This is a genomic window from Acuticoccus kalidii, assembly GCF_021556395.1.
Classification (GTDB): domain Bacteria; phylum Pseudomonadota; class Alphaproteobacteria; order Rhizobiales; family Amorphaceae; genus Acuticoccus; species Acuticoccus kalidii.
Map to the genome: position 1 here is coordinate 511,073 of NZ_JAKGCS010000036.1, position 55,766 is coordinate 566,838.

Sequence of the window (55,766 nt, forward strand, 5' to 3'; positions counted from 1 at the left end):
ATGGGTGAACACCTTCCGCTCCTGCCGGTGGGGCAGATACGGGCAGGGTGAGGGGGCGGTGAGGTAGAATTGCGGATGCTCTGTCAGCCGCCGGACTGTGACGCGGCGTCGCTTGCGAGGCGGCGCGTCTTGCCAATCGTCGGCGGGATGGGGCGCCGTGTGCTGGGCAGGGGCGATCGTGGCCGTGGTCCCCGCGGAGGATTTTTCCGGGGCAACGGTCTCGTTATCGTCGAATCGGTCGTTCGACTTCACCATGAGCCTAAGTCGGCCTCCTTAGAGGGCCGCCAAGAACCGGCGTGCCCACACACTGTACCGCGGAGTCGCCACTAGATTCCGTACCACCATGGGCCGACCAGCGAGAAAGTGACCCATAATAGCAGAACAAGTGGCCCGCCCGCGATGAGAAAGTCTCGGTAACGATAGTGTCCCGGCCCCATGACGAGGAGGTTGGTCTGATAAGCGACCGGCGTCGCGAAGGATGCGTTGGCCGCCAAGATCACTGTGACGACGAAGGGTTCGGCAGGCAAGTTAAGATGCGCCGCGAGACCCACCGCGATCGGCGTAAAAAGCACCGCCGCCGCGTTGTTTGTCAGAATATTCGTCGTCAGCGCAATGATCAGGAACAGCGCCGACATGACAACGCTGGGTGGCGCGTCGACCAGCACACGCAAGAGGGAGTCCGCCAATATGCGCGCCCCGCCTGTCGCTTCGAGGGCCGTGGCGGAGGCGATCGCCGAGGCGACGAGCAGGATGATCCGCCCGTCGACCACGCGGGCAGCCTGGCGCGTGTTGAGACATCGCGTGGCAAGCATCGCGAAAGCTCCGAGGAGCGCGGCCGCCACGATCGGCATGATCGACGAGCCGGCCGCGACGACGACCGAGGCGAAGATCGCGAGCGCGACGGGCGCCCGTCCACGCGAGGGAACGTCCGCCGCCGTCCAGTCGATGAGGAGAACGTCGCGATTGCCGCGAAGCTCCTCGATCGCATTGCGCGGTCCGGCGAAGAGGAGAACGTCGCCGGCCTCCATCCTGATATCGGCCATCGGCAGGCGCGGCATTCGGCTCCGCCGCTCGATGGCGAGGACGACGCATCCCACCTCGCCCCGGAAGCCCGATTGCGAGACCGTCCGCCCGATGAGGCGCGACCCCGGTGCGACGATGGCTTCGGCGAGGGTGACGACACCGGCCGGGCGGTCGTCCTCCTTGTCGCGCATGACGTTCGACTTCGTGGAGAGGGCGCGCTCCAGCGCCTGACGCGTCGCGGCGACGATGACGATGTCGCCGGGCTGGAGCGTTACGTTCTCGAACGGGGGCAAATGGGGCCGCTCGCCACGTTGGACGAGACGCACCGTCATGTCCTTGAGCTGCGGGAACATCCCTTGTGTCGACGTCGCGCCGACGAGGGGGTGGCCGGCGCGGATCGGAATTTCCGCGATGAACTGCTTGCCCCCGCCGGCCTTCATCGCGTCGGCCATCGACCGGCGATTCTGCAGGAGCATCGGCATCACGAAGAGGACATAGGGAAGCGCGACGGCCCCCACCATCAGCGCGACGGGCGTGAAGGAGAAGAAGGTGAGATCCGCCGCGCCCGACACCCGCGCGACGTTCGCGGCGAGAAGGTTGGTCGACGAGCCGATCAGTGTCGTCATGCCGCCGAGGATCGTGACGAAGGAGAGCGACATCATATAGCGCGATGTCGGCAGCTTCAGTGACATCGCGAGGGTCGAGATGATCGGAATGAACATCACCACGACCGGCGTGTTGTTGAGAAAGGCCGACAGCGCCGCGATCGCGATGAAGGTGAGCGCGATGCCGGAGCGGTGGTCCTTGGCGACCCATTTGACGATCGCCTGGGCGGGCCGTTCGAGGGCGTCGGTGTGGAAGAGACCTTGTCCGACGACGAGGAGGGACATGATGGTGATGAGGCCCGGATTGGAAAAGCCGGCGAGAAGGTCCGCCGCGGACAGCGGGTGTTGCTCGGCGGGCAGCCCGATCACCACGAAAATGGTGATGTAGGCCGCCAGCACGCCGAGGCTGATGGCCTCGATCGAGTAGCGCTCGGTCGCGTAGAGAAAGGTGGACACGGCGATGACGGCGAGCGTCGCTGCCATCGCGAGTTGGGCTTCCATCAAAGGTGCGCTCTGTCCACTGGCGTTGGTCTCCTGAATGTCGAGCCCGACCTTGTGCCGCAGTGCGTGCGCCGGGTCAAAAGCGGCCGTCCACATGGTCCGTCAAACGGACGGTGAGGCCTGTGTTCTGTAGCGCTGCGACGACAGCATCGGTGTGCCGATCGTCCCGCGTTTCGATCGTCAGGCGAACGGACGTCTCGCGTGCGAGGTGGGTGAGGCCGAGGCGGTTGTGGGTGACTTCCAAGATGTTGCCGCCCGCATTGCCGACGGCGGTGGTGAGGCGGGCGAGAACGCCCGGCTCGTCCGGAAAGTCGGCCTCGATCGAGATGATGCGGCGCTCGCGGGTGAGCTCGCGCACCATGATCGAAGCGAGAAGGCGGGGATCGATGTTCCCGCCGCACAGGACGAGGCCGACATTGCGGCCGGCGAACGGGGCGGGATCGGTGAGCATCGCGGCGAGGCCCGCCGCGCCGGCACCCTCCGCCATCGTCTTTTGCAGCGTGATATAGGCGTTGACCGCCCGCTCCAGCGCCGGCTCGTCGACGAGGATGATCCGTTCGACGAGCGCGCGGATGATCGGCAGGGTGAGTTGGCCGACGGTCTTCACCGCGATGCCTTCGGCGAGCGTCGCCCCGCCGCATTTCGCCTCTTCGCCGTGGATCGCCGCATAGGCGGAGGGAAAGAGGCTCGCCTCGACGCCGATCATCCGAATGTCCGGCTTCACGTCGCGCGCGGCGATCGCGATGCCGCCGATCAACCCGCCGCCGCCGATCGGGACGACGAGCGTGTCGAGCTCGGGCACCTCTTCGAGCATCTCGTAACCGACTGTGCCTTGGCCGCAGATGATCTTTCGATCGTCATAAGGGTGGATGAGAATGCGGCCTTCCCGCTCGGCGAGCGCCTTGCAGGCGACGGCGCTCTCGGCGAGCGTTTCGCCCGCGAGGACGACGGTCGCGCCGTGCGCCTCCGTCGCCGCGACCTTCACGAACGGGGTGCGTTCGGGCATCACGATCGTCGCCGAGATGCCGAGCCGGGCGGCATGGTAGGCGACGGCCTGGGCGTGATTGCCGGCGGACATCGCGGTGACGCCGGCACTGCGCTCCTCGGCGGTCAGCGAGGACAGCTTGATGAAGGCGCCGCGCTCCTTGAAGGCGCCGGTCGGCTGAAGGTTCTCGTACTTCACCCAGACATTCGCGCCCGTGAGACGGGACAGGCGCGGCGCCGGGAGGCACGGGGTGCGCAGGACGACGCCGTCCAGCCGGCGGGCGGCCTCGCGGATCTCGTCCGGCGTGACGGGCAAGGTGTCTTGGGGCGCGTGCGCCATCTGTCTCTGAAGGGTCAGCCTGCGGCGAGACGCCGGGCGAGGCGGGGAGCGTGATAGGTGAGGATGCCGTCGGCGCCGGCGCGTTTGAAGGCCATGTGCGCCTCCATCATCACGCGCTCGCCGTCGAGCCAGCCGTTCGCTGCCGCCGCTTCGATCATCGCATATTCCCCGGACACCATGTAGGCGAAGGTCGGTGCGCCGAAGCGCTCTTTCACGCGGTAGACGATATCGAGATAGGGAAGGCCGGGCTTGACCATGATCATGTCGGCCGCCTCGGCGAGGTCGAGCTCCACTTCGCGCAGCGCTTCGAGCGCGTTCGCCGGGTCGAGCTGATAGGTCCGCTTGTCGCCCTTCAGCGCCGCGGTCGCGCCGACGGCGTCGCGGAAGGGGCCGTAGAAGGCCGACGCGAATTTCGCCGCATAGGCCATGATCTGAACGTGCTCGTGGCCCGCACGGTCGAGCGCGGCACGGATGGCGCCGATCCGCCCGTCCATCATGTCGGATGGCGCGATGATGTGACAGCCGGCCTCCGCCTGGACGATCGCCTGATTGACGAGCTGCGCGATCGTCGCGTCGTTGACGATCTCGTCCCCCACCATCAGGCCGTCATGGCCATGGCTCGTATAGGGGTCGAGCGCGACGTCGGTCATGATGCCGAGCGAGGGGACGCGGCGCGCGATCTCCCGGCAGCCCTGGCAGATCAGGTTGTCGGGATTGGCGGCCTCGGAGCCCTGGGCGTCGCGCTTGTCGGGGCCGGTATAGGGGAAGAGGGCGATGGCGGGGATCTGGAGTTCGGCGGCTTCCTCGGCCGCGGCGCCCAGCTCGTCGACCGAGAGGCGGAAGACGCCGGGCATCGACGGGACCGGGTCGCGCCGGCCCTCGCCTTCGGTGAGGAAAACCGGCCAGATCAGGTCGTCCACCGTCAATGTGTTCTCGCGCACGAGCCGGCGCGACCAGTCGGTGCGCCGGTTGCGGCGCATCCTGCGTCCTTTCAGGATCTGCGCCATGTCAGGCGCAATCGGCCGCCCCGCTTCAAGATCCATCGCCGCCTCGTTTCTCGTGACGGGCCGAACGATAGAACAAAGCCCCGCCGTCCGTCCACGATCCTCACCGCGCGGCAAGGCCGCATCGGGCGTAATCGGGCCGAGGATTGACGCCGAAGCGTCGGGGATGGACTTTCGGAGGATCGCGGGGAGGACGGCCATGGATTTCGAGCTGAGCGAGGAACAGCGCGCCTTTCAGTCGATGGCGGAGGACTTCGCGGCGGAGCGGATCGCACCCTTCGCAGCCGACTGGGATCGAAATTCGACTTTCCCGGTGGATATTCTGCGCGAGGCCGCAAATCTCGGCTTTGCCGGCATCTTCGTGGGCGATGCGCATGGCGGGTCGGCGCTCACGCGGCTCGATGCGGTGCTGATCTTCGAGGCGCTCTCGGCGGCCTGCCCGTCGACCGCGGCGTATCTGTCGATCCACAACATGGTCGCCGGGATGATCGACCGGTTCGGCTCGGACGAGCAGCGCGCCCGTCATCTGCCGATCCTGTGCCGGATGGACGAACTCGCGAGCTACTGTCTCACCGAACCGGGCTCGGGCTCGGACGCGGCGAGCCTCAGGACCAAGGCGCGGCGCGATGGGGACGACTATGTCCTCGATGGGGCCAAGGCGTTCATTTCCGGCGGTGGGGCGGCGGATCTTTATCTCGTGATGGCCCGCACCGGCGGGGAGGGCGCAGGCGGCATTTCCGCCTTCCTGGTGCCGAAGGGAACGCCCGGCCTGTCCTTCGGGGCGAACGAGGAAAAACTCGGCTGGCACTCGCAGCCGACCGCCGCGGTGATGTTGGAGAATTGCCGCATTCCGGCGGAAAACCGCCTCGGGGCGGAAGGCGAGGGCTTCAAGTTCGCGATGGCCGGGCTCGATGGCGGCCGCCTCAATATCGGCGCCTGTTCCATCGGCGCAGCGGGCGCCTCGCTCACCATGGCGCTCCGCTACGCCAAGGAGCGGCGCCAGTTCGGCAAACCGCTCGAAGCCTTTCAGGCGCTGCAATTCAAACTCGCCGATATGGCGACGAGCCTCGAAGCGGCGCGCCTTCTCCTTTATAAGGCCGCGATCGCCGTCGAGAACGGCGAGACGGGCGCCACGGTGTCGGCCGCGATGGCAAAGCGCCTCGCGACCGATACCGGGTTCGACATCGTGAACCAGGCGCTCCAGATCCACGGCGGCTACGGCTATCTTCGCGACTATCCTCTGGAGCGTTATCTGCGCGATCTGAGGGTGCACCAGATCCTAGAGGGAACGAACGAGATCATGCGCGTGATCGTCGCCCGCCACATCCTCAGTGCTGAAGGCTGATGAGCGACATTTTGTTTGATACGGTCGGCCGCGCCGGCATCGTCACCCTGAACCGGGCGAGCGCGCTCAACGCGCTCACCGAACCCATGGTGCGTGAGCTCGGCGACGCGCTCGACGAATGGGAACGCGACGACCGGGTGGAGCGCGTCGCGATCCGGGCGGAGGGCAAGGCCTTCTGCGCCGGTGGTGACCTTCGCGACGTCTTTGAGAGGCGGGCGAGCGCGACGCCCTTCTTCGCGACCGAATATTGCACCAACCATCGGATCGGCACCTACAAGAAGCCGGTGATCGCGCTGATCGACGGCATCTGCATGGGCGGCGGGGTCGGTATCTCGGTGCACGGCTCGCATCGCGTCGCCTCCGAAAAGCTGGTCTTCGCGATGCCGGAAACGGCGGTCGGTCTGTTCCCCGATGTCGGCGCGAGCCACATCCTGTCCGAGCTCGAGGGGGAGACGGGGCTCTATCTGGGGCTCACCGGCGCGCGCCTCGGGCGCGACGCGGCGGCGGAGATCGGCATCGTCACGCATCCGACGGACGCTTCGCGGATGGGCGACGCGCTCGACCGGGTCGCCCATGGCCGCGACCTCGATGGCGGGCTCGACGAGCTGAAGGTCGAGACCGAGCCGCGCGATCCGGACGAGATCGCCGTCATCGACGAGGCGTTCTCGGCCGGCAGCGTGCGCGAGATCCTCGACCGGCTCGACGCGACCGAGGGGGCGTTCTCCGACGGCGCGGCGAAGGCGATCCGGACGATGTCGCCGACGAGCCTCGAAGTGACCTTCCGCGAGATCAGGCGGGCGAAGGGCGAATCGCTCGCGGCCTGCCTCACGATGGAATACCGGATCGTCTGCCAGATCCTCGAGGGGCACGACCTTTTCGAGGGGATCCGCGCCATTCTGATCGACAAGGATCGCAACCCGCATTGGTCGCCCGCGACGCTCGAAGCGGTCGAGAAGGAAGCGATCGACCAGCACTTCAAGGTTCCGCATGACGGGGATCTCCTCATTCCGGGCGCGGCCTCTCGATGAGCGTCGACGATCCCCGGAAGGAGGCCGACACCTCGCTTCCCGACGATGCCAACGCTCCGGCCGGCGCCGCCCTCAGCGGCACAAATGAGGCCGGCCCAGGCGAGCCCGCCGCCGGGGCCCGAGGCCCGAATGCGAAGACGCCGCCCGAGGCGGTTTCCGGCGAACCGGACGAGCCCGCGCCGACGCCGCCCGAGACGGTCGCGTCGGAGCCGGGCGAGCCTGCTCCGACGCCGCCCGTTGCCGAGCCCGTTCCAGTGGAGCCATCCGCCGCGCCGGCGTCCGTGTCCGAGCCCGTGCCGATCGAGCCGGATGCCGCCAAGGCTGGGGCGCAGCCCTCCGGCATGAAGCCGCGTCCCGCGACGACGCCGGTCGACCCTGAGGCGCTTGCCCGCGCCGCCGCCCGCCGCGCCGCGGCCACGGCGAAGGCGGAAGGGAAAACCACCCCGCCGCCGTCCGAACCCATCGCGGCCGCCGGTGTCGACACCGCGCCTGTGCCGGGCGAAACGAACGCGCCCGCCGAGGGAGAGGCGCCGACGGACGGCCGCGCCGAGGACGCGGCTCACGCCGTGGCACCGCCATCTGACGCGCCCGCCGACGCCGTGGATGCCGCAGCGCCCACCGACGCACCCGCCGAGCAAGGAGCGTTCGAGCCACGTGCGAAGCCGCCAGCAATAGAGGCGAAGCCGCCAGCACCAGAAGCGAAGCCGCCAGCACGAGAGGCGAAGCCGCAAGCGCCAGAGGCGAAGCCGGCCGGACAAGGGGCGAAGCCGCCGGCGTCACAGGCCAAGCCCCCCGCGACACAAGCAAGGCCGCCCGCGACCCGGCCGGACGCTCGCCCCGCGGCGACGGCGGCGGTGGCGGCTTCCCCGAAGGCCGCCGCGGCGCGCAACGCGGATGCGGATCGGCCGGCTCTTGCGAAGGCCGCCGCACCCGTGAAGGCGGGCACCGGGACGCAGCTCGCGGGACGGTCCGCCGGCAAGACCGCCAACGCCGACAAAGCCTCCCCCTCCGAGACGGACACCGCGAGCGCCGCGCATCCGCCGGCGACCCGCACGGCACGCGGCACCGCCGCCGCCGTTGCCGCGAGCCGCGCGCTCGCACGGACCGGGACGGCCCTCGTGAGGCGCGCGTCGACCGACATCGCGGCGAAGGATGATGCGGGCTCGCCCGCCAAGACCACCAACGCACCGGCCAAGACCGCCCGCCCGGCCGCCCCCCGCCCCCTCGCCAATCCGCCAGGAGCGACCGGATCGCGCCGGGGCCCGATGTCGCTCGAGGCGCTCCAAGCGCCCAAGGCAGAGGCGCGACGCGACGCGCTGTGGATTGCGATCGCCACCATATTGCGCCTCGTCGCCATCGCGTGGCTCGCCGGGACGGTGTTCGTCTGGGCAAAGCTCGTCGGCTATCTCCCCTCGAGCCTTTCGACCGACTGGCACGCCCCGGACGGGCCGTGGATCTCGACGATGACCGCCGCGATCATCTTCCCCGTCGGCGGGGTGGGGCTGTGGCTGTTGTCGCAATGGGGGGTCGTGGTGTGGGGCGCGACGCTCGTCTTCGATCTCGCGCTGCTCGTCTTCGCGCCGCAATTGATGCCCTTCGGGCCGGTCGCCTTCGCCGTGAACACGGCCCTCATCGTCATCGTCGGCCTCCTTGCCCTATGGCGGGCGCGCCGGCGGGCGAAAGAGGAGGCCGAATAGGCGGTAAGGCGCGGCGGGCTCAACGTTCGACATAACAAAACCGACGGGAGGAACGGCCATGGCGCGGATCACATTCATCGGCCTCGGCAACATGGGAGCGCCGATGGCGCGGAACCTCGCGACGGCCGGCCACACGGTCGTCGGGTTCGATGTCGTCGAGGCCGCCCGCACGCGCTTCGCCGAGGAGGGCGGCACCGTCCTCGACACGATGGCGGCGGCGCTCGAGGGGGCGGAAGTCGTCCTGACGATGCTGCCCTCCGGCGCGGAGGTGAAGGCGGTGATCGCCGGCCCGGACGGGGTCCTCGCCCACGCCGAGCCGGGCGCGCTCCTGATCGACTGCTCCACCATCGACGTCGCCACCGCGCGCGAGGTCGCCGCGGAGGCCGCCGCCCGCGGCTTCGAGATGATCGACGCGCCGGTCTCCGGCGGTGTCGCGGGAGCGGCGGCCGGGACGCTGACCTTCATGGTGGGCGGACCCGAGACCGCCTATGCGATGGCCGCGCCGCTCCTCGAGGTGATGGGCCGCACGATCGTCCATGCCGGCGATGCGGGGGCCGGGCAGGCGGCCAAGATCTGCAACAATATGATCCTCGGCATCTCGATGATCGCGGTCAGCGAGGCGTTCAACCTGGCCGACGGGCTCGGCCTCGACCGGCAGAAGCTGTTCGACGTGGCGAGCACCGCCTCCGGCCAATGCTGGTCGCTCACGACCTATTGCCCGGTGCCGGGCCCCGTCCCGACATCGCCGGCGAACCGGGACTACAAACCCGGCTTCACCGCAAAGATGATGCTGAAAGACCTCCGTCTCGCCGCCGATGCGGCGAACGCCTCCGGCGTTAACGCTCCTCTCGGCGCGGAAGCGGGCAAAGTGTACGAGGCATTTTGCAATTCGGGGGGCGATGCGACCGACTTTTCAGGCGTCGTCCGCTTCCTGAGGGGAGGGTAATCTTTTTGTGACGCAAATATCACGGCAACCGCGTTAACCACTGATTCACGCTAGCACTTAAGCACCGCTTTATCGCGCTCTCGCACGGTCGGGGAAAAGCGCCCGAAATTGGGCCGAGACCAAGAGGCAGAGAATGAATTTGGCGGTGCGACAGGCGGAACGAGACGAGACGGGAGATCCTCCCGTCGATTCCAAGGCGCGGGAGGCCTACGTAGAGACGATCCGTCTCATCGAACGGGCTCACCGTCGCTTTCTGGACGTCGTGAAGGATGAGTTGGAGCGCCTTGGACGGGAAGAGATCAACAACGTCCAGGCCGTGCTCCTGCACAATGTGGGCTGCGAAGAGCTGACGCCGAGCGAACTCAAATCGCGCGGCTACTATCTCGGCTCCAACGTGTCCTACAACCTCAAAAAGCTCGGTGAACTGGGCTATCTGGCGCAGCGCCGCTCGACGCGCGACCGCCGGACGGTCCGCATCACCGTGACGGAGAAGGGCGCCGAGATCGCCGGGATCGTCGAGGCGTTGCTCGACCGTCACATGCAGTCTCTCGGCCCGATCGGTGGTGTCGAGGAAACGAGCCTCGAAGCGGCCACGCAGACGCTTCGCCGTCTCGATCGGTTCTGGAAAGACCAGGTGCTCTATCGTCTATGATGCGCTCGCGCATCGTCCGGCGTTTTGACCCGCGCGATGCGGCCCTTGAGGGCCGCACGGGCGTCGCATTTGTTTGATCAGACGATCGTTGTTCATTTACCATCGCCGTGGTACGCGCAACCATACAGTCTCGTATCCTGAGTGGGGGTTCGCGTGTTTCAGACGACCCGAACGATGCCGTCTGTTTCCGGTCTGCGCGCCGTTGGCAGGCCTTTCATGGTTGCATTGGCCGCCGCCGCGTTCGCGGCGATCCTGCCCTTGAGGGCAGAGGCGCAGAACGATAGCCCTCTCGAAGCGCTGAGAGATTTCAAGCGGCAGGCCGAATGGACCGACCGCTTCGACGCCACCTTGCCCGAGGTGCACGCCGTCAATTCCTTGCAGCCGACGCTCTCCCCCGAGGCTCTCGGGCGGATGCAGCTCGCGATCGAGCGCTATCGCACGCTCGCCGCCTCGGGCGGTTGGCCGATCGTCCCGGCCGGCAAGACCGCCATGCAGCTCGGTGTGCGCGACCAGGCCGTAGCGGTGCTGCGCCAGCGCCTCGCCGCATCCGGCGATCTCGTCCAGGCCGGTGGGCGCGATGACGTGTTCGATTCCTACGTCGCCGCCGCCGTGCGCCGCTTCCAGCTCCGCCATGGCCTGCGCGGTGACGGCATCGTCGACCAGCAGACGCTCGACGCGATGAACGTGCCCGTCACGGTGCGCCTGCAGCAGCTCGAGACCAATCTCGGCCGCATCGCCGAGCGGGCGAACGACCTGTCGGATCGCTATGTCCTCGTGAACATTCCGGCCGCTGAGATCGAGGCGGTGGAGAACGGCCGCGTCCGCTCGCGGCACACTGGCGTCGTCGGCAAGGTGGACCGGCAGAGCCCGATCCTCGTTTCGCGCGTCCACGAGATCAACTTCAACCCGTACTGGACCGTCCCGGTTTCGATCGTCCGCCGCGATCTCATCCCAAAGATGAAGAAGAACCCGGAATATCTCGCTGAGCAGAAAATCAAGATCTACCGCTGGGGCGACGAGAGCCGCGAGTACGACTATCGCGAGATCGATTGGAACACCGACGAGGCGACGACCTACATGTTCCGCCAGGAGCCCGGCGAACTGAACTCGCTCGGCACGGTGAAGATCAACTTCCACAACCAGCACCAGGTCTATCTGCACGACACGCCGCAAAAGAGCCTCTTCGGCGAGGATGCGCGCTTCCACTCCTCGGGCTGCGTGCGCGTTCAGAATGTGCGTGAGCTGATCACCTGGCTGTTGCAGCCGAACGGTTGGGACCGCGGCAAGGTCGACGCCACGATCCGCTCCGGCGAGCGGCTCGACGTCCAGCTCGACCGCCCGACGCAGATCATGTTCGCCTACATCACCGCCTGGGTGAACGCGGACGGCGTCGTCCATTTCCGTGACGACATCTACAACAAGGACGGCGTCGAGACGCTCGCCTTGCGCTGATCCTCCATCGCCACCGGCGCCGCGTGCGGCGCCGATCAGGCCGGTGTGCGTTGCACCGGCCGCCAAACCCCGACAGCCGGTGCGAGCCATTGCACCGGCTTTGCGTCGTCTCTATGGTCGCCGCAAAATCCAAGGGAGACAGTCTATGAGTCTGCGTGACGCGGTCGAGACCCGTCCGTTCTTCGAGCACGTGCTGGCCGAAAGCGATCCGGAAATCGCGCGTGCCGTGGCCCTCGAACTAGAGCGCCAGCAGAACGACATCGAATTGATCGCCTCGGAGAACATCGTCTCCCGCGCCGTCCTCGACGCGCAGGGCACGGTGCTCACGAACAAGTACGCCGAAGGCTATCCCGGCAAGCGCTATTATGGCGGCTGCCAGTTCGTCGACATCGCCGAGGAGCTTGCGATCGACCGGCTGACCCGGCTGTTCGGCGTGCCTTATGCCAACGTTCAGGCCAATTCCGGCAGCCAGGCGAACCAGTCGGTCCTCCTCGCGCTCGCCAAACCGGGCGACACGCTTCTCGGCCTCAGCCTCGATGCCGGCGGCCACCTCACCCATGGGGCGAAGCCGAACCTGTCGGGCAAGTGGTTCAACGCCGTCGCCTATGGTGTCGATCCCGCGACCGGCCTCATCGATTATGACGAGGTCGCCCGCCTCGCCGAGGAGCACAAGCCGCGCATCATCATCGCCGGCGGCTCGGCCTATTCGCGCCTCATCGATTTCGCCCGCTTCCGCGAGATCGCCGACAGTGTCGGCGCGATCTTCCACGTCGACATGGCGCACTTTGCCGGCCTCGTCGCCGGTGGCGCCATCCCGAGCCCGTTCCCGCACGCCCATGTCGTGACCTCGACGACCCACAAGACGTTGCGCGGCCCGCGCGGCGGCGTGGTGCTGACCGAGGATGCGGACATCGCGAAGAAGATCAACTCGGCGATCTTCCCCGGCCTCCAAGGCGGCCCGCTGATGCACGTGATCGCCGCGAAGGCCGTCGCCTTCGGCGAGGCGCTGCAGCCCTCCTTCAAGACCTACGCCCATGCGGTCGTCGAGAACGCCAAAGCGTTCGCCGACGCGCTCAAGGGCCACGGCTTCGAGATCGTCTCCGGTGGGACCGACACGCACGTCGCGCTCGTCGACCTCAGGCCGAAGAACGTGACGGGCCGCGATGTCGAGAAGGCGCTCGGCCTCGCCGGCATCACCTGCAACAAGAACGGTGTGCCGAACGATCCGCAAAAGCCGATGGTGACGTCGGGCATTCGCGTCGGCACCCCGGCCTGCACCACGCGCGGCTTCGGCGTGAAGGAGTTCCAGGACGTCGCGCAGATGATCGCGACGGTGGTCGATTCCATGGACGGTGAGGGCAAGCCGGCGGACGACGTCGTCGCCACGGTGAAGACCGACGCCTATGCGCTCACCGGCCGGTTCCCGATCTACGCCGGGTGAGGTGCCCTTACTGCGCCGCCGAGAACACGCAGGTTAAGGACTCGCGGCCGACCGAAGACGGGGTCGCCATTCGCCGCCGCAGAGGATGTGTCGTCTGCGGCGGCCGCTTCACGACGTTCGAGCGCGTGCAACTGCGCGAGCTCGTCGTCGTCAAGCGCTCCGGCAAGCGTGAGATGTTCGATCGCGACAAGCTGCACCGCTCCGTCGCGATCGCCACACGCAAGCGTGAGGTGGACGAGGAGGTGATCGATCGCATGATCTCCGGTATCGTGCGCCAACTCGAAAGCGCGGGGGAGAGTGAAGTCACCGCCGCCCATATCGGCGATCTGGTGATGGATGCCCTCAAGGAAATCGACGATGTCGCCTATGTGCGCTTCGCGTCCGTCTACAAGAATTTCTCCGAGGCACGGGACTTTGAAGATTTCGTCGCCGAGCTCGCCAAGACCGTGAGCGAGCGGGCCAACCACCACGAGGCGATCGACGACGCCGACGACGAAGGCCGCGCCGAGGCGTGAGCGCGGCGAGCGATCGGCGTTTCATGACGGCCGCCCTGGCGCTGGGCCGTCAGGGAATCGCGCGCACCTCGCCGAACCCGTCGGTCGGCACGGTGATCGTCGCCGACGGGGCGGACGGGCCGGTGATCGTCGGTCTGGCGCGGACCGCCGATGGCGGCCGGCCGCACGCCGAGCCGATCGCGATCGCCGAGGCGGGCGAGCGGGCGCGTGGGGCGACGATGTACGTGACGCTCGAGCCCTGTTCCCATCATGGCAAGACACCGCCGTGCGCGGATGCTGTGCTGCGCGCCGGCATCGCCCGCGTCGTGGTCGCTTGCGAGGATCCGAATCCGCTGGTCGCCGGGGTCGGCATCGCGCGTCTCCGCGAGGCCGGGGTGCGGGTCGATCTCGGCCTTTGCGCCGAGGAGGCACGGCGTGATCTCGCCGGCCATATCAGCCGCATGACGCGCGGGCGGCCGCACGTGCGCCTCAAGCTCGCCGTCTCTGCCGACGGGGCGATCGGCCAGCGCGGCGCGGGGCAGATCGCGATCTCCGGCCCCGCCTCGCGCACCCGCGCCCAGATCCTGCGCGCCGAAAGCGACGCGATCGCCGTCGGCGTCGGCACCGTCCTCGCCGACGATCCGATGCTGACCTGCCGCCTTCCCGGCATGGCGGGCCGCTCGCCCGTCCGCGTCGTCTTCGACAGCGATGCGCGGACGCCGGTGACGGCCCGTCTCTTCGCCGATATCGCCACCGTGCCGGTGGTGATCGTCGCGGGCGAGGGGGCGCCGGAGGCACGTCTTTCGGCGCTCTCCGAGGCCGGCGCCGACATCGTGATGGCGCCGCGCCGGAATGGACGGGTCGATCTCGACGCGGCGCTCGTCGCGCTGGTCGGGCGTGGCCTGACGACGATTTTGGTCGAGGGTGGGGCGAAGCTTGCCGACGCGCTCGCCGAGGCGGACCGGATCGACGAGGTGTTCTGGATCAGCGCACCGACGCGCGTCGGCGGCGATGGGATCCTGCCTTTCGCCGGACGCGGGCCAGCCGGACTTGCGGAGCGCTTCGAAGTGATCCAGGTGGAAGCGGTCGGCGAAGACCGATGGACCCAAATGTGGCGGCGCGCATGTTCACAGGCATCATAACCGATATCGGCACCCTCGTGGCGAAGACCCCGTTCGGTGACGGCGCGCGCCTCCTGATCGATTGCCAGTATGACGCTGCCGGGATCGAGATCGGTGCGTCGATCGCTTGCGCCGGCGTGTGTCTCACCGTCACCGCGCTGGAAGACGGCGGCAACCGCACCCGCTTTGCCGCTGATGTCTCCGGCGAGACGATGGAGAAGACCACCGTCGGCTCCTGGGAGATCGGCGACGCGATCAATCTGGAGCGGCCGCTGAAGGCCGGCGACGAGCTCGGCGGGCACATCGTGTCCGGCCACGTGGACGGCGTCGCGGAGATCGTCGCGCGTGACGATCACGAGGAAATGACGGTGTTCCGTTTCGCCCCGCCGAAAGAGCTCGTCTCGCTGATCGCCGAGAAGGGCTCCGTCGCCCTCGACGGCACGTCGCTCACCGTGATCGAGGCCGACGATACCTTCACCGTCATGACGATTCCGCACACCATGGGTGCGACGACATGGGGGAACCGCAAGGTCGGCGACGTCGTCAATATTGAAGTTGATACGATTGCCCGCTACGTGGCCCGCCTCGTGGCGGTGAGAGGCGCGGACGCCTGAGACCCGTTTCGACTGCCGGATCGATCCGGTATGTTCCGACATCATTTGAGGAAAAGCCGAATGGCCGCACGCGCGCTCATCGTGGAAGCCCGCTTCTACACCGACATCGCCGACATGCTCCTGGCAGGGGCGACGGCGGAATTGAAGAAGAAGCACTTCAATGTCGAGACGCTGTCCGTGCCCGGTGTCCTCGAGATCCCCGTGGCGCTGACGATGGCGGTCGACGCGGCGCGCCGGCGCGATCACACCTTCTATGACCTCTTCGTGGTTCTGGGCACCGTCATCCGCGGCGAGACCGGCCATTATGACGTCGTCGCGGGCGAGGGGAATCGCGCCGTGATGGATCTCGCGGTGAGCCAGCGTCTCGCGCTCGGCAACGGCATCCTGACCGTGGAGAATGGCGAGCAGGCGCGCGAGCGGGCCGACCCGAACCGGAAGAACAAGGGAGGGGATGCGGCGGCGGCGGCGATCGCTCTCTTCAACCTGCGCGCCACGCTCAACCAATGAGTCCGCCTATGAAATCCGGTCGCGCCAAACCTGCCAACAAACGTGCCGTGGCGCGTCTCGCGGCCGTCCAGGCCCTCTATCAGATGGATGTCACGGGCTCCGGTGCGCGCGACATCGTCAAGGAATTCGAGCTTTTCCGCCTGACCCAGGAGATGGAAGGCCAGACGCTGCGCGCCGTCGACATGAACTGGTTCGACGGCATCGTCACCGGCGTCGTCACCCATCAGCGCGACGTCGACCGTCTGATCGACGACGCGCTCAAAGAGGGCTGGCCCCTGCGCCGGATCGACCTCACGCTGCGCGCCGTGCTGCGCGCCGGGGTGTTCGAGCTGATCCACCGCGAGGAGGTGCCGGTCCGCGTCGTGATCTCCGAATATGTCGAGGTCGCGAAGGCGTTCTTCGGCGAGGACGAGCCGCGCCTTGTGAACGGCGTGCTCGACCGGATCGCCCGCGTGGTCCGGCGCAAGGAGTTCGCCGGCGAGGCGGATGCCCGCCGTGACGGCTGAGACGCGACCCGGCGCCGTCTGAGCCCATGGCGATGGACGAAGACGCGCTGATCGCGAACCTCTTCGCGCCGCTCGCGACCGATGCCGGCGCCGACGCGCTCGGCGACGATGCGGCGACGTTCGCCGCCGGCGAGGGCGATATCGTCGTCACCTGCGACGCGCTCGCCGCCGGCGTGCACTTCTTCCCCGACGATCCGCCGGGCGCGATCGCCGCGAAGGCGCTGCGCGTCAACCTCTCCGATCTCGCGGCGAAGGGCGCGGCGCCGTTCGGCTATCTCCTCGTCCTCGCTCTCGGGACCGGGTGGACGCCCGACTGGGCGCGCGCCTTCGCGGACGGGCTCGCCGCCGATCAGCGCCGCTATGGCCTCACGCTTCTCGGCGGGGACACGTTGCGCGCGGCGGGCGGCACCACGGTCGCCGTGACCGCGTTCGGCCGCGTGCCGTCCGGCAAGGTCGTGCGCCGCCGCAATGCCGCGATCGGCGACGTCGTCACCGTGACGGGAACGATCGGCGATTCCGCGCTCGGCCTCGCCTGCCGGCTCGGGCGCGGCCCGCACGGGCTCGGCGCGGCCGATCGCGCGGCGCTCGAAGCGGCGTATCTGTGGCCCGATCCGCCCGTCGCCGGATGGCGCGCCGTGCTCGGCCATGCCCATGCCTCGATGGATGTCTCGGACGGGCTCGTCGGCGATCTCGCGAAGCTGTGCGGCGTCGCCGGGGTCGGCGCGCGGCTCGCGGTGGAGCGCGTGCCGCTTTCCGCCGCCGCGAAGGCGGCCGTCGCGGCGGATCCCAAGGCGCTCGACACAGCACTCACCGGCGGGGACGACTACCAGATCCTCGCGACGCTGCCCCCGGCCGCCATCGCACCCTATCGCGCGGCCTTGGCGGCGGAGGGGATCGCGGTGGCCGAAATCGGGACGATCGTCGAAGGCGAGGGCGTGGTGCTCGAACGGGACGGGGCGCCGATCAAGCTCGCCGACGGCCGCTTCCAGCATTTCTGACGCGGCGTCACCGGGCTGATGCCGCGGGGGAGGCGGGGCAATCCTCCCACCGTGTGAACGCGCCGGCCCTCTTGCCGGTCTTCTTGCCGCCCGTCTCGCCGGCCGTTCGCTGGGCGACTGGCATCTCTGAGCGGGCTGCATGTCAATCTGACGCATCTTGGCTGGCGGAGAACCGGCTGCGGCGTTATGAGCGTCTCATGTCCGCGCACAATGACCGTCTCGCCCGGCGCAATGCCTTCGTCCTCGCCCTCGCCCAAGCGATGGGCGGCTCGCTCATGTCGATCACCATCTCGATCGGCGGGCTCGTCGGCGTCTATCTCCTGTCCTCGACGGGGGAGCTCGCGACCTTGCCGGTCTCGATGATGATCATCGGAACCGCCTGCGGCACGATCCCGGCGGCGCTCATTCTCGGCCGGCTCGGCCGCCGGCCGGGCTTCATGCTCGGCGCGATGCTGGCGGGCACCGGCGGTATCATCGCCTTCACCGCGATCCATCTGACGAGCTTCCCGCTCTTTTGCGTCGGCACCTTCATCGGCGGTCTCTCGGCCGCCTTCGTGCAGCAATATCGCTTCGCCGCCGCGGAGGGGGCGAGTGATACGTTCCGCCCGAAGGCGATCTCCTTCGTGTTGGCGGGCGGCATGTTCGCCGGCGTGATCGGCCCCCAGACGGTGATCGCGACCAAGGATCTCTTCGCCCCGGTCGCCTTCGCCGGATCCTATTTCGCCCAGGCCATCCTCGCGATCGTCACGATCGGCATCCTGCTTTTCTACAAGCCCGTCACCGCCACCGGTCCGATCCGGCAAAAGAGCGTCGCGGACGGCGGACGGCCGCTGCGCGTGATCCTCACGCAGCCGAAGATCATGCTCGCGATCCTGTGCGGCGTCGTCTCCTATTCGGTGATGAGCCTCGTGATGACGGCGGCGCCGCTCGCGATGCTCGATTGCGGCTTCTCGACGGCCGACGCGGCGACCGGCATTCAGTGGCACATCATCTCGATGTTCGGTCCGAGCTTCTTCACGGGCACCATCATCAGCCGCTTCGGCGCGGAGCGGGTGACGGCGGTGGGGCTCGTCCTCCTCGCGCTGGCGGGCACGTCCTCGCTGCTCGGCATCACGCTCGGCCACTTCTACACGACGCTGATCCTCTTGGGCCTCGGCTGGAATTTCGGTTTCATCGGCGGCACGACGATGCTGACCGCGGCGCAGCGCCCGGAAGAACGGGCCCGCACGCAGGCGGCGAACGATTTCATCGTGTTCGGCTCCGTTGCCATCGCCTCCCTGTCGTCCGGCGTTTTGTTTTCGACGGTCGGCTGGGCCAGCATCAATTGGGCGCTGTTGCCTCTCGTCGCCGTTCCTCTTGCATTCATCCTCCTCCAATCCGTCTCCCGCACGCAATCGCAGCAAGATCGGCTCGCTTGACGTCACCCGATACCGCGGGCACAGATTCTGCACCGCAATAAATGCGGGCACAAAAGACAAAGGCGGATGCCGCAATATCAACTGCGGCACTGGAGGAAATGCATGGATCCCACACTACTCGTCATCGCCTGCGGAATAGTATCCCTGCTCTATGGGGGGTGGGCGGTTAGAAGTGTTCTGGCGGCACCTGCGGGCTCGGCCCGGATGCAGGAGATCGCCGGTGCCATCCAAGAAGGCGCATCGGCCTATCTTGCTCGCCAGTACCTGACGATCGCGGTCGTGGGCATCGTCATCTTCTTCATCGTCTGGTGGCTGCTCGGCGTCCTTGTCGCGATCGGCTTTGCGACGGGTGCGGTCCTGTCGGGCATCGCCGGCTATATCGGTATGCTGGTCTCGGTGCGGGCGAATGTGCGCACGGCGGAGGCCGCCTCGAAGAGCCTCCAAGGCGGGCTCGACATCGCGTTCCGCTCGGGCGCGGTCACGGGCCTCCTCGTCGCCGGCCTCGCGCTGCTCGGCGTGTCCGTCTACTTCTTCATCCTGACCACGCTGTTGGGCTACGAGCCGACGTCGCGCACGGTGATCGACGCGCTGGTCGCGCTCGGCTTCGGCGCCTCGCTGATCTCGATCTTCGCCCGTCTCGGCGGCGGCATCTTCACCAAGGGCGCCGATGTCGGCGGCGATCTCGTCGGCAAGGTCGAGGCCGGTATCCCGGAGGACGACCCGCGCAACCCGGCGACGATCGCCGACAATGTGGGCGACAATGTCGGCGACTGCGCCGGCATGGCCGCCGACCTGTTCGAGACCTACGCGGTCACCGTGGTCGCGACGATGGTGCTTGCGGCGATCTATTTCGCCGGCACGGCGACCCTCGGCGCGGCGATGCTCTACCCCCTCGCCATCGGCGGGGTGTGCGTCCTCACCTCGATCGCGGGCACCTTCTTCGTGAAGCTCGGCGCCAACAACTCGATCATGGGCGCGCTCTATCGCGGCTTCATCGTGACGGCAGTGCTCTCGCTCATCGTCCTCTTGCCGCTGACGTGGCTGGTGTTCGGCTCGCTGTCGACCGAGATCGTGACCGCCCGCGGGACATCCTTCACACCGCTCGATCTTTATCTGTGCGGCGTCGCGGGCCTCGTGATCACCGGCCTCATCATCTGGATCACCGAATATTATACCGGCGTCGGCTTCCGGCCGGTGCGCTCGATCAGCCAGGCCTCGGTGACGGGGCACGGCACGAACGTGATCCAGGGTCTCGCCGTCTCGCTGGAGGCGACGGCGCTGCCGGCCCTCGTGATCATCGCGGGCATCATCTTCACCTACACCTTCGCGGGCCTCTTCGGCATCGCGATCGCGGTGACGACGATGCTGGCGCTCGCCGGCATGGTCGTGGCGCTCGACGCGTTCGGCCCGGTGACGGACAATGCCGGCGGCATCGCGGAGATGGCGGACCTCCCGCAGGACGTCCGCTCCACCACCGACGCGCTCGACGCCGTGGGCAACACGACGAAGGCGGTCACCAAGGGCTACGCGATCGGCTCGGCCGGTCTCGGCGCGCTCGTCCTCTTCGCGGCCTATACCGAGGACCTGCGGTATTTCATCACGAACAGTGAGCAATATCCGTACTTCGCCGGCCTCACCGAGGAGACGCTGAACTTCTCCCTCGCGAACCCCTATGTGGTCGTCGGCCTCTTCTTCGGCGGCCTGTTGCCCTTCCTCTTCGGCGGCATCGCGATGACGGCGGTCGGCCGTGCGGCGGGCGCGGTCGTCGAGGAGGTGCGCCGACAGTTCCGCGAGAAGCCGGGCATCATGGAAGGCAAGGATCGGCCGGACTATGGCCGCGCTGTCGACATGCTGACCAAGGCGGCGATCCGGGAAATGATCGTGCCGTCGCTCCTGCCGGTTCTCTCACCGATCGTGGTCTTCTTCCTCATCAACGCGATCGCCGGCAAAGGCGAGGCGTTCGCCGCGACGGGCGCGATGCTGCTCGGCGTGATCGTGACGGGCCTCTTCGTCGCGATCTCGATGACGGCGGGCGGCGGCGCCTGGGACAATGCGAAGAAGAGCTTCGAGGATGGCTTCGTCGACCGGGACGGCGTCACCCACGTGAAGGGCTCGGAGGCGCACAAGGCATCGGTCACGGGCGACACGGTGGGCGATCCCTACAAGGACACCGCCGGACCCGCGGTGAACCCGATGATCAAGATCACCAACATCGTGGCGTTGCTCCTCCTCGCGGTGCTCGCGCATCAATGATCCGTGCGGCGGCGGCCCATCGTGGCCGCCGCCTCGCGACCCCGCCAGCAAACAACCGATCCGGCACGAAAAAAGCGCTCGGGGCTCGGCCCCGGGCGCTTCGTGTTTTCGTCGTCTCGTGTTCTCGTCGTAGGCGCATCGTGCGCCGGATCGCCGACCCCTTCGGTTCGTCCGCCGGAGCGCCGGCTGATAGAGGGGTCAGAGGTAATCGATGCCGTTATCGTCGGCGATGCCCTTGACGGTCTCTTCGTCGAGACCCGCGAAGACGACCGAATAAAGCCCCGTATAGCTGAGGATGGTGCCGATATCGGTTCCGACGATGATGGCCGGGAGTTCCAGTTCGATCTGGGTAAAGCCGAGATCGATCACCTCGGCGACGTTGAGCTGAACGTCGAGCGTGTCCTCTTCCGGGTCGAAGTCGAAGATCGTGTCGACCTCGAGAAGGGGATCTTCCTCATAATCGAAATCGAGGACGAACGTGTCCGCGCCGGCGCCACCCATCAGGAAGTCGTTGCCACGGCCGCCGTCGATCAGGTCGTCTCCGACGCCGCCGGAGAGGAAGTCCGTCCCCGTGCCGCCATACAGCGCGTCGTTGCCGAAACCACCGAAGGCAATGTCGTTGCCGCCGCCCATGTTCATGACGTCATCGCCACCGAGATCGATGACGATATCGTTCTCATCGCCAAAATCGAGCGTGTCGGATCCGAAGCCCGAGAAAATTCCGAAGAAGAGTTCCATCGATTTGTCCTTATCGTATTGTTTTTGAGGATCACGCCCGAAAGACAGAAGCAAAGTATAAAAGAACGATCCGAGAGGTGTCCAGGATTGGAAGCTCAGGGGGGCGGCCGAGTGGTGAAATAATGATGTTGCTTAGGGGCTGCCCATAGATCTTTAGGCAAAAGCTAAGGCGTACCCTTTCAACCGCTCGACATGCATCGACCGTGACCGGCCGAACGGGGTGTGGACGCGAATCGCCTCGCGCAGCCGCCGCCTTCAAGCCGCGAGCGTCGGCGCATCTCGGCGCGCGCCGATCGGCCATCTCGCCGCCGGTCCGTGGGGCATAAAAAAACGCCCGAGCGGATGGCTCGGACGCATTTATATCGGGCCGATCGATGCCGCACGGCGACAGCGCCGCGCGTTTCGCAATCAGGTGAAGAACTCGGTGCCGGTGCCGAAGGAGCCTTGCGGGAGGCCCTGCAAGTCGGCGGTTTCCAAGCCATTGAATATGACCGTGTAGAGGTTCGTGTAGCTGACCGCGGCGCCGTCCTCGGTGTCGACGATGACGTAGTTGAGGTCGGTGTCGACGGCGATCGAGTCCTTGTTCGGGTTGAAGTCGGTGATCGTGTCGATGTCGCCGAAGCGGGTGGCGTCATTGCCGACGAAGAAACTGTCGGAACCACGGCCGCCGGTCATCATGTCGGAGCCGAGGCCGCCGATAATCTCGTCGTCGCCGAGGCCGCCGAGGAGGACGTCCTCGCCGCCACCACCGTCGAGGGAGTCGTTGCCGAAGCCGCCGAGGAGGAAGTCGTTGCCGTCGCCACCGTCGAGGGAGTCGTCGCCGAAGCCGCCGCGGACGACGTCATCGCCGGCGCCACCATCGATGGAGTCATTGCCGAAGCCGCCACGGAGGGCGTCATTGCCGTCGCCACCGTTGATGAGATCGTCGCCGATACCACCGAAGACGGAATCGTCTCCGCCGCCCGAGCTGATCGAATCGTCGCCCGCAAGGTCAATCACGAGGTTATCGTCATCCCCCAGAACGATGGTGTCGTTTGCAATTCCTGCGAAAATACCGAGAAAAAGATTCATGGATTTAGCCTTAATCGTTGGTGCTGTTCGCGCAGCACTCGAACTAGACCTAGCACATCCAAATCAATTTCAAGCTTACAATGGCGCAACCAAGGGCGATGGCCCGCGCGCTATTGTGAAACATAGCGCGACGTTCGGGGCGGCCGCCTGAGCGCCACGGTCGGCGCTCAGGTATGATTATACGATGACTAAAGCGACGGATTCATCAGGCCGCCGAGAACCTGCGTGACGAACGCGAGGTCGGAGCCGGAGGTCCGCGTCTTGCGCGACAGATAGTCGAAGACCTTGCCGTCCTTCAGGCCGTATTCGGCGATCTCGGTGACGTCGCCGTCCTGATCCAGATAGACGGCGAGGATGCGGCGGTCGCGCACACTCGGCCTCTGGAAGGCGACGGACCGTGCGCTCGTCTGAGAGATGTAGTAGAACACCTCGCCGCCGGTCAGTCCGGTCGAGGTCGGCGTCCCGAGCGCGAGCAGCACCTGCTCACGTGAGGAGCCGACCGGTACTTGCTCAAGCTGGTCCGGCGTAATCTTCTGTCCACGCGTGAACGATTCGCTCACCGGCGAGCAGGCGCTGATCGCAACCACCAACGCAGCGGCTGTTGAAAGCCGCATCACCTCGATTACGAAGCGAGCCGACCTATGTTTGAAGCGTAAGGGATTGATTGCCATGCTTCGCTTCTTCTTCAAATCCAAACCCGACGCGGCCGTGCGCGCGCTCTATGATCGAGCCGTCGCGCAAGCCCGCCTGCCGGTGTTCTACCAAAAGTACGGCGTCCCGGACACGCTCGACGGCCGGTTCGACATGGTTGTTTTTCATGTCAGCCCCCTTATCGATGGGTTAAGGCATCCTGACGGCACCGTCACGCCTGACGGCCAAGCGCTGTTCGACACCTTCGTCGACGACATGGAACAGAACCTGCGCGGCATGGGCGTTGGGGACCTCACCGTCCCGAAGCGTATGAAGAAATTCGGCGCGGCCTTCTACGGGCGGTTCGACGCATATCGCAAGAGCGTCGCCGATCCGGATCGCCTCGCGGCGACCATTGCGCGCAACGTTCTCGGTGACGAGGGGCGCGCCACCACGCCGCAGGCGAGAGCGCTCGCCGCCTATTATCTCGCGGTGGTGGACGCCGTGCGCGCCGCCGACGACATGACCCGAGAATTCGCGTTTCCCGATCCGCACGCGCCGGCCGTGCTCCCGTCCGCCCCGTCGCCAGTTGAGGCCATCCTGTGATCGCCCGTTTTTCCCGTCCGGTCAGCCTGCGCCGCATGAAGCAGGAAGAGGCCTTCACCATCGAAGCGACCGAGGAGGAGCGCGCGGCGCTCGCCGAGGAGCTCGACCTTCTGGGGATCGATTCGCTCGACGCCGCGATGACGCTGCGCCCCTGGAAAGGGGAGGGGGTGCGCGTGACCGGCCGCGTGTCGGGCAAGTTGCGGCAGGCGTGCGTCGTCACGTTGGAGCCCGTCGAGGGAACGGTCGAGGAAACATTTGATCTCCGTTTCCATCCCGACATCCAGGAAAGCACCACGATCGACGTCGATGCCGATGCGGAGGATCCGCCCGAGCCGCTCGACGGCCAGTCGATCGATATCGGCGCGATCGCGTTGGAATATTTCGCCCTCGGCATCGATCCTTATCCGCGAGCGCCCGGCGCCGAATTTGACGATATCGAGGAGGGGGAGGAAGAACCTTCGCCTTTCGCCGCGCTCGCCGCATTGAAGAACGGCATGAGCTAACGGTTTTTATAATTTTCGACTTGAACTAAGGTCGCGCCGCCCCCCTATGACGGCGTGGCCAGGGACATGAAGACCAGGCGAGAATGACGGCGAAGACGATCCGGTTGGCCATAGATGCGATGGGCGGCGACGAAGGTCCGGCGATGGTATTGCCGGGGCTTCAGGTGGCGCTCGTGCGCTGCCCGGAGCTGACGTTCGACCTGTTCGGCGATCAGGCCGAAATGGAGAGGGTCCTCGCCGACCTGCCCGACGTCGCGAAGGTCTCACGGCTTTTTCACACCAGCGTCTCGATCCCGATGGACGCCAAGCCGAGCCAGGCGCTGCGCATGGGGCGGCGCGATTCCTCGATGTGGCGCGCGCTCGACCAGGTGCGCATCGGCGAGGCTGACGCGACCGTGTCGGCCGGCAACACCGGCGCGCTGATGGCAATGGCGAAATTCTGCCTGCGCTCGATGGACGGCGTCGCGCGGCCGGCGCTCGCGGCGATCTGGCCGACGATCCGCGGTGAGTGCATCGTGCTCGATGTCGGCGCGTCGATCGGCGTCGACACCGACAATCTCGTCACGAACGCGATCTTGGGCGGGGCGATGGCCCGCGCCGTGTTCGGCATCGACAATCCGAAGGTCGCCCTCCTCAATATCGGCGAGGAGGAGGTGAAAGGCCTCGAAGAGGTGCGCGAGGCGGCGCAGATCCTGCGCGCCCGCAATTTCTCCTCGATGCGCTATGAAGGGTTCGTCGAGGGCGACGATATCGGCCGCGGCACGGTCGACGTCGTGGTGACCGAGGGCTTCTCCGGCAACATCGCGCTGAAGACGGCGGAAGGCACCGCCCGGCAACTTGCCGAATATTTGCGCATGTCTATTGGACGAACATTGCGCGCGCGTCTCGGCTATCTGCTTGCAAAACCGGCCTTCGCGCGGTTACGCGACAAAATGGACCCGCGCAAAATCAACGGTGCGGTATTCCTGGGCCTCAACGGGCTCGTTATCAAAAGTCATGGTGGGACGGACGCGGAAGGTTTTGCGAGCGCCGTAGAATTGGCGCACGACATGGTCCGCAACGAGCTACTGCGTCGCATCGCGGCGGATGTGGCCGCACTTAAGGAGACGCATGAGCTTGCAGACGCGGGTTGATCATTCACACGCCGCAGAGGTGTCCCATCGCGACGTCGCGGACGGGGCGTCTTCAGGCAGACGAGAGGTCGCACGCCCGGCGTCCTGTGTCGTTGGTGTCGGCTCGGCGCTGCCCGAGCGGGTGGTCACCAACCACCAGCTCGCCGAAATGGTGGACACCTCGGACGAGTGGATCGTCTCGCGGACCGGCATCCGGGAGCGGCGCATCGCCGCCGATGGCGAGTTCACCTCTCACCTCGCCGAACGGGCCGCCCGGCAAGCGCTCGACCATGCCGGTCTCGTGCCGACGGATATCGACCTCATCGTGCTCGCGACGGCGACGCCGGACAACACCTTCCCCTCGACGGCCGTCGCAGTTCAGGAGCGGCTCGGCATCAAGGCCGGCGCGGCGTTCGACATCGCCGCCGTCTGCTCCGGCTTCGTCTATGCGCTCACCACGGCGAACGCGCTGATCGCGGCGGGCACCGCCAAGCGCGCTCTGGTGATCGGGGCGGAGACTTTCTCCCGCATTCTCGACTGGTCGGACCGCACGACCTGCGTCCTCTTCGGCGACGGCGCGGGCGCCGTGGTGCTCGAAGCGAACGGGGCGGGGGGCAATGGCGCGATGCCGCGTGGCCTCATCGCGAGCGCGCTGCGTTCCGACGGCGCCCACCGGGACAAGCTCTTCGTCGATGGCGGCCCGTCCTCGACGCAGACGGTGGGGCATCTGCGGATGCGCGGCCAGGAGGTCTTCCGCTTCGCGATCAGTGCGACCGTCGATGTGGTCGAGGACGTGCTCGCCAAAGCCGGCATCACGGCCGAGGAGATCGACTGGTTCGTGCCGCATCAGGCGAACAAGCGGATCATCGATGCCAGCGCACGAAAGCTCGGGATTGATGAAAGCAAGGTCGTCCTGACGGTCGAGCGACATGGCAACACGTCGGCGGCGTCGATCCCGCTGGCGCTGGCGCAGGCGTCGGCCGACGGGCGCATCAAGGCGGGCGATCTCGTCCTCCTCGAAGCGATGGGCGGCGGCTTCACATGGGGCGCCGCGCTCGTCCGCTGGTAGGGCGACGGCCATCGCCATAGCCTATGCGGTGATGCTCGGAGAGATTGTTTTTGCCTAATTGCTGCAAGCAGCGCGTTTCGCGGGGCTCGCGCATAGGCGATCTCTTGGTCGCCGATTGAGGTAAAAGGTTCTTTTGTTTCAACGTATTGATTGTTGCTGACAATCCCTTGTCCGGCCGATGGGATGCGTTGTCGCACACACGGCCAAATTGTGGTCAATTCGTTGGCATTTGCCGTATTTATGACATTTTTATGATATTCCGCCGAATCTCGCGGTGCTTTTGATTGACCAAAGGTTACGGTCCGCTTACGCTTCTCACGATAACGATCAATCGGGAATGGTCCGGAGGCGCCCTGTCTCGTTGGGGCGTCGCAAGAGAACCATGGGCAGGGGCATATGGCTGGGCGCACAATCACTCGCGCGGATCTTTCCAACGCCATTTGCCGGCAAGTGAATGTGTCTCGGGCCGAAGCGGCCGAGCTGATCGACCAGATCATCGAAGAAATCGTCAGCGCTCTAGAGCGCGGCGAGCCTGTTCGCCTCTCCTCGTTCGGTGCCTTCGAGGTGCGTGAGAAGAAAGAGCGCGTCGGCCGCAACCCCAAGACCGGCGAAGAGGTGCCGATCGATTCCCGTCACGTCGTCACCTTCCGCCCGAGCGACGTGCTGAAACGCGCCATCAACAAACCCCGCGCCACGGGCGTCTGACGCCGCGTCACGCCGCGCATTTCCAAATCCTCGGTGGACGGCCGCGATCCGTGCGGCTGCGACAGGTCGAAGTGCCGCGCTTCGGCTGGTTTCGCCTGTGCGGATGTGCGAGATTTCGCACGGCTTGAACTTCCCGGAGGCAATGGGTGGACGGAACGACTGGTCGCTCGGCTAGCGGGACGACACAGGACGGTGCGCCACGCTCGGTCGTCGCAGCCGACAAGCTCGCGCGCCATCTCGGTGTGCCGTCCTCCGTCCTCAGCTATCTCGAAGCGCGCGTTCCGGAAGTGCGCGCGGTGCAGGACGGCCGCGTCCGCGTCTACCGGGCGGAGGACGCGATGCTGCTCGCCGGTCTCGCCGATCTCCTCTATCGCGAGGGCCTCTCCTTTCGCGAGGTCGCCGACATGCTCCGCTCCAACGAGCGCACGGCGATCGCAAAGCGCGGCCGCAAGCGGCTCGGCGGGCTCGTCACCACCGCGCCCGCGCGGCCCGAGAGCGCCCGCGCCATTCCCCGCGACGCGCTCGTCCGACCCAAGGGTGCGGCCGGCGACACCGGCGAGACGCGCGCGCGCCCGCAGCGCACCACCTCGCCGGACGTCAATCAGGTGCTCGCCGACCTCATCGAATGCGTCCGCCTTCTCGATTCGGCACGCTGAAGGCCGCAAAGGCCCATCCGGCCGCGCCTAGGAGGGCGGGGCGAGCGCGTCGAGATAGGGAAGGGGGTCGGGGGCGAAATCCCGGACGATCACGTCGACGCGCGCGATCGCCCGTTCGCGCGAGACGAAGAGATGCTCCTCCATCGCCCGCCCCGCCGCATCGACGCGCCCGTTCGCGAGATGATCGAGGATCGCCTTGTGCTCCGGCAAAAAGGGCTCGGTGGCGAACAGGCGGGGCGTCCAGCGATAGAGAAAGCGGTGCGCGATCAGGAGCGATTGCGGCACGGTGATCGCATCCATCAAGGCGGTGTTTCCGCAATGCTGGAGGAGGCGGATATGAAGATCCTCTTCGAGCCGGTCGAGGACATCGCCGCCGATCTCGTGCGCCCGCGCCGCTGCGTCGGCGAGGTTGGCGCGGATTTCCTCGATGAGAGCGGCGGGCGCGCGCTCGGCCGCCTTTTTCAGCGCCGTCGGCTCCAGGATCGCGCGCAGCTCGTAAAGATCGTCGACGCGTGAGGGGGTGAGGGCCGGCGCGAACCAGCGCGAGCGCTCGTCCTTCTCCACGATGCCGCGCTGTTGGAGGCGGCCCACCACGTCGCGCGCCACGGTGCGGCTCACGCCGTAAAAGCGCGCGAGCTCGGCCTCGTTCACCCGCCAGCTCGCGAACGCGATACGCGCCGTCAACTCCGCCTCGACATCGCGGTAGATCGGCTCCCAACTCGCCGCCGAGAGAAGGCGGACCTCGGTGGTCGCCTTCGGCGGTTGCGGCGCGGCCCCTTCGATCGATCGGACGCGATAGCCGCGCCCCTTCGATTTTTCGAGGAGCCCGGCCTCCGCGAGCGCCATCAGCGCCTGCCGGGCCGGAGCACGGCTGATGCCGAACTGGGCGGCGACGGTGGTCTCGCCGAGGCGGGTCTCGGGGGCGATGGCGCCGGAGGCGATCTGATCGGCGAGGATCGCCGAGGCTTGCTGATAGAGGCGGGGCGTCGCGCCGCGCTTTTCCTCGCCCGGCGAGGGAGCCGCGTTTCGCCGCTCGGGGCGGGGTGGCGCGCCGGGGCTTCGCGGTGGGCTCTTGCCTTGCTCAGTCACGCCGTGTCCGCTCCGTTCGTCCGCGGGCTTCGGGCGGCGGGGGTCGGCCGCCCGGCTTCGTCAGATCCCCGTCGAGAGGTAGCCGCCATCGACCCGAAGGGTCGCGCCCGACACGAACTTTGCAGCGTCAGAGGCGAGGAAAATAGCCGCGCCCACCAGCTCCTGCAATTCGCCGAGCCGCTTCATCGAGGCGCGCTTCGCCGCTTCCGCCTTACGCTCGGGGCTCATGCGGTCCCGGTTGAGTTCGGTGAGGAAGAAGCCCGGCGTGATCGCGTTGACGCGCACGCCGCTTTCGCCCCACTCGGCCGCAAGGGTCTGCGTGAAGCTCACGACGCCCCATTTGCTCGCCGAGTAGGTCGCCGCGTTCGCCCAGCCCGTATGGGCCGAGAGGGACGCGATGTTGATGATCGCCCCGCGCCCACGCGCCACCATCCCCGCGCCGAAGACGGTGTTGGCGAAGAAGACGCTCTTGAGGTTGGTGTCGAGCATCGTGTCATAGGCCTCCTCCGTCACCTCGAGCGCAGGGCCGAGCGACAGGGTGCCTTGGCAGTTGATGAGGATATCGAGCGGGCCGTGGTCGGCGTCGACCTCGGCGGCGAGCGCCTTGAGGGACGCGACGTCACGAAGGTCCGCGCTGTAGCCGGCCGGCGCGGAAAGATCCTGGCCGAGTTCGGCGAGGGTGGCGTCGATCTTGTCCTGGCTGCGAGCGGCGATCAGCACCTTGGCGCCGGCCGCCTTGTAGCCGAGCGCGATTTCACGCCCGATCCCGCCCGAACCGCCCAGGATCAGCGCCGTGCGCTCTTTCAGCGCGAACGCGTCCATCGTAAAGGCCATCGATCCTCCCCTCTCGTCGTGATTTTGTCAGTTGATCGCATCGTGTTTGGATGGATAGTGTACACAAAAGACGTTGCGTCGATAGGGGCCGATCGCGAACTGTGGGAGGGCGCGGGACGACGCCACGTCATCGATAAAGGACAAATCCTGTGAACGATACTGCCAAGCCGGACCGCTCGGTCGAACGCGTGGAGGCGGACGAGGTCGAAGCCTTCTGCCGTGACGTCTTCCTCGCCGCGGGCGCGGACGAGGCGAGCGCGTCCGCCGCGACGCGCGCGATGATGCACGGCTCGCGCCTCGGGGTGGACAGCCACGGCGTGCGCCTGCTCGACCACTATGTGAAGGTGATGAACGCCGGCCGCGTGAACAAACGTCCGCGCCTCGAGATCGTGCGGTCGCTGGGGGCCGTCGCTGCGCTCGACGCGGACGATGCCCACGGCGCGCTCGCCGCCTACACCGCGATGGACCATGCGATCGAGATGGCGGAGACGGTGGGGATCGGCGCGGTCGGGATCCGCAACACCTCCCATTTCGGTCCGGCGGGGGCCTATGCGCTGGCGGCGGCGGAGCGCGGCTATATCGGTTTCGCGACCTGTAATTCCGACAGCTTCGTGCGCCTCCATGATGGCGCGGCCCGTTTCCACGGCACGAACCCGCTCGCTTGGGGCGTTCCGGTCGAGGGTCGCCGTCCTTGGCTGCTCGATATGGCGACGAGCGCCATTCCCTATAACCGGGTTCTTCTGTATCGCAGCCTTGGTGTCGCCCTGCCGCCCGGCACCGCCTCCGACGAGGAGGGCATCGACACCCTGTCTCCCGAGGAGGCGGCGATGCTCGCCCCGCTCGGCCATGAGTTCGGCTTCAAGGGCGCGGCCCTCGGTGGGCTCGCGGAGATCCTGTCGGCGGTGGTGAACGGTATGCGCCTGTCGACCGAGTCGCTCCCGATGAACGGGCCGGACTTCTCGACCCCGCGCGAAATGGGCGCCTTCGTCTACGCGATGAAGGCCGACGCGCTGACCGATGGGGAGACCTTCGCCGCCGGGATGCGCCGCTATCTCGACAATCTGCGCGATTCGCCGGCCCGCTCCGGCGCCACGGTGATGGCGCCCGGCGACCGTGAGTGGGCCGAGGCCGACCGCCGCGCGATGGACGGCATCCCGATCGACCCGGTCACGGTGGAGGCGTTCACCCGCCTCGGCGCGCAATATGGGCTGACCCCGCCAAAGCACCGCTGACGGTAGGCGGGCCGGCTCGGCGTCGCGCCGGCCGCGCCCCGCTCCTCGGCCGCTCGCGTGATCCACACGAGCGGAGCCGGATCGTCAGAGGCCGAGATCCTCCTCGTAGGCGCGGCGGAAGATCTCCCGCGCGGCTGCCGCGTCGAGTGGGCGGGGATTGCCGCCGGCGGTGGGGTCGACCACCGCCATCTCGGCGATGATGTCGATCTTCGTGTCGTCGACGCCGATCGCCTTCAGCCCGTTCGGAATGCCGATCTCGCGGCGCAGCGCGATGATCCAGCCGAGAAACCCGTCGAACCCGCCATCGACGCCGATGAACTTGCCGAGGCGCTCGATCTTGTCTTCGATCGCCGGCCGGTTGAAGGCGAGCACGTATGGCATGAAGACGGCGTTGGTGAGCCCGTGATGGGTGTTGTAGAGCGCGCCCACCGGATGGGAGAGGGCGTGGATCGCGCCGAGCCCCTTCTGGAAGGCGACCGCCCCCATCGCCGCGGCGCTCATCATGTCGCCGCGCGCCTCGATGTCGGTGCCGTCCGCCATCACGCGGGGCAGCGCCTCCTTGCAGAGGCGCACCCCCTCGACGGCGATCCCCTCCGACATCGGATGATAAAACGGGGAAGAGTAGGCCTCGAGGCAGTGGGCGAGCGCGTCCATGCCGGTGCCCGCCGTAACCTTCGGCGGCATCGGCACGGTGAGCTCCGGATCGGCGATCACGCAGACCGGCAGCATCTTCGGATGGAAGATCACTTTCTTGGTGTGGATCGCCTCGTGGGTGACGACGGCGGCGCGGCCGACTTCGGAGCCGGTCCCGGCGGTGGTCGGGACCGCGATCACCGGGGCGATCGCGTCGGCGTCGGCGCGGGTCCAATAGTCGCCGATGTCCTCGAAGTCCCAGAGCGGACGGTTTTGGCCCTGCTGGAAGGCGATCGCCTTGCCCGCGTCGAGGGCCGAGCCGCCGCCGAAGGCGATGACGCCGTCATGATCGCCGGCGCGATAGGCGGCGATGCCGGCCTCCACGTTCGCCCCGATCGGGTTGGGATCGACGCCGGAAAAGACCGACGCCGTCAGCCCCTCCGCGGCGAGGATCTCCAGCGCACGCGCGGCGATCGGCAAGCCGGCGACGACCGGGTCGGTGACGAAGAGCGGGCGGGCGATGCCGGCGGTGCGGCAGGCGCGGGCCAACTCGTCGATCCGGCCGGGGCCGAAGCGGATTTGGGTGGGATAGCTCCAGTTCGCCTTGGTCATCGTGTGCGCTTGTCGTTGGCCGCGCCCGTCATTGGGCGTGTCTCAGGTGGAAGGATTTCGGCCGCGTCAGCGTCTCGTAGCCGACGCGCGAGAGGGTCGCGCCGCGTCCGGTGTCCTTGACGCCGGTCCAGGCGAGGGCGGGATCGAGATAGTCGCACCGGTTCATGAAGACGGTGCCGGTCTCGAGCGTGTCGCCGAGGCTTTGGGCCATCTCCACATCGCGCGTCCAGATCGCGGCGGTGAGGCCATAGGGGCTGTCGTTCATCAGCGCGACGGCTTCGGCATCGTTCGCGACCTTCATGATGCCGACGGCGGGGCCGAAGCTCTCCTCCCGCATCAGCGACATCGTGTGGTCGACATCGACGACGATCTGCGGCGCCATATAGGCCGAGCCACGGGCCTCGCGCGCAAAGGCGGATGGATCGATCAACGCACGCGCCCCTTTCGCGACCGCCTCGTCGATCTGGTCCCGCACGGCGTCGGCGGCCGAGGCCTTCACCATCGGCCCGAGCGTCGTCGCTTCGTCGAGGGGCGAGCCGAGGACATAGTCGTGCGTGAGGGCGACGGCGCCGTCGACGAAGGCGTCATAGACGTCGGCATGAACATAGATCCGCTCGATGCCGCAGCAGGATTGGCCGGAGTTGAAGAACGCGCCGTCGACGAGACTTTCGACCGCGTGGCCGAGGTCGGCATCGGCGCGGACATAGGCCGGATCCTTGCCGCCGAGTTCGAGCCCGACGCCGAGAAAATGGCCGCTGGCGGCGCTTTCCATCGCGCGGCCGCCGGCGACGGAGCCGGTGAAGTTCACCTGCGCGATCCGGCCGGAGCCGATGATGCGGGCCGCCTGATCGTGCGTCATCACGAGGTTATGGAAGAGGCCGTCCGGAAGCCCCGCCGCGGCGAAGGCGGCGGCGAATCGCTCCCCGGTCAACAGCGTCTGCGCGGCGCATTTCAGGATGACGGCATTGCCCGCCATCAGCGCCGGGACGACCGAGTTGACGGCCGTCAGATACGGGTAATTCCACGGCGCGACGACGAACACGGTGCCGAGCGGCTCGCGCTTGATCATCCGCGTGAACCCGTCTTTCGGGGCGGGCACGATCGGGGCGAGCGCCGCCTCGGCGATCGCGATCATGTGGCGGGCGCGCTCCTCGAAGCCGCCGAGTTCGCCCGCGCCGAAGCGGATCGGGCGGCCCATCTGCCAGGCGAGTTCGGGGACGATCTCGTCCCGCATCACGAGCATGGCGTCGACGGCGGCGCTAAGGAGCCGGGCGCGCTCGGCGATCGGCACGCCGCGCCAGGCGGCCTGGGCGACGCGCGCCTTGGTGAGCGCCGTGTCGATGGCGCTGTCGGTGGCGATCGGCCGCTCGGCATAGACCGAGCCGTCGACCGGCGAGACGATGTTGATCTTGGTCATGGCCTCATGCTCGCTCAAAGCCGCGCCGGACTTCCCAGTCGGTGACGCGGCGGTCATATTCGAGCTGCTCCCAATCGGCGGTGTGGGCATAATGCTCGAGGACGGGGGCGCCGAACGCGTCGCGCAACAGCGTCGAGGCACGCATCGCGGCGGTCGCTTCGCGCAGCGTCTTCGGGATCTCCGTCACCTCTTCGGACAGATACGCGTCGCCGACGAATTCGGGCTCGAGGGTGAGTTTCTCGTCGATCCCGGCGAGGCCGGCCGCGATCAGCGCGGCGAGGGATAGGTAGGGATTGAGATCCGCCCCGCCGATCCGGCATTCGGCGCGCACCGCCTTCGTCCCCTCGCCGACGACGCGGTAGCCCGCGGTGCGGTTGTCCCGCGACCAGACGATCTTGGTGGGCGCGAAGGTGCCGACCTGGAAGCGCTTATAGGAGTTGATATAGGGCGCGAGGCACCAGGTGATGTCGGCCGAATATTTGAGCTGGCCGGCGAGGAACGCCTCCATCGTCGCCGACATGCCGTGCGGGCGGGACGGGTCGTGGAAGAGCGGCGCGCCGGTCCGATCGGCGAGCGACATGTGGATGTGGCTCGACGAGCCGGCGAGCTGATAGTCCCACTTCGCCATGAAGGTGATCGCCTTGCCGTGAAGATAGGCGATCTCCTTGACGCCGTTCTTCAGGATGACGTGACGGTCGGCGGTTTCGAGCGCGTCGGAATAGTGGACGTTCAGCTCTTCCTGGCCGGGGCCCCATTCGCCCTTGGAATTCTCGATCGGAATACCCGCGCCGAAGAGCCCGTTGCGGATCGCCCGCATCACCGGCTCTTCCTTGGTGGTCTGAAGGATATTGTAATCTTCGATATAATAGGCGGAAGGCGTGAGGCTCGAATAGTTCTTCTCGTGCGCGGCGCGGTAGCTGTCCTCGAAGAGATAGAATTCGAGCTCGGTCGCGGCGTTCGCCGTCCAGCCCCGCTCGGCGAGCCGGTCGACCTGGCGCTTCAGGAGGGCGCGCGGGCTGTGCGGCACCGGGTCGTGATGGTGGTCGAGCACGTCGGCGAGGACGAGGGCGGTGCCGTCGAGCCACGGGAGGCGCCGCAGCGTCGCCATGTCGGGCTTCAGCACGAAATCGCCGTAGCCGGTCGCCCAATTGGTCGCCGCATAGCCCGGCACGGGCTCCATATCGAGATCGTTCGCGAGGAGATAGTCGCAAGCGTGCGTCTCGGCGTGGGCGTTCTCGATGAAGAATTGCGCGTGGAAGCGCTTGCCGATGAGGCGCCCCTGCATGTCGACGAGGGCGACGAGGACGGTGTCGATCGTCCCGTCGGCGACCGCGTCCTTCAGTGCGTCGAGGGTGAGATTTCCAGGCATGAGGCTCGCTCGCGGAGTGAAAGGGCGTGCGGCGGCGCCGAAGACGCCGCCGTCAGTCTGACGGCGCGGCCGGTCCCGGACCGGTCGCGCCGCGATGCGTCAGGTCGAGATCGTGCAGCGATAGGGCTGGCCTGCGCCGCGCTGGATACGGTTGTAGGTGCGGAAGACGTCGACCACCTTCGCCGCGCGATCGCTGATCGCGGCCGCCTCGTCCCAGAACTCGATGGCGGCATTCTCCACCTCGTCCCATTCGGCGTCCGGGATCGACGTCAGCTCCAGCTTGTCGCCCTCGACGCGCAGCTTCTGCTCGCCACCCCAATACCATTGGTTGCGATAGAAGTGACCCGCTTCGATCGTCGCGAGAAGCAGCGACTGGAGGTGCTCCGGCAGCTCGGCCCAACGATCGGCATTGACGTAGAAGGAGCCGATCCAGGCGCCCGAGATCGAGTTGGTGCAGAAATAGTTCGTCACGTCGGCCCAGCCGACGGTGTAGTCCTCGGTGATGCCGGACCAGGCCATTCCGTCGAGCTCGCCGGTCTGCACCGCGACCTCGGCGTCCTCGTAGGGGATCGACACCGGGACGAGGCCGAATTGGGACAAGAAGCGTCCGGCCGTGGGGAAGGTGTAAAGGCGCAGGCCTTGAAGGTCGGAGAGGCTGCGGATCGGGTTCACCGTGTTGAAGCAGCACGGATCCTGGCCCGCGGCGGAGAGCCATTTGACGCCGACTTCGTCATAGGCCTCCGACCAGATGTCGGCGAGCCCGTATTGCTTGAAGAGGACCGGCACGTCGAGCGCGTGATGCGTCGCGAAGGGGAAATAACCGCCGAAGATCGCGATATCGACCGGGGCCGCCATCGAATCGTCGTCGGAGTGGACGGCGTCGATGGTGCCGCGCTGGAGGGCGCGGAAGAGCTCGCCCGTGGGGACGAGCTGATCGGCATAATAAAGCTCGATCTCCATTTCGCCGTTCGCCGCGGCGTTGAAGGCGTCGATGATCGGCTTCGTCACATACTGGCCGAGGGCGGAGCCCGCATAGGTCTGGAAGCGCCAGCGGATCGGCTCCTGCGCGCGGGCGACGGCCGGCGCGGCGAGCACGGCCGCGCTCCCCATGCCGGCGGTTTTCAGAAACTTACGCCTGTTCGTCATGGTTCACCTCTTGCTCGGTGCTGCGCGCGAAGGGGGACTGACTCGGGAGGGCGTCGGCCGGCGGGCGCGACGAGAGGGCTGCCGTTAGCGCGCATAGAGGGTTTCGGGCAGCCAAAGGGCGATCTGCGGGAACACCATCACGATGACGAGGCCGAACAGCATGACGCCGACGAACGGGATGATGGAGCGATAGATGTCCTTGAGCGACACCTCGGGCGGCGCCATGGCGCGCATCAGGAAGAGGTTGTAGCCGAAGGGCGGCGTCATATACGCGATCTGGCAGGTGATCGTGTAGAGCACGCCGTACCAGATGAGGTTGAAGCCGAGCGCGTTGACGAGAGGCACGTAAAGCGGGGCGACGATGACGAGCATCGCCGTATCGTCGAGAAAGGTGCCCATCAGGAGGTAGGAGAGCTGCATCAGGATCAGGATCTCCCACGGCCCGAGGCCGAGATCCTGGACGAAGAAGCCCTCGATCGCCTTGACCGCGCCGAGCCCGTCGAACACCGCGCCGAAGGCGAGGGCGGCGAGGATGATCCACATGAACATGCAGGTCACGCCGAGCGTCTTGCGCAGCGTCGTCTCCATCACGCGCCAATTGAGGCGGCCCTTCACCAACGCGGCGAAGGTCGCGCCGAGCGCGCCGACGGCGGAGCTTTCGACGAGGCTCGTATAGCCCATGACGAAGAGCCCGGTCATGAAGAAGAAGATCAGGAAGGGGATAATGCCGGCGCGCGCGAGGGCGAGCTTCTCCCGCATCGGGATCGCATTGCGCTCGTCCTCCGGCAAAGCGGGGCCGAGCGAAGGCTGAAGGCGGCAGCGCACGGCGATATAAAGAACGAAGAGGCTCGCCATCATGAGCCCCGGGAGGGCTCCCGCGAGCCAGAGCTGGCCGACCGGCTGACGCGCGATCATCCCATAGAGGACGAGGACGACCGAAGGCGGCACCAGGATGCCGAGCGAGGAGCCGGCCTGGATGACCCCCGTCACCATCACCTTGTCGTAGCCGCGGCGCAGGAGCTCGGGCAGCGCGATCGTCGCGCCGATCGCCATGCCGGCGACCGAGAGCCCGTTCATCGCCGAGATGATGACCATCAGCATGATGGTGCCGATCGCCAAACCGCCCTGTAGAGAGCCGAACCACACATGGAAGGCGCGATAGAGATCGTCGGCGATGCGGGCCTCGGAGAGGATGTAGCCCATGTAGATGAAGAGCGGCAGCGTCAGCAGCGGATACCACTTCATCAGCTTGATCGAGGCCGAGAAGGCGAGCTCCGAGCCGCCGTCACCCCAGAGCGCAAGCGCGGCGATCACCGCCACCGCGCCGATCGCGCCGAAGACGCGCTGACCGGAGATCAGCATCACCATCATCGACGAGAACATGAGGATCGCGATCATGTCATAGCTCATGAGCGCGCCTCCGGCCGATGATCTGCGGATGGTTGATGGCCCGGAACGTCGGCCGCGGTCTCCTCGAGGCGGGGCGTCCCGACGCTGCGGCCGAGCGCATCGGCGAGATCGCGGAAGAAGGTGGCGATCGACTGGAGGAGCATGAGCGCGATGCCGGCGCACATGATGACCTTGATCGGCCACATATAAGGGCGCCAGGCCGAATAGGCGCGCTCGCCATAGGCGATCGCGTAGATCGTGCTCGAGATCCCGCCATAGAGGAGGATCACGATATAGAAGATGAGGAAGAGGATCGTGACGGCATCGACCGCCGCCTTGGTCCGCGGCGACCAGGCACCATAGGCAAGATCCATCCGCACATGGTCGCCGAGCTGCATCGCATAGGCGCCGCCGAGCAGGAAGTAGGAGACCATCAGGAACTGGGCGATCTCGAGCGTCCAGAGCGAGGGGATGAGGAAACTCTTCGACACCGAGGACCAGACGAGGACCGCGATCATCGCGAAGATCATGAACATCGTGACGCGGCCGACGAACCAGCCGACCGCCTCGACCCAGCGGACATAGGCGCAGACCGCGCGGGGCATCATCGGCTCACTCATGCGGGACGCGCGAGGGCTTGCGGGATGGCGTCGGTGAAGGCGTCCGCGAGCCGTCCGGCCCACAGCGCGACACCGTCATCGTCGGCGATGAGGTCATTGCGGATCTCGATCATGGCGTTGAGGAGACCGCGGGGGAGGGCGTGTTCGCGCAAGGTGTGGGTCACGCCGTCCTCCGGGCCGTAGGGCTCGTTCAGACAGACCGTCATCGGGCCGGCATTTCGGCAGGCCGCGAGGAGCGGATCGGCAAGGCGTCGATCGGTGTCATGGATAATCCCGACATCGAGCTCGCGGCGGACACCGAAATAGACCGCCGTGAAGGAATGGATCGTCACGAGCACCGAACGGCGCCCGGACGCCTCACGGCGATCTAGCAAGTTGCAGACCGTTTCCCGGAACGGCTTGTAGTAGCGGGCCGCGCGGTCGGCGCGCGCCGCTTCGGAAAGGTCCTGATTACCAGGAATCGCGAAGATCTCGCTTTGCGCCGGAATCGCGCTCTCCGCCTCGGGCGGGCGGTTGCAATCATAGACGAGGCGTGAGACCCGCGCGGCGACGAGCGGCGCGTCGAATGTTTCCGACAAGGTCCGGGCGACAGGCAGAGCGCCGGGATCCCACGCGATATGGGCGCGGCGCTCATCGTCCGAGAGGCCGAGACCGCCGAATTCGGCCGGCATGAAGTTGGAGGCATGCTCGCAGACGAGGACGACGTCGCCGCGCCCGTCTTCGTTGATGACGTCGACCACGGTGGGGGATACGGCGGCGAGCGGCATGAGCCATCCTGAGTTGCGTTTGTCGATTTCATTTCAGAAATGTTTCGGTTGTCAATATGCTTTCTGAAACGCGACTGCTGAATCGGAAGGCGCGCGCGTCATGAAGGAGGGAGTGGGATCGATGGATCCGCAGGAAGAGCTGACGGTCGCCGAACGGATTCGCGGTCGCTACGAGGCGTTGACCCAGGCCGAGCGACAACTCGCGAGCGCGCTCCTCGCCAATTATCCGGTTCTCGGCCTGTCGAGTGTCGCCGAAGTCGGCGCGGCGGCGGGCGTGTCCAGTCCGACCGTCGTGCGGATGGCGAAGAAGCTCGGCTATGACGGCTTCCCGGACCTTCAGTCCCATCTGCGCGCGGAGATCGAGGCGCGGATCTCGAACCCGATCAACAAGATCGACCACTGGTCCGAACAGGCGCCCGACACCCATATCGTGAACCGCTTCGCCGATGCGGTGATGGACAATCTGCGCAACACGTTGCGCCATCTGTCGATCGACGATTTCGACACCGTGGTGCGCCTCCTCGCCGATCCCGAGCGGCGGATCTATCTCGTCGGCGGCCGCATCACCCGCTCTTTGGCGGATTATTTCTTCACCCATCTTCACGTGATCCGCGACGGCGTCACCCTCATTCCGCCGAACGCCAACACCTGGCCCCATTACGTGCTCGAGATGCGGCCGGGCGACGTCCTCGTCGTCTTCGACGTGCGCCGCTATGAGCGGGATACGGCGCGCTTTGCCCGGATGGCGCGCTCCAAGGACGTCTCGATCGTCGCCTTCACCGACCAGTGGGGCTCGCCGGTGATGAAGGAGGCGGAGCACGCCTTTCATTGCCGCATCGAGGTGCCGTCCGCCTGGGATTCCTCGGTGGTGACGCTCCTCCTCGTCGAGATGATGATCGCCGCGCTTCAGACGAGAACGGGCGAGGACGGGATCAAACGCTTGCGCACGCTCGAAGACCTCTTCGATCAGACGAAGACGCTGCGAAAGAGCTGAGCCGCCATCGCGGCTGCGCGGGGGAGCGCGTCGCGTTTCATCGTCGGCGTGTGCATTGAAGTCGGCACGGGCCGTTCCTACACAAAGGTGCGATGCCCGTTCCGGCGTCGGCACCGGAGGCGTTCGCGCGTGCGGACGGCGGCGTTCCCCCACACCCCGCCGCGTCCGCGGCGCCGAAAGCTGGTGAGTTTATGATCCTGACCCTGCAGATCGTTGGAGGGTTGTTCGGTCTTTTGATCGGCGGCGAATTGTTGGTCCGGGGCGCCTCCGCGGTCGCGGTGCGGCTCGGCATCTCGCCGCTGGTGGTGGGGGTGGTGATCGTCGGATTGGGCACGTCGGCGCCCGAGCTCGTCACCTGTGTCCGCGCCGCGCTCGCCGGCGCGCCCGGCATTGCGGTCGGCAATATCGTCGGCTCCAATATCGCCAATATCCTGCTGATCCTCGGCATCGCGGCGCTGATGCGGCCGATCTTCACCTCGCGCGAGGTGGTCATCCGTGATGGATCGATCGTCGTCATCTCGGCGATCGCCTTCGCGCTCGCGGCGGCGAGCGGGATGATCACGCGCCCCATCGGCGGCGTCTTCGTTGCCGCGCTCGCCGTCTATCTCGTGTGGACGGTGCGGCGGGATCGGCGCAGCGCGGCCGAATTCGACGACGTGCCGGCGTCGAGCGGCACGCCGCTCGCCCTTTCGGTGGTCTTCCTTCTCGCCGGCCTCGGCCTCGTGATCGTCGGCGCCGAATATCTCGTGCAAGGCGCGGTGGCGACGGCGCGCCACTACAATATTTCCGAAGAGGTGATCGGCCTGACGCTGGTCGCCGTCGGCACCTCCTTGCCGGAGCTCGCGACCTCGGTGGTCGCGGCGTTGAAGCGTCACTCGGAGATCGCGCTCGGTAACGTTCTCGGCTCGAACGTCTACAACACGATCGGCATCGGTGGCGTCACCGCGCTCGTCCAGCCGGTCCCGGTGTCGGGCACCATGCGTACCTTCGACATTCCCCTGATGGTCGCGATCTCGCTGATCCTCGTGATCGTCGTCGCGACGGGCCGGCGCGTCACGCGCTGGGAAGGGGGCGTGCTTCTCGGCCTCTACGCGGTCTATATCGCGATGCAGACGCAGTTCGCCTGACACGAAAACGCCGCCCCGAGGGGCGGCGCATCGCGATCGGAGCCGCTGCCCGACGATCAGGCCAGATACTGGCCGCCATTGATCGTCATCGTGGCGCCGGTGATGAAGGCCGCATCGTCGGAGGCGAGATAGGCGCACAGCTTGCCGATCTCGTCCGCCTGGCCGAGGCGGCCGACGGGGATTGCGCCGATGATGCCTTCGAGCACCTTTTCGGGCACCGCCGCCACCATGTCGGTGTCGATATAACCGGGGCAGACGCAGTTCACCGTGATGCCCTTGCGCGCATTCTCCTGCGCAAGCGCCTTGGTGAAGCCGATCACGCCGGCTTTGGCGGCGGAATAGTTCGCCTGACCCATCTGCCCCTTCTGGCCGTTGATGGAGGAGATGTTGATCACGCGGCCGAAATTGCGGTCCCGCATCCCGTTGATGAGCGGACGCGTCACGCAGAAGAGGGACGAGAGGTCGGTGTCGATGACCGCCTTCCAGCTCTCCCATGACATGCGGTGGAAGGTGCCGTCGCGGGTGATGCCGGCATTGTTCACCACGATGTCGATCGGCCCATGCTCGGCCTCGACCTCGGCAAGTTTCGTCTCGCACATGGCGTGATCGCTGACGTCGAACTTCACGACGGCGATGCCGGTCTCGTCGTGGAATGCCTTCGCCTTCTCGTCATTGCCGGCATAGTTGGCGATGACGGTGTGGCCCGCGGCTTTAAGTGATCGAGAGATCGCGGCGCCGATGCCGCGAGTACCGCCCGTCACGAGCGCGATGCGTGTCATGGAACTCCTCCCTCAGTGCTCGCTGTGCGAGTCTATGATTCGTCCACTCCGAACGGTAGCCCGCTGCATGGATTGCACCCATGCTTACTGACGCATCCGACACTTCGACCCAGCCCATCACCGTGCGGCGCTGGGATCGAAGCGGTTGATCTGGTGTGAGCGCGTCCGCCGGAATGGCGCGTGATCAATTCGGTTCCTGGCAATTGTGTCGGTGCAATTCGAGATCGGTGCAATTCGGGTCGGCGGAGCGGGCCGACCGAAAGGCCGCCCCGCATCGTTCGTGTCGAATATCCGTCGTTACTGCATGTTCTCCACGCACATCGCGACGCCCATGCCGCCGCCGATGCACAGCGTGGCGAGGCCGCGCTTGGCGCCGCGGCGCTTCATCTCGTAGAGCAGCGTCGTCAGAACGCGGTTGCCGGAGGCGCCGATCGGGTGGCCGATCGCGATCGCCCCGCCATTGACGTTCACGATGTCGTCGGCCCAGCCCATGTCCTTGTTGACGGCGCAGGCCTGTGCGGCGAACGCCTCGTTCGCCTCGACGAGATCGAGATCGGCGATCGACCAGCCGGCCTTCTGCAGCGCCTTCTTGGAGGCGGGGATCGGGCCGGTGCCCATCACCTTCGGATCGACGCCCGCGGTCGCCCAGGAGACGATCTTGGCGAGCGGGGTGATGCCGCGCTTGCCGGCATTCGACTCGCTCATCAGCACCATCGCCGATGCGCCGTCATTGATCCCGGAGGCGTTGCCGGCGGTGACGGTGCCTTCCTTGTCGAAAGCGGGGCGGAGCTTGGCGACATTATCGAGCGTCGCGCCGTGGCGGATATATTCGTCATCCTCGACGATGGTGTCGCCCTTGCGGCCCTTCACCGTGACGGGGACGATCTCGTCCTTGAAGCGGCCGGCCTTCTGCGCCGCCTCGGCCTTGTTCTGTGAGGCGACGGCGAAGGTGTCCTGCTGCTCGCGGGTGATCTGCCACTCACGGGCGACATTCTCGGCCGTGTTGCCCATGTGGTAACCGTTGAAATGGTCCCACAGGCCGTCTTTGATCATGGTGTCGATCATCTTGAGATCGCCCATCTTCTGGCCGGCGCGCAGATAGGCCGCGTGCGGGGAGAGCGTCATGTTCTCCTGTCCGCCGGCGACGATGATGTCGGCATCGCCGGTCTCGATCTGCTGCATGCCGATGCAGACCGAGCGCAGACCCGAGCCGCACACCTGATTGAGCGTCCAGGCGGTCGATTCCTTCGGGATTCCGGCGAAGATCGCGGCCTGGCGCGCGGGGTTCATGCCGGCGGTCGCGGTGAGGACCTGGCCGAGAATGACTTCGTTCACTTCGTCCGCCGAGACGCCCGCGCGCTCGAGCGCACCCTTGATGGCGACCGCACCCAGATCGGCCGCCGGGGTGGTGGCGAACGCCCCGTTGAAGGCGCCGACCGGGGTCCGCGCCGCGCTTGCGATCACCACGCTTTCGTTAGCCATGGCTTGCTCCTCGATAAACCGGCAACGGCGATCCGCGCCATTGCCTTAGGTTGTCGTCGACTACAGACCCCGCGCCTTTGCGGTGTCAACCGACCGATTTTGCATCATGCGTGTTCGCAAATGCAGCAACTCGTCTAGCGTTTGTCGAATTTTAGTCCTAGTCTGAATCACGCGTGAGCCAGCGGTGCCGCGCCGCTCGCGTTGGGAACCGAACTCATAGACTTAGAGGTGGGCATGCCGAGCGAAAAGCCTTCGACGGTGATCAAAAAGTATGCCAACCGGCGACTTTATCACACTGGTACAAGTGCGTATGTCACGCTCGAAGACCTGGCCGATATGGTGCGTCGTGGTGAAGAATTCGTCGTTCATGACGCGAAGACTGGGGAAGACATTACTCGAGGTGTACTCGGGCAAATCATATTCGACGCCGAGAGTCGCGGGTCTGGTTTGTTGCCGATCGCCTTCCTGCGGCAGCTGATTACGCTTTATGGCGGCCACATGCAGGCGATCGTTCCGACCTATCTGGAGCACTCGCTCGCCTCGTTCGCCCGCGATCAGGAAAAGCTCCGCAAGCAGGTGAACGAAGCTCTCGGGACGCAGGCCTTTACCGCGGTCGAGGAGCAAGTGCGGCGCAATATGGACATGTTCCAGCGCTCGATGCGCATGTTCATGCCCTTCGCGCGGGACAGCGAGCCCGCCGCCGCCGCACCGCAACACGCCGAGGGCCTCGCCGACGATGTCGCTGCGCTGCGGCAAGAGCTCGCCTCGATGCAGGCGCGTATCGATGCCCTCGCCAAGCCCCGGCCGGTCCCGTCGCCTCCCGTCGCCGATGCCGGGGGCGACAGCGCGACGCCGGCCGCCGAGAGCGATGACGGCTTCGAGGACGATGGCTTCATCCAAGAGCCGCTGAAGAAATCCGGCGGCGAATAAGAAAAGCGCGGGGATTGCTCCCCGCGCCTCATGGGTGGTCCGCGACGACGGAGCCGCTCAATCGTCCGGGACGGCGTCCATGGTCGAATGCGAGGCGACCATCGAGATCGAGACCGTCGCCAACGTGTCGACCAGCGCAATCACCGTGAGGATGAAGAAGGTCGACGTGCCGGCGAAATCGACCGTCAGGAACAAGATGATATAGACGCACAGCACCAGAACCATGATCATGTTGCCAAGGATCGTGGTCTTGCTGGTGCTCGCCGTCTTCAACAGGCTGAACAGCACGAAGACGATCGCGATCGTAATCAGCAGATCGCCATAGGACAGCGCCCAATTCTGCCCCGATACGAGCGTGAAGCTGAGGACCGCCTCGCTCCAGAACGGATGCAGCGCCACCTGGCCGGGCTCAACGACATAATTGGCGTGGTCGTAGAGGAAGAGGGCGGCCAGGACGTAGAGAATGAGCGGAATGATCGTGAACGGAAAGAAGCCCATCAGTCGCGGCCCTCGATAATTGTGTGAGTTACCGGCCCGTTGTACGGGCCGCAATTATCGAAGTGACGAACGAGGCTTTCAGTTCCGTTCCGATTCCGATCACATTTTTAACTTGATCAGTCGTCCTGCTTCACGGACAGAACCTGGCGGCCGCGATAACGCCCGGTCTTCAGGTCGATATGGTGCGGGCGCTTCAGCTCGCCCGTGTCCTTGTCTTCGGCATAGGTCGGGTTCTTCAGCGCGTCGGCAGAGCGGCGGAAACCGCGCTTCATGGGGCTGACCTTCCGCTTGGGCACGGCCATGATGGTATCTCCTCTTGGCGCGCGTCGGGGCGGCCTGAACGGTGAACGATGATCGGAGGCGGCGCTAGCCGCCGGACCCCGCCCTATAATGCCGCAACGCGCCAATGGCAACGCCTCGTTATCGATTGCGGCCCATTCAAGGGCGAATGTTGGATGGAAGACAGGTAAAGACCCACGGCGCGCGTTCAAGCTCCCGATTGACGTGTTGGATCACCGCACGATGGCGCCGACCGGGATTGCGGGGATCGCGGGCGCCCGGCGCCGGCAGGATGGTCGCGAGGGCGACGGCCTGTTCGCGACTGAGGCGGGCGGCCGGGATGCCGAAATAATGTTGCGCGGCCGCCTCCGCACCGTAGATCGACGGTCCCCATTGCGCGATGTTGAGATAGATCTCGAGGATCCGATCCTTCGAGAGGACGAGGTCCATCCAGAAGGCGAGCGGAATCTCCACCGCCTTGCGCAGATAGTCGCGCTCCGGCCACAGAAACAGATTTTTGACGACTTGCATGGTGATCGTGCTCGCGCCGCGTGGCGGCTGCCCGTCGAGGGCATCCTGCAGAACGATCCGCATCTGGGCGAGATCGACCCCCCAATGGAGGCAGAAGCGCGCGTCCTCGGCCATCACCACCGCCCGCACCAGCGTCGGCGAAATCTCCGACAGCGGACGCCAATCCTGAACCGCCGGCCGCTCTTCGGCCTGACGCCGCATGATCGGCAGCGACGGCGGATCCATGAAGCCATAGACCACCGTCAGGATGAGCGGGACGGAGATCACCGTCAGGACGGCCGCCGCGAGGGCTCGAAGAATGATGCGCACGGATCCTCCTTGGCGACCGGTAAGCGTAGCCCCGATGCGGGCCATCCCCTAACATGCAATTCAAGGACAATAAGGAGGCAATGATGGGCTTTGCGGAGCGTCTCGGCCATGCAGCCGCGGCAACGGACCGCGTCCTGTCAGAACGATTGGGCGAGATGCGGGCGGACGAGAGGGCGCCCGAGCGGCTGTTCGACGCGACGGATCACGCGCTCCTGGGCGGTGGCAAGCGCTTCCGGCCCTTTCTCGTCATCGAGGCGGCGCGGCTCTGCGGCGGGCCGGAGGAGCCGGCGGTGACGGTCGGCGCGGCGTTCGAGTGCCTCCACGCCTATTCGCTCGTCCATGACGACCTGCCGGCGATGGACGATGACGATATGCGCCGCGGCCGCCCGACGGTCCACAAGGCCTATGACGAGGCGACGGCGATCCTCGTCGGCGACGGCCTCCAGGCACTCGCCTTTCAGCTCATCACCAGCCCGCCGGTGCCGGCCGAGGCGGCCGGGCCGCTCGCTTATCTTCTCGCTGTGGAAAGCGGCCATCTCGGCATGGTGGGCGGCCAATATCGCGATCTCAACGCGATCGGCCTCGATGAACCCGGCATCCGCCTCATGCAATCGTTGAAGACCGGCGCGCTGATTCGCGGCGCGTGCGAGGCGGGGGCGATCGTCGCCGGTGCCGGCGCCGACACGCGCACCGAGCTCGCGCGGTTCGGCGCCCTCATCGGCGAAGCCTTCCAGCTTGCCGACGATCTCCTCGATATCGAGGGTTCGGCGGAGGAGACGGGCAAGCGCGTCGGCAAGGACGCCGAGTTCGGCAAGGCGACCGTGCCGGCGCTCATCGGCCTCGATGCGGCGCACAAGCGTCTCGACGCCATTGTCAGTGAGGCGGTTGCGGTGCTCGCCCCGTTCGGCGCGGCCGGGGACGTCCTTCGCGAGGCGGCACGGTTCGTCGCCGAGCGTCGTTCGTGAAGGGCGGCTGAACGCCCCGCTCAGGAACGCTTCAGACGGCTTCCCACAATGTGAGCCCCGTTGCACCAACACGGAGTGGGAAAGATGACCTTATCGACCCTGCGCTCACTGGTCGTGGCGCTCGCCACCGCCGGGGCGGCGCTCACGCTGACGTCGCCCGCAGGCGCGGCGACGGCCACCATCGGGACGATCGAGACGCGTAGCGCCATGCCGGCTCCGCAGGCGACGGGCGTCCAGCTCGCGCATGGACCGTCCCGCTATGACGACCGGCGCTATCGCGGCCGCGGCCACGGGCACCGCTATCATGGCGATCGCGGCCGGCATCATGGCCACCGTCCTCCGCCGCGCCGCTGGGCCCGTCCGCTGCCGCCGCCGCCGCGTTACTATCGGCGCAACGTGGTCCGCATCGCCCCCTGCCGGGTGCGGGTGACGACGTTCACGCCGCGCGGCCGTGTCATCCGGGTGGTCAATAGCTGCGGTCCGGTCTGGCGTTGACCGGACGGCGGTCGCCCTTCGCCGAAATGAGAAAGGCGCCCGGTGGGCGCCTTTTCGTTTGTCGCTGGTCGCGCTTTGGCGGCGCGTGCGGCTAGAGCTTGCGCACGTCGACGAAATGGCCGGCGATCGCAGCCGCCGCCGCCATCTGCGGCGAGACGAGGTGCGTGCGACCGCGGAAACCCTGCCGGCCCTCGAAATTGCGGTTCGAGGTGGAGGCGCAACGCTCTTCCGGCGCGAGGCGGTCGGCGTTCATGCCGAGGCACATTGAGCAGCCCGGTTCGCGCCACTCGAAGCCGGCTTCGATCAGCACCTTGTCGATGCCTTCCTGCTCGGCCTGCTGCTTCACGAGGCCGGAGCCGGGAACGACCATCCCCGACACGCCCTCGGCGATCTTGTGACCTTTGACGACGTCGGCGACGGCGCGCAGATCCTCGATCCGTCCGTTGGTGCAGGAGCCGATGAAGGCCTTGTCGATCCGGATGTCGGTCATCGGCGTGCCGGGCGTGAGGCCCATATAAGCGAGCGCACGCTCCATCGCGCGGCGCTTGCCGGCGTCGTCGACATCGGCCGGGTTCGGCACCGTCCCATCGATCGCGACGACGGCTTCGGGCGAGGTGCCCCAGGTCACGATCGGCGGGAGGTTCGTCGCGTCGAGCGTGATCTCGCGGTCGAACACGGCGTTGGGGTCGCTCGGCAGCGAGCGCCAATAGGCGAGGGCATGCTCGAACGCGGCGCCGGAAGGGGCCTTCGGACGGCCCTTGATGTAGGCGTACGTCGTCTCGTCCGGGGCGACCATGCCGGCGCGGGCACCCGCCTCGATCGACATGTTGCAGACCGTCATCCGGCCTTCCATCGACAGGGCGCGGATCGCCTCGCCCGCATATTCGATGACGTAGCCCGTGCCGCCGGCGGTGCCGATCGTGCCGATGATCGACAGCACGATGTCCTTCGCGGTGATCCAGTGCGGCGCGGTGCCGTTCACCGTCACGCGCATGTTTTTCGCTTTGCGGGTGACGAGCGTCTGCGTCGCGAGGACGTGCTCGACCTCGGAGGTGCCGATCCCGTGCGCGAGCGCGCCGAACGCGCCGTGCGTCGAGGTGTGGCTGTCGCCGCACACGATGGTCATGCCGGGCAGGGTGAAGCCTTGCTCCGGGCCGACGATGTGGACGATGCCCTGACGGCTGTCGAGCTCGTTATAATATTCGATGCCGAAATCGACCGCATTCTGCGCCAGCGTCGACACCTGGAGAGCCGATTCGGGATCGTCGATCCCGGCGCTGCGGTCGGTGGTCGGCACATTGTGGTCGACGACGGCCAGGGTGCGGCTCGGCGCATGAACCTTGCGGCCGGCCAGACGCAGCCCCTCGAACGCCTGCGGGCTCGTGACTTCATGTACGAGATGACGATCGATATAGAGGAGCGCCGTGCCGTCTTCGGACACTTCCACGAGGTGGTCGTCCCAGATTTTATCGTACAGCGTGCGCGGCGACATGGCCTTCAGGCCTCCCTCTTTTTCATGTGTCCAATTCACATGCCAACGCGGCCGGCGCTTGGCAAGCGGCGAACGCATCGGTTTCGTCCGGACAATGCCACCGGCGCGAATGTCGGCGCAATCGGTGGGCGCGGGCGACGACGGGTCGAGCCGGCTCGAAGCGGTCGCCTCGGCGCCGGCGTGCGTCTCGCCGATCGGCCGGGCCGATGGTGGCTGCCGCGCCCGGCGCGCGCGCCGGGTGTGACATCTTGTCCGCTTCGGATGGGCCGAACGGTGACGCGGACGTGCGTCCCTTACACAAGATTGGATGATGGCCCCGTTTGTTCAACAGGGCCGAGATCGAGAGAGGCCGCCTCGAGGGTGCCTGAGTGGAGGCTGAGCGTGGTCCGCTCAGCTCACCGGCGCCGCGGCGGCCGCGCGGGTCAGAAGGCCGTAGATGTCGCGGGCATTGTCGGCGTCGCGCAGCTCGTCGACCATGCCGGGCGCGCGCAGGATGCGTGCGATCTTGGCGAGTGCCTTCAAATGGTCCGCCCCGGCGTCTTCCGGGGCGAGGAGGGCGAAGATCAGATCGACCGGCTGATCGTCGAGCGCCTCGAACTCGATCGGGGCGCTCAAGCGGAAGAAAAAGCCGGAGAGGTGATCGAGCCCCACGAGCTTGCCGTGGGGAATCGCGATGCCGTTGCCGACGCCGGTGGACCCGAGCCGCTCGCGTTGAAGGAGCGTGTCGAACACCTCACGCTCCGGGACACCGATCTGCCGGGCGGCAACCGCGCTGATTTCCTGAATGGCCTGCTTCTTGGAGTGAACGTTCAACCGTTGAACGATGCTGTCCGGGGTCAGGAGCGCGGTGATGTCCATGGTCCTAGCCCGCCGCCGAGGCACCATTGCCCGCGGTCTCCCGCGGGGTATCGGAGCCGGCAAGCGATGGATCGATCCATCCGACATTGCCGTCTTGGCGACGGTAGACGACGTTGAGCGTCGAGTTGGCGGCGTTGACGAACATCAGCGCCGGCGAATCGATGAGGTCGAGCTGGAGCACGGCCATGCCGACGGTCATCGTGCGCACCTTTGTCGGTGCTTCGGCGACGACGAGCGGCGCATAGTTGGCCTCGAGCTCCTCGTCCTCCTCCGGCGAAGCGAGGACGAACTCGCTCGCGGCGGTGACCATGTCGCTGTTCGACGGGCCGTGATTGTGGGCCTTGAGGCGGCGCTTGTAGCGGCGCAAACGCTTGTCGATGCGCTCACCGGCCTGCTCGAAGGCTTGCGTCGCGTCACCCGCCGTCGCGGAGGTGCGCAATACGACGCCCGTGTCGAGGTGAAGCGTGCAATCGGCTTCGAAGCCCGCGCCGCTCTTCGTCAGCGTGACCTGGCCCGAATAGTTGCCGTCGAAATATTTTCCGACCGAGACCGCAACTCGCTCCTCGATGCGCTGCCGCAAGGACGAGCCAACGTCCATATTCTTCCCGGCGATGGTGAGAGACATTGCGACCTCTTTAGTCGATGACACCCTGCAGCGTTTTTCTGCTGCGTTCTTATTTGAGCCCGTTTTGCGCCCGGGTCGATCCCAAGCGGTAAAAGGGCGCATGTCGCGTGTGCGCGGCCGTCTCACGTTTCGACGGCGCGGCCTTCTATGCTCGCGCCGTCTCGTGTGTCAACGCCGCGCTTGCGCGGCGCCGGTCCGTTCGTGCCGTGCGATGCGGCGTCGCTCGACCGACGAAGGGATGTTCATCGCCTCCCGATATTTGGCGACCGTACGGCGCGCGATCACGATGCCCGCGGCCTTGAGGGTCTTCACGATTTCGTCGTCAGACCGCACGCTCGCCGGCGTTTCCGTGTCGACGATCTGACGGATTTTCGCCCGCACCGCGTCTGCCGAAACACTGCCGTCGGCCGCGTCGATCGCCACGGCGAAGAATGCGCGGAAAGGGTAAACACCCCGTGGCGAGGATAGCGCTTTGTTGGACACGACGCGGGAGACGGTCGATTCGTGCATGCCGATGTCCTCGGCCACTTCGCGCAGTGTCAGCGGCGAGACATGCTGCGCCGTTCCTTCGAAAAACGCACGCTGACGGGTGACGATGGCGCTCGCGACCTTGACGATGGTGCGGGCGCGCTGATCGAGGCTGCGGGTCAGCCAATGTGCCGAGCGCAGGCACTGATTGGCGAAGGAAACGGCCTGTGCATTTCCGGTCGCGGCGATTTCGGCGTGATAATCGGCATCTATCAACACCTTTGGCAGCCGCGCGGTGTCGAGAACGACGAGAAAGCCGCCATTCGGCCGCGGATGGACGATGACGTCGGGCTCGATCGCGTGGACGGGGGTGGTGTCGAAGGCAAGGCCCGGCCGCGGGTCGAGCGTGCGCAGGAGCGCCATCGTCTCGATCACATCGTCCTCGCTGGTCTCGCAGATCTCGGCGAGGCGCCGCACGTCGCGACGGGCGACGAGTTGCAGATTGTCGAGAATGCCGCGCGCGGTGGAGCTGAGAACGCCGCGGTCCTCGAGCTGAAGGGCGAGGCATTCGGGCAACGAGCGGGCGAAAAGGCCCGCGGGGGAGATCGTCTGCAGCTTGGCGAGGGTGGCCTCGACCGCGGCGCGCGGGACGCCGAGCATTTCGGTGGCGTCGTCCTCCGCGCCCTCCGCGAGCCGTCCGGTCTCCTCGACCGAGCCGATCAGGAAGGCGGCGATCGCCTTTTCCGCATCGTCGAAATCGAGGGAGGCGACCTCCCTGGCGCAGTGATCCGCGAGGGACGGCTTCGCGGCCACCATGGCGAGCGGGTCGAGGGTGGAGCGGTCGCGCGAGACGGTGTCTCGCCGGCCCGAGCCGCGTGAATCGGGGCGCGAGGCCAGCGTGAGGAGAGGGTTCTGGTCGACCTCCTCCCTGACGGCCGACTCCAGTTCCAGGTTGGACATCTGCAGCAGCTTGATCGCCTGCATGAGTTGCGGCGTCATCGCCAAGGTCTGGCGCTGCGACTGAACAAGCCTGAGGGATAGTGTCACGAAATCGAAACCCGTTGGCGCAATCCTTGCATGCCCATTGAATAGACCGTTACCGGCCGCTGTCAAAGGCGGAATTGCTCACCGAGATAGAGCCGGCGCACATCCGGGTTGTTGACGATCTCGTCCGGCGTGCCTTCGGTGAGGACCTCGCCGCCCGCAATAATCGTCGCCCGGTCAATGAGGCCGAGCGTTTCGCGCACATTGTGGTCGGTGATCAGCACCCCGATTCCGCGCTGGGTGAGGTGGCGCACCAAAGCCTGAATATCTGCTACCGCGATCGGATCGACGCCGGCGAACGGCTCGTCGAGCAGCATGAAGTCGGGCCGCGAGGCGAGCGCGCGCGCGATCTCGACGCGCCGCCGCTCACCGCCCGACAGCGACGGGGCGGGGGCATTCGCAAGCCGTGTCAGGCCGAACTCGTCAAGGAGCTCGGCAAGCGCCTCGCGCCGCTTCGCGCGACTGGGCTCGGTCAGCTCCAGAATGGACAGGATGTTCTGAGCCACGGTGAGCCCGCGGAAAATCGAGGCCTCTTGCGGCAGATAGCCGATGCCGAGGCGGGCGCGCCGATACATCGGCAGGCGCGTCACCTCGAAACCATCGAGGCTGATCGAGCCGGCGTCCGGCTTGATGAGGCCGGTGATCATGTAGAACACGGTCGTCTTGCCGGCGCCGTTCGGGCCGAGAAGGCCGACGGTCTCGCCCTGGCGCACGGTGAGCGAGACGTCCCGCACGACGGTGCGCCGCCCGTAGGTCTTGGCGAGATTGTCGACCCCGAGTCCGAGCGACATCGGTTCCTGCTCTGCTACATGGCGGCTCCGTCCCGCCTTTCGTTTGTCCCCGGTTGACGAGGGCCGCGCGTGAGGGGCGGATTGATCCATCTAAGCCGTCCAATATAGGTCCAATTCCCCGGCGCATGAGCGATGCCGTCTCGGGTGGGCAGAGGCGGGATCGGTCATGCGCGGCCTACCGACAGGAAAAAGGTGGCGCTTCCTTGGCGAAGCAGCGGGCCTTTTCCGTGTCCGGCGGGTCGTCTTTATATGTGATCGAGTATCGCCGTTACCTCAACGCCCGAATGGATTCAGTGCGTGTCGGAATGACGCGATCGAGCGATATCGTCGCACCTTCGACCGGGCTTTGCGACCGGGCGGGCGGCTTCAGGGGTGCCGTCCTGTACAAAATCGTTGCGGAATGCGTTAAGTCGGACACGTCGGAGCCCGCTGGCGCACCGGATCCGCCACCCGATCGGAACGCGTGGCGCGCCGTGGCCGAGCGGCCGCGACGGGGCCGACCACTGCGAAAAATCTCAAAGCGATCGAGGCGAATGCATGGCTGAAACGGATGGGCGAAAGCGGGAACCGGGCGTTCTGAAGCTCATTTTGGAACTCGGGCCGCTCCTCGTCTTCTTTTTCGTCAACGCGCGGGGCGGAAACTGGGATCTCAAATCATTCGGCGTCCTCGAAGGGGTCGCCGACAAGGACGTCGCGATCATGGCCGCGACGGGCGCCTTCATGGTGGCGACGGTCCTGGCGCTCTCGGTCTCCTTCGCGCTCTATCGGCGCGTGCCGGTCATGCCGCTCATTTCGGGGATCATCGTCGTCGTGTTCGGCGGGCTGACGCTCTATCTGCAGGACGAATTGTTCATCAAGCTGAAGCCGACGATCGTGAACCTCATCTTCGCGGCGACGCTGCTCGGCGGGCTCTTCATCCTGAAGAAGCCGCTTCTCGGGATCGTCTTTTCCGGCGTCTTCGACCTCGACGAGGAGGGATGGCGCAAACTGACGCTGCGGTGGGGGCTGTTCTTCGTCTTCCTCGCCGTCCTCAACGAGGTGGTGTGGCGGAATTTTTCCACCGATACGTGGGTCACGTTCAAGGTGTTCGGGACGATGCCGATCACCATTATCTTCACGCTGTGCCAGCTTCCGCTGATCCAGCGTCACGCTCTGCCTCAAAATTAGGCAGGTGACGCGGCCGGGTGCAGTGACCCGGCCGCGCGCGCCTCAGGCCGTCGTCTTCCGGTTCTGACGGTTGGCGATCAGATCCTCGACCACCGCCGGCTCGGCGAGCGTCGAGGTGTCGCCGAGCGCGCCAAAATCGTCCTCGGCGATCTTGCGCAGGATGCGGCGCATGATCTTGCCCGACCGTGTCTTCGGCAGGCCCGGCGCCCATTGGATGAGGTCGGGCTTCGCGATCGGGCCGATCTCCTGGCGGACCCAGTCGGACAGCTCCTTGCGCAGCGCTTCGGTCGGCTCCCGGTCCGACATCAGCGTCACATAGCAATAGATGCCCTGACCTTTGATGTCGTGCGGATAGCCGACGACGGCGGCCTCGCTGACGGCGGCATGGGCGACGAGCGCCGATTCGATCTCGGCCGTCCCCATGCGGTGGCCGGAGACGTTGAGCACGTCGTCGACGCGGCCGGTGATCCAATAGTACCCGTCCCCGTCGCGCCGGCAGCCGTCGCCGGTGAAATAGGTGCCTTTATACTGCTGGAAGTAGGTGTCCATGAAGCGCTGATGATCGCCCCAGACGGTGCGCATCTGGCCGGGCCATGAGTCCTTGATGACGAGGACGCCTTCGCTCGCCCCATCTTTCTCCTCACCCGTCGCCGGATCGAGGACGGCGGGCTGGATGCCGAAAAACGGCGTCGTCGCCGAGCCGGGCTTCGTCGGTGTCGCGCCGGGGAGGGGGGTGATCAGGTGCCCGCCGGTCTCCGTCTGCCACCACGTGTCGACGACGGGGCAGCGCTTGTCGCCCACGACCTCATAATACCAGCGCCAGGCTTCCGGATTGATCGGCTCGCCGACCGTGCCGAGAATGCGCAGCGAAGAGAGGTCGTGCTTCTTCACCGGTTCCTCGCCCTTGCCCATCAAAGCGCGGATCGCGGTGGGGGCGGTGTAGAAGGTGGCGACCTTGTGCTTGTCACACACGGCCCAGAACCGGCCGGCGTCGGGATAGGTCGGAACGCCCTCGAACATGAGGCTGATCGCGCCGTTCGCGAGCGGGCCGTAGACGATATAAGTGTGGCCCGTCACCCAGCCGACGTCCGCCGTGCACCAATAGACCTCGCCCTCCTGGTAGTCGAAGGTGAGCATGTGGGTCATCGCGGCATAGACCATGTAGCCGCCGGTGGTGTGGACGACGCCCTTCGGCCGCCCGGTCGAGCCGGACGTGTAGAGAATAAAGAGGGGATCCTCCGCCTTCATCTCCTCCGGCGGGCATTCGGCCGCGACGTCCGCCGCTTGCTCGTGAAGCCAGAAGTCGTTCTGCGAACGCCAGGCGACCTGCTTTCCCGTCCGCTTGACGACGAGGCATTTGACCGTTTCGTCGCACATCAGGAGCGCCTGGTTGGCGTTGTCCTTGAGGTTGGTCGTGCGGCCGCCGCGCGGGGCGCCGTCGGCGGTGATGAGGAGCGTCGCCTCGCAGTCGTTGATGCGGTTGGCGAGGCTGTCGGCCGAGAAGCCGGCGAACACCACCGAGTGGATCGCCCCGATCCGCGCGCAGGCGAGCATCGCGTAAGCCGCCTCGGGGATCATCGGCAGGTAGATGATCACCCGATCACCGCGCTTGACGCCGAGCGATTTGAGGACGTTCGCGAACTTGCAAACCTCCTCGTAGAGCTCGCGATACGTGATGTGCTTGGCCGGCGCGTCCGGGTCGTCCTGTTCCCAGATGATCGCCGTCTGATCGGCGCGGGTCGCAAGATGCCGGTCGACGCAGTTGACGCACGCGTTCAGCGTGCCGTCCTCATACCAGCGGATGT

The 55,766-nt window shown here is 66.5% G+C and carries 55 protein-coding genes (2 of these 55 running past the window's edge); 28 read left to right on the forward strand and 27 right to left on the reverse strand.

From position 1 onward, the window contains the following. The 4 genes from L1787_RS23370 to hemB form a co-directional block, all read right to left on the reverse strand. Positions 1-87, reverse strand: partial view of an arginyltransferase gene (locus tag L1787_RS23370; protein WP_235711940.1) — the 5' end (the start) only. 630 nt of this gene lie to the left of the window's left edge; 87 of the gene's 717 nt are visible here — the first part of the coding sequence; it begins with the start codon at positions 85-87; the stop codon falls past the left edge of the window. Between the two features lie 239 nt (positions 88-326). Then, positions 327-2,129: an SLC13 family permease gene (locus L1787_RS23375; RefSeq protein ID WP_235711518.1), complete on the reverse strand. Its 1,803-nt coding sequence runs from the start codon at positions 2,127-2,129 to the stop codon at positions 327-329. Between the two features lie 76 nt (positions 2,130-2,205). Further along, complete coding sequence (locus L1787_RS23380) at positions 2,206-3,453, reverse strand: threonine ammonia-lyase (protein ID WP_235711519.1); 1,248 nt, start codon at positions 3,451-3,453, stop codon at positions 2,206-2,208. 14 nt (positions 3,454-3,467) lie between these two features. Further along, positions 3,468-4,496, reverse strand: coding sequence for a porphobilinogen synthase (gene hemB / locus L1787_RS23385; protein ID WP_235711520.1), 1,029 nt, complete (start codon positions 4,494-4,496; stop codon positions 3,468-3,470). 160 nt (positions 4,497-4,656) lie between these two features. On the opposite strand from hemB, the gene L1787_RS23390 reads away from it, so the two are divergent. The 15 genes from L1787_RS23390 to L1787_RS23465 all read left to right on the forward strand — a co-directional run bounded on the left by L1787_RS23390 (position 4,657) and on the right by L1787_RS23465 (position 20,929). Then, complete coding sequence (locus tag L1787_RS23390) at positions 4,657-5,802, forward strand: acyl-CoA dehydrogenase family protein (RefSeq protein ID WP_235711521.1); 1,146 nt, start codon at positions 4,657-4,659, stop codon at positions 5,800-5,802. Further along, positions 5,802-6,830 (forward strand): enoyl-CoA hydratase/isomerase family protein, encoded by a 1,029-nt coding sequence (locus tag L1787_RS23395; protein WP_235711522.1) that lies wholly within the window; start codon positions 5,802-5,804, stop codon positions 6,828-6,830. The genes L1787_RS23390 and L1787_RS23395 overlap by 1 nt, the downstream gene beginning before the upstream one ends. After that, entirely contained in the window at positions 6,827-8,527 is a 1,701-nt protein-coding gene (locus tag L1787_RS25875; RefSeq protein WP_304523986.1) for a DUF6163 family protein, read from the forward strand. The genes L1787_RS23395 and L1787_RS25875 overlap by 4 nt, the downstream gene beginning before the upstream one ends. Before the next feature lie 58 nt (positions 8,528-8,585). Beyond that, positions 8,586-9,473 carry a 3-hydroxyisobutyrate dehydrogenase gene (gene mmsB / locus L1787_RS23410; RefSeq protein ID WP_235711523.1) on the forward strand — a complete coding sequence of 296 codons (888 nt, stop codon included), beginning with the start codon at positions 8,586-8,588 and terminating at the stop codon, positions 9,471-9,473. A gap of 133 nt (positions 9,474-9,606) precedes the next feature. Further along, positions 9,607-10,125, forward strand: coding sequence for a MarR family winged helix-turn-helix transcriptional regulator (locus tag L1787_RS23415; protein ID WP_235711524.1), 519 nt, complete (start codon positions 9,607-9,609; stop codon positions 10,123-10,125). A 216-nt stretch (positions 10,126-10,341) separates the two neighbouring features. Further along, positions 10,342-11,577, forward strand: coding sequence for a L,D-transpeptidase family protein (locus tag L1787_RS23420; RefSeq protein ID WP_235711525.1), 1,236 nt, complete (start codon positions 10,342-10,344; stop codon positions 11,575-11,577). Between the two features lie 145 nt (positions 11,578-11,722). After that, complete coding sequence (gene glyA, locus L1787_RS23425) at positions 11,723-13,018, forward strand: serine hydroxymethyltransferase (protein ID WP_235711526.1); 1,296 nt, start codon at positions 11,723-11,725, stop codon at positions 13,016-13,018. Continuing rightward, positions 13,015-13,533 carry a transcriptional regulator NrdR gene (gene nrdR, locus L1787_RS23430; protein WP_235711527.1) on the forward strand — a complete coding sequence of 173 codons (519 nt, stop codon included), beginning with the start codon at positions 13,015-13,017 and terminating at the stop codon, positions 13,531-13,533. Before glyA ends, nrdR begins: the two co-directional genes overlap by 4 nt. Beyond that, the gene (ribD, locus tag L1787_RS23435) at positions 13,530-14,654 is read left to right on the forward strand and encodes a bifunctional diaminohydroxyphosphoribosylaminopyrimidine deaminase/5-amino-6-(5-phosphoribosylamino)uracil reductase RibD (RefSeq protein ID WP_369415129.1); all 1,125 of its coding nucleotides are present in this window, start codon (positions 13,530-13,532) and stop codon (positions 14,652-14,654) included. The genes nrdR and ribD overlap by 4 nt, the downstream gene beginning before the upstream one ends. Further along, entirely contained in the window at positions 14,636-15,247 is a 612-nt protein-coding gene (locus L1787_RS23440; RefSeq protein WP_235711529.1) for a riboflavin synthase, read from the forward strand. The genes ribD and L1787_RS23440 overlap by 19 nt, the downstream gene beginning before the upstream one ends. 60 nt (positions 15,248-15,307) lie before the next feature. Further along, positions 15,308-15,754 (forward strand): 6,7-dimethyl-8-ribityllumazine synthase, encoded by a 447-nt coding sequence (ribH, locus tag L1787_RS23445; RefSeq protein ID WP_235711530.1) that lies wholly within the window; start codon positions 15,308-15,310, stop codon positions 15,752-15,754. Continuing rightward, on the forward strand, positions 15,751-16,260 hold the full coding sequence (gene nusB / locus L1787_RS23450) for a transcription antitermination factor NusB (RefSeq protein ID WP_235711531.1): 510 nt from the start codon (positions 15,751-15,753) through the stop codon (positions 16,258-16,260). The genes ribH and nusB overlap by 4 nt, the downstream gene beginning before the upstream one ends. A 26-nt stretch (positions 16,261-16,286) precedes the next feature. Then, positions 16,287-17,258 carry a thiamine-phosphate kinase gene (thiL, locus tag L1787_RS23455; RefSeq protein ID WP_235711532.1) on the forward strand — a complete coding sequence of 324 codons (972 nt, stop codon included), beginning with the start codon at positions 16,287-16,289 and terminating at the stop codon, positions 17,256-17,258. Between the two features lie 197 nt (positions 17,259-17,455). Next, entirely contained in the window at positions 17,456-18,676 is a 1,221-nt protein-coding gene (locus L1787_RS23460; protein WP_235711533.1) for an MFS transporter, read from the forward strand. Between the two features lie 102 nt (positions 18,677-18,778). Next, positions 18,779-20,929: a sodium-translocating pyrophosphatase gene (locus L1787_RS23465; RefSeq protein ID WP_235711534.1), complete on the forward strand. Its 2,151-nt coding sequence runs from the start codon at positions 18,779-18,781 to the stop codon at positions 20,927-20,929. Between the two features lie 198 nt (positions 20,930-21,127). On the opposite strand, the gene L1787_RS23470 is transcribed toward L1787_RS23465, so the two are convergent. From L1787_RS23470 to L1787_RS23480, 3 genes are all read right to left on the reverse strand, one after another. After that, a complete protein-coding gene (locus tag L1787_RS23470) occupies positions 21,128-21,667 on the reverse strand; it encodes a calcium-binding protein (protein ID WP_235711535.1) in 540 nt (179 codons plus the stop codon). Between the two features lie 408 nt (positions 21,668-22,075). Continuing rightward, the gene (locus L1787_RS23475; RefSeq protein ID WP_235711536.1) at positions 22,076-22,738 is read right to left on the reverse strand and encodes a calcium-binding protein; all 663 of its coding nucleotides are present in this window, start codon (positions 22,736-22,738) and stop codon (positions 22,076-22,078) included. A gap of 188 nt (positions 22,739-22,926) precedes the next feature. After that, complete coding sequence (locus tag L1787_RS23480; RefSeq protein WP_235711537.1) at positions 22,927-23,409, reverse strand: outer membrane protein assembly factor BamE; 483 nt, start codon at positions 23,407-23,409, stop codon at positions 22,927-22,929. Here L1787_RS23480 and L1787_RS23485 point away from each other — a divergent pair. The 6 genes from L1787_RS23485 (at position 23,384) to L1787_RS23510 (ending at position 28,019) form a co-directional block, all read left to right on the forward strand. Beyond that, complete coding sequence (locus tag L1787_RS23485) at positions 23,384-23,974, forward strand: ubiquinol-cytochrome C chaperone family protein (protein ID WP_235711538.1); 591 nt, start codon at positions 23,384-23,386, stop codon at positions 23,972-23,974. The two genes, L1787_RS23480 and L1787_RS23485, sit on opposite strands and share 26 nt — an antisense overlap. Beyond that, complete coding sequence (locus L1787_RS23490; RefSeq protein ID WP_235711539.1) at positions 23,971-24,477, forward strand: YceD family protein; 507 nt, start codon at positions 23,971-23,973, stop codon at positions 24,475-24,477. Before L1787_RS23485 ends, L1787_RS23490 begins: the two co-directional genes overlap by 4 nt. An 83-nt stretch (positions 24,478-24,560) precedes the next feature. After that, entirely contained in the window at positions 24,561-25,610 is a 1,050-nt protein-coding gene (plsX, locus tag L1787_RS23495; RefSeq protein WP_235711540.1) for a phosphate acyltransferase PlsX, read from the forward strand. Continuing rightward, positions 25,588-26,658, forward strand: a complete 1,071-nt coding sequence (locus L1787_RS23500; protein ID WP_235711541.1) for a beta-ketoacyl-ACP synthase III — start codon at positions 25,588-25,590, stop codon at positions 26,656-26,658. Before plsX ends, L1787_RS23500 begins: the two co-directional genes overlap by 23 nt. A 396-nt stretch (positions 26,659-27,054) precedes the next feature. Beyond that, positions 27,055-27,363 (forward strand): integration host factor subunit alpha, encoded by a 309-nt coding sequence (locus L1787_RS23505; RefSeq protein WP_235711542.1) that lies wholly within the window; start codon positions 27,055-27,057, stop codon positions 27,361-27,363. A gap of 146 nt (positions 27,364-27,509) precedes the next feature. Then, positions 27,510-28,019 (forward strand): MerR family transcriptional regulator, encoded by a 510-nt coding sequence (locus L1787_RS23510; protein ID WP_235711543.1) that lies wholly within the window; start codon positions 27,510-27,512, stop codon positions 28,017-28,019. A 27-nt stretch (positions 28,020-28,046) separates the two neighbouring features. Here L1787_RS23510 and L1787_RS26170 read toward each other — a convergent pair whose 3' ends face one another. After that, positions 28,047-29,108 (reverse strand): GntR family transcriptional regulator, encoded by a 1,062-nt coding sequence (locus L1787_RS26170; protein WP_369415130.1) that lies wholly within the window; start codon positions 29,106-29,108, stop codon positions 28,047-28,049. Between the two features lie 60 nt (positions 29,109-29,168). Continuing rightward, positions 29,169-29,942, reverse strand: a complete 774-nt coding sequence (locus L1787_RS23525; RefSeq protein WP_235711544.1) for an SDR family NAD(P)-dependent oxidoreductase — start codon at positions 29,940-29,942, stop codon at positions 29,169-29,171. A gap of 149 nt (positions 29,943-30,091) precedes the next feature. On the opposite strand from L1787_RS23525, the gene L1787_RS23530 reads away from it, so the two are divergent. Then, complete coding sequence (locus tag L1787_RS23530; RefSeq protein ID WP_235711545.1) at positions 30,092-31,174, forward strand: Ldh family oxidoreductase; 1,083 nt, start codon at positions 30,092-30,094, stop codon at positions 31,172-31,174. Between the two features lie 84 nt (positions 31,175-31,258). On the opposite strand, the gene L1787_RS23535 is transcribed toward L1787_RS23530, so the two are convergent. From L1787_RS23535 to L1787_RS23565, 7 genes are all read right to left on the reverse strand, one after another. After that, on the reverse strand, positions 31,259-32,419 hold the full coding sequence (locus L1787_RS23535) for an iron-containing alcohol dehydrogenase (RefSeq protein ID WP_235711546.1): 1,161 nt from the start codon (positions 32,417-32,419) through the stop codon (positions 31,259-31,261). 28 nt (positions 32,420-32,447) lie between these two features. Continuing rightward, positions 32,448-33,836 carry an aldehyde dehydrogenase family protein gene (locus L1787_RS23540; protein WP_235711547.1) on the reverse strand — a complete coding sequence of 463 codons (1,389 nt, stop codon included), beginning with the start codon at positions 33,834-33,836 and terminating at the stop codon, positions 32,448-32,450. 4 nt (positions 33,837-33,840) lie between these two features. Further along, positions 33,841-35,205, reverse strand: coding sequence for a glutamine synthetase family protein (locus tag L1787_RS23545; RefSeq protein WP_235711548.1), 1,365 nt, complete (start codon positions 35,203-35,205; stop codon positions 33,841-33,843). A gap of 99 nt (positions 35,206-35,304) precedes the next feature. After that, positions 35,305-36,351, reverse strand: coding sequence for a TRAP transporter substrate-binding protein (locus L1787_RS23550; RefSeq protein ID WP_235711549.1), 1,047 nt, complete (start codon positions 36,349-36,351; stop codon positions 35,305-35,307). Positions 36,352-36,435: 84 nt separating this feature from the next. Continuing rightward, positions 36,436-37,761 (reverse strand): TRAP transporter large permease, encoded by a 1,326-nt coding sequence (locus L1787_RS23555; RefSeq protein WP_235711550.1) that lies wholly within the window; start codon positions 37,759-37,761, stop codon positions 36,436-36,438. Continuing rightward, positions 37,758-38,360: a TRAP transporter small permease subunit gene (locus tag L1787_RS23560; protein ID WP_235711551.1), complete on the reverse strand. Its 603-nt coding sequence runs from the start codon at positions 38,358-38,360 to the stop codon at positions 37,758-37,760. The genes L1787_RS23555 and L1787_RS23560 overlap by 4 nt, the downstream gene beginning before the upstream one ends. Beyond that, entirely contained in the window at positions 38,357-39,127 is a 771-nt protein-coding gene (locus L1787_RS23565) for an N-formylglutamate amidohydrolase (RefSeq protein ID WP_235711552.1), read from the reverse strand. The genes L1787_RS23560 and L1787_RS23565 overlap by 4 nt, the downstream gene beginning before the upstream one ends. A gap of 100 nt (positions 39,128-39,227) precedes the next feature. Here L1787_RS23565 and L1787_RS23570 point away from each other — a divergent pair, with 100 nt between their 5' ends. Together L1787_RS23570 and L1787_RS23575 are read left to right on the forward strand one after the other, a co-directional pair. Further along, a complete protein-coding gene (locus L1787_RS23570; protein ID WP_439648313.1) occupies positions 39,228-40,121 on the forward strand; it encodes a MurR/RpiR family transcriptional regulator in 894 nt (297 codons plus the stop codon). Positions 40,122-40,312: 191 nt separating this feature from the next. Continuing rightward, positions 40,313-41,248 carry a calcium/sodium antiporter gene (locus L1787_RS23575; protein WP_235711553.1) on the forward strand — a complete coding sequence of 312 codons (936 nt, stop codon included), beginning with the start codon at positions 40,313-40,315 and terminating at the stop codon, positions 41,246-41,248. Between the two features lie 56 nt (positions 41,249-41,304). On the opposite strand, the gene phbB is transcribed toward L1787_RS23575, so the two are convergent. Beyond that, positions 41,305-42,027 (reverse strand): acetoacetyl-CoA reductase, encoded by a 723-nt coding sequence (gene phbB, locus L1787_RS23580; protein WP_235711554.1) that lies wholly within the window; start codon positions 42,025-42,027, stop codon positions 41,305-41,307. 297 nt (positions 42,028-42,324) lie between these two features. Further along, the gene (locus tag L1787_RS23585; protein WP_235711555.1) at positions 42,325-43,509 is read right to left on the reverse strand and encodes an acetyl-CoA C-acetyltransferase; all 1,185 of its coding nucleotides are present in this window, start codon (positions 43,507-43,509) and stop codon (positions 42,325-42,327) included. Between the two features lie 234 nt (positions 43,510-43,743). On the opposite strand from L1787_RS23585, the gene phaR reads away from it, so the two are divergent. Continuing rightward, positions 43,744-44,439, forward strand: coding sequence for a polyhydroxyalkanoate synthesis repressor PhaR (gene phaR, locus L1787_RS23590; protein ID WP_369415131.1), 696 nt, complete (start codon positions 43,744-43,746; stop codon positions 44,437-44,439). A 57-nt stretch (positions 44,440-44,496) separates the two neighbouring features. Here phaR and L1787_RS23595 read toward each other — a convergent pair whose 3' ends face one another. The 3 genes from L1787_RS23595 to mtgA form a co-directional block, all read right to left on the reverse strand. Further along, complete coding sequence (locus L1787_RS23595; RefSeq protein ID WP_235711556.1) at positions 44,497-44,937, reverse strand: hypothetical protein; 441 nt, start codon at positions 44,935-44,937, stop codon at positions 44,497-44,499. A 116-nt stretch (positions 44,938-45,053) separates the two neighbouring features. After that, positions 45,054-45,239: a 50S ribosomal protein L32 gene (rpmF, locus tag L1787_RS23600; RefSeq protein WP_235711557.1), complete on the reverse strand. Its 186-nt coding sequence runs from the start codon at positions 45,237-45,239 to the stop codon at positions 45,054-45,056. A gap of 136 nt (positions 45,240-45,375) precedes the next feature. Then, positions 45,376-46,056 (reverse strand): monofunctional biosynthetic peptidoglycan transglycosylase, encoded by a 681-nt coding sequence (gene mtgA / locus L1787_RS23605; protein WP_235711558.1) that lies wholly within the window; start codon positions 46,054-46,056, stop codon positions 45,376-45,378. An 80-nt stretch (positions 46,057-46,136) separates the two neighbouring features. On the opposite strand from mtgA, the gene L1787_RS23610 reads away from it, so the two are divergent. Then, positions 46,137-47,021 (forward strand): polyprenyl synthetase family protein, encoded by an 885-nt coding sequence (locus L1787_RS23610; RefSeq protein WP_235711559.1) that lies wholly within the window; start codon positions 46,137-46,139, stop codon positions 47,019-47,021. Between the two features lie 84 nt (positions 47,022-47,105). Next, a complete protein-coding gene (locus tag L1787_RS23615) occupies positions 47,106-47,516 on the forward strand; it encodes a hypothetical protein (RefSeq protein WP_235711560.1) in 411 nt (136 codons plus the stop codon). A 91-nt stretch (positions 47,517-47,607) separates the two neighbouring features. Here L1787_RS23615 and leuC read toward each other — a convergent pair whose 3' ends face one another. The 5 genes from leuC to lptB form a co-directional block, all read right to left on the reverse strand. Beyond that, positions 47,608-49,008, reverse strand: coding sequence for a 3-isopropylmalate dehydratase large subunit (gene leuC, locus L1787_RS23620; protein WP_235711561.1), 1,401 nt, complete (start codon positions 49,006-49,008; stop codon positions 47,608-47,610). A 390-nt stretch (positions 49,009-49,398) separates the two neighbouring features. Then, the gene (gene ptsN / locus L1787_RS23625; RefSeq protein ID WP_235711562.1) at positions 49,399-49,866 is read right to left on the reverse strand and encodes a PTS IIA-like nitrogen regulatory protein PtsN; all 468 of its coding nucleotides are present in this window, start codon (positions 49,864-49,866) and stop codon (positions 49,399-49,401) included. A 4-nt stretch (positions 49,867-49,870) separates the two neighbouring features. Beyond that, positions 49,871-50,491, reverse strand: coding sequence for a ribosome hibernation-promoting factor, HPF/YfiA family (gene hpf, locus L1787_RS23630; protein WP_235711563.1), 621 nt, complete (start codon positions 50,489-50,491; stop codon positions 49,871-49,873). 168 nt (positions 50,492-50,659) lie between these two features. Then, entirely contained in the window at positions 50,660-52,006 is a 1,347-nt protein-coding gene (gene rpoN / locus L1787_RS23635) for an RNA polymerase factor sigma-54 (protein WP_369415132.1), read from the reverse strand. 62 nt (positions 52,007-52,068) lie between these two features. Then, the gene (lptB, locus tag L1787_RS23640) at positions 52,069-52,794 is read right to left on the reverse strand and encodes an LPS export ABC transporter ATP-binding protein (protein WP_235711565.1); all 726 of its coding nucleotides are present in this window, start codon (positions 52,792-52,794) and stop codon (positions 52,069-52,071) included. 441 nt (positions 52,795-53,235) lie between these two features. Here lptB and L1787_RS23645 point away from each other — a divergent pair, with 441 nt between their 5' ends. Continuing rightward, positions 53,236-53,961 carry a septation protein A gene (locus tag L1787_RS23645; protein ID WP_439648324.1) on the forward strand — a complete coding sequence of 242 codons (726 nt, stop codon included), beginning with the start codon at positions 53,236-53,238 and terminating at the stop codon, positions 53,959-53,961. A gap of 42 nt (positions 53,962-54,003) precedes the next feature. On the opposite strand, the gene acs is transcribed toward L1787_RS23645, so the two are convergent. Beyond that, positions 54,004-55,766, reverse strand: the 3' portion of a protein-coding gene (acs, locus tag L1787_RS23650) for an acetate--CoA ligase (protein WP_235711567.1). It continues 190 nt past the right edge of the window; the window shows 1,763 of its 1,953 coding nt (coding positions 191-1,953); its start codon lies beyond the right edge, outside the window; it ends in the stop codon at positions 54,004-54,006.

What these genes read in the sequence shown, in the direction of transcription:
- L1787_RS23375 (WP_235711518.1), bottom strand. Translation starts at nt 2,129, where the DNA reads ATGGAAGCCCAACTCGCGATGGCAGCGACGCTCGCCGTCATCGCCGTG.
- L1787_RS23380 (WP_235711519.1), bottom strand. Translation starts at nt 3,453, where the DNA reads ATGGCGCACGCGCCCCAAGACACCTTGCCCGTCACGCCGGACGAGATC.
- hemB (WP_235711520.1), bottom strand. Translation starts at nt 4,496, where the DNA reads ATGGATCTTGAAGCGGGGCGGCCGATTGCGCCTGACATGGCGCAGATC.
- L1787_RS23390 (WP_235711521.1), top strand. Translation starts at nt 4,657, where the DNA reads ATGGATTTCGAGCTGAGCGAGGAACAGCGCGCCTTTCAGTCGATGGCG.
- L1787_RS23395 (WP_235711522.1), top strand. Translation starts at nt 5,802, where the DNA reads ATGAGCGACATTTTGTTTGATACGGTCGGCCGCGCCGGCATCGTCACC.
- L1787_RS25875 (WP_304523986.1), top strand. Translation starts at nt 6,827, where the DNA reads ATGAGCGTCGACGATCCCCGGAAGGAGGCCGACACCTCGCTTCCCGAC.
- mmsB (WP_235711523.1), top strand. Translation starts at nt 8,586, where the DNA reads ATGGCGCGGATCACATTCATCGGCCTCGGCAACATGGGAGCGCCGATG.
- L1787_RS23415 (WP_235711524.1), top strand. Translation starts at nt 9,607, where the DNA reads ATGAATTTGGCGGTGCGACAGGCGGAACGAGACGAGACGGGAGATCCT.
- L1787_RS23420 (WP_235711525.1), top strand. Translation starts at nt 10,342, where the DNA reads ATGGTTGCATTGGCCGCCGCCGCGTTCGCGGCGATCCTGCCCTTGAGG.
- glyA (WP_235711526.1), top strand. Translation starts at nt 11,723, where the DNA reads ATGAGTCTGCGTGACGCGGTCGAGACCCGTCCGTTCTTCGAGCACGTG.
- L1787_RS23440 (WP_235711529.1), top strand. Translation starts at nt 14,636, where the DNA reads ATGTTCACAGGCATCATAACCGATATCGGCACCCTCGTGGCGAAGACC.
- ribH (WP_235711530.1), top strand. Translation starts at nt 15,308, where the DNA reads ATGGCCGCACGCGCGCTCATCGTGGAAGCCCGCTTCTACACCGACATC.
- nusB (WP_235711531.1), top strand. Translation starts at nt 15,751, where the DNA reads ATGAGTCCGCCTATGAAATCCGGTCGCGCCAAACCTGCCAACAAACGT.
- thiL (WP_235711532.1), top strand. Translation starts at nt 16,287, where the DNA reads ATGGCGATGGACGAAGACGCGCTGATCGCGAACCTCTTCGCGCCGCTC.
- L1787_RS23460 (WP_235711533.1), top strand. Translation starts at nt 17,456, where the DNA reads ATGTCCGCGCACAATGACCGTCTCGCCCGGCGCAATGCCTTCGTCCTC.
- L1787_RS23465 (WP_235711534.1), top strand. Translation starts at nt 18,779, where the DNA reads ATGGATCCCACACTACTCGTCATCGCCTGCGGAATAGTATCCCTGCTC.
- L1787_RS23470 (WP_235711535.1), bottom strand. Translation starts at nt 21,667, where the DNA reads ATGGAACTCTTCTTCGGAATTTTCTCGGGCTTCGGATCCGACACGCTC.
- L1787_RS23475 (WP_235711536.1), bottom strand. Translation starts at nt 22,738, where the DNA reads ATGAATCTTTTTCTCGGTATTTTCGCAGGAATTGCAAACGACACCATC.
- L1787_RS23480 (WP_235711537.1), bottom strand. Translation starts at nt 23,409, where the DNA reads ATGGCAATCAATCCCTTACGCTTCAAACATAGGTCGGCTCGCTTCGTA.
- plsX (WP_235711540.1), top strand. Translation starts at nt 24,561, where the DNA reads ATGACGGCGAAGACGATCCGGTTGGCCATAGATGCGATGGGCGGCGAC.
- L1787_RS23500 (WP_235711541.1), top strand. Translation starts at nt 25,588, where the DNA reads ATGAGCTTGCAGACGCGGGTTGATCATTCACACGCCGCAGAGGTGTCC.
- L1787_RS23505 (WP_235711542.1), top strand. Translation starts at nt 27,055, where the DNA reads ATGGCTGGGCGCACAATCACTCGCGCGGATCTTTCCAACGCCATTTGC.
- L1787_RS23525 (WP_235711544.1), bottom strand. Translation starts at nt 29,942, where the DNA reads ATGGCCTTTACGATGGACGCGTTCGCGCTGAAAGAGCGCACGGCGCTG.
- L1787_RS23535 (WP_235711546.1), bottom strand. Translation starts at nt 32,419, where the DNA reads ATGACCAAGGCGAACTGGAGCTATCCCACCCAAATCCGCTTCGGCCCC.
- L1787_RS23540 (WP_235711547.1), bottom strand. Translation starts at nt 33,836, where the DNA reads ATGACCAAGATCAACATCGTCTCGCCGGTCGACGGCTCGGTCTATGCC.
- L1787_RS23545 (WP_235711548.1), bottom strand. Translation starts at nt 35,205, where the DNA reads ATGCCTGGAAATCTCACCCTCGACGCACTGAAGGACGCGGTCGCCGAC.
- L1787_RS23550 (WP_235711549.1), bottom strand. Translation starts at nt 36,351, where the DNA reads ATGACGAACAGGCGTAAGTTTCTGAAAACCGCCGGCATGGGGAGCGCG.
- L1787_RS23555 (WP_235711550.1), bottom strand. Translation starts at nt 37,761, where the DNA reads ATGAGCTATGACATGATCGCGATCCTCATGTTCTCGTCGATGATGGTG.
- L1787_RS23560 (WP_235711551.1), bottom strand. Translation starts at nt 38,360, where the DNA reads ATGAGTGAGCCGATGATGCCCCGCGCGGTCTGCGCCTATGTCCGCTGG.
- L1787_RS23565 (WP_235711552.1), bottom strand. Translation starts at nt 39,127, where the DNA reads ATGCCGCTCGCCGCCGTATCCCCCACCGTGGTCGACGTCATCAACGAA.
- L1787_RS23570 (WP_439648313.1), top strand. Translation starts at nt 39,228, where the DNA reads ATGAAGGAGGGAGTGGGATCGATGGATCCGCAGGAAGAGCTGACGGTC.
- L1787_RS23575 (WP_235711553.1), top strand. Translation starts at nt 40,313, where the DNA reads ATGATCCTGACCCTGCAGATCGTTGGAGGGTTGTTCGGTCTTTTGATC.
- phbB (WP_235711554.1), bottom strand. Translation starts at nt 42,027, where the DNA reads ATGACACGCATCGCGCTCGTGACGGGCGGTACTCGCGGCATCGGCGCC.
- L1787_RS23585 (WP_235711555.1), bottom strand. Translation starts at nt 43,509, where the DNA reads ATGGCTAACGAAAGCGTGGTGATCGCAAGCGCGGCGCGGACCCCGGTC.
- phaR (WP_369415131.1), top strand. Translation starts at nt 43,744, where the DNA reads ATGCCGAGCGAAAAGCCTTCGACGGTGATCAAAAAGTATGCCAACCGG.
- L1787_RS23595 (WP_235711556.1), bottom strand. Translation starts at nt 44,937, where the DNA reads ATGGGCTTCTTTCCGTTCACGATCATTCCGCTCATTCTCTACGTCCTG.
- rpmF (WP_235711557.1), bottom strand. Translation starts at nt 45,239, where the DNA reads ATGGCCGTGCCCAAGCGGAAGGTCAGCCCCATGAAGCGCGGTTTCCGC.
- L1787_RS23610 (WP_235711559.1), top strand. Translation starts at nt 46,137, where the DNA reads ATGATGGGCTTTGCGGAGCGTCTCGGCCATGCAGCCGCGGCAACGGAC.
- L1787_RS23615 (WP_235711560.1), top strand. Translation starts at nt 47,106, where the DNA reads ATGACCTTATCGACCCTGCGCTCACTGGTCGTGGCGCTCGCCACCGCC.
- leuC (WP_235711561.1), bottom strand. Translation starts at nt 49,008, where the DNA reads ATGTCGCCGCGCACGCTGTACGATAAAATCTGGGACGACCACCTCGTG.
- ptsN (WP_235711562.1), bottom strand. Translation starts at nt 49,866, where the DNA reads ATGGACATCACCGCGCTCCTGACCCCGGACAGCATCGTTCAACGGTTG.
- hpf (WP_235711563.1), bottom strand. Translation starts at nt 50,491, where the DNA reads ATGTCTCTCACCATCGCCGGGAAGAATATGGACGTTGGCTCGTCCTTG.
- lptB (WP_235711565.1), bottom strand. Translation starts at nt 52,794, where the DNA reads ATGTCGCTCGGACTCGGGGTCGACAATCTCGCCAAGACCTACGGGCGG.